Origin of the sequence: Streptomyces sp. NPDC057287, from assembly GCF_042667905.1 — a bacterium.
Lineage (GTDB): Bacteria > Actinomycetota > Actinomycetes > Streptomycetales > Streptomycetaceae > Streptomyces.
In genome coordinates this window covers 194,132-251,802 of sequence record NZ_JBHUYV010000014.1, presented here as the reverse complement: position 1 = coordinate 251,802, position 57,671 = coordinate 194,132, and the positions used below count along the sequence as shown (strand labels likewise).

Below are 57,671 nucleotides of genomic sequence, written 5' to 3'. Positions count from 1 at the left end.
TCCGGCGGCCTGCTTCCGGCGTTCCCCGAGGATGGGGAAGAGGTCGTAGGCGCGCTGGACGTCCTTGGCGATGCCTGCCTTGTCGCTGCGGAGGTAGGCGCCGAGGAGCAGGTTCTCGGCGATCGTCAGCCGGGGGAAGATGTGGCGTCCCTCGGGGGAGTGGGCGATGCCCAGGGAGACGATCTTGTGTGCCGGGACGCCTGTGAGCGGTTTGCCCTCGAAGAGGATGCGGCCGCCGGCGGGCTTGAGGAGTCCGGACAGGGTGCGCAGGGTCGTGGTCTTGCCTGCGCCGTTTGTGCCGATGAGGGTGACGACCTGGCCGGCCTCGACGGTGAAGGAGATGCCCTTGACGGCTTCGATCTTGCCGTAGGCGACGCGGAGGTCTTCGACCTCGAGCAGTGCGGTCATCGGGTGTCCTCCTCCTCGGTGCGGGTGGTGCCGGTTGCTTCGGTGGTGGTGTCGTCCGAGGCTGTCCCGTCCGTGGCGGGCTTGTCCGTGGTGGCGGGGGCGGTCGTCCTGCCCGTGGCGGCGGCCGATGCTTCGGCTGCTGCGACTTCGGCGGCTTCCTCGGCACCGGGGGCGCCTTCGAAGGGGGTGCCGAGGTAGGCGGCGACGACGCGCTCGTCGCCCTGGACGACGGGGGCGGTGCCCTCGACGAGTTTTTCGCCCTGGACGAGGACGGCGACGCGGTCGCAGAGGTTGAAGATGAACCGCATGTCGTGCTCGATGACGAGTACGGCGATGCCCTGGTCCCGGATGGCGAAGATGAGCTCTTCGGTGACGCGGGTTTCCTGGGGGTTCATGCCGGCGGTGGGCTCGTCCAGGAGGAGGAGACCGGGGTCGCTGGCGAGGGCGCGGGCGATTTCCAGCTTGCGCTGGTCTCCGTAGGGGAGGTTGCGCGCGAGGTGGTCGGCCTTGTCGGCGAGGCCGATGAACTCGAGGAGTTCCATGCAGCGTTCGCGGCTGGCGTTCTCCGCCTTCTTGTAGCCGGGGAGACGCAGGAGAGCCGACCAGAGGCCTTCCTTGGTCCTGGTGTGGCGTCCGACGAGGACGTTCTCCAGGACGGTCATGTTGGCGAAGAGGCGGATGTTCTGGAACGTGCGGGCGATGCCTGCCTGGGTGACGAGGTGGGGCTTGGGCGGCAGGACGGTGCCCTTGTAGCTGACCTTGCCCTCGGTGGGGACGTAGAGGCCGGTGAGGCAGTTGAAGAAGGTGGTCTTGCCGGCACCGTTGGGTCCGATGAGCCCGACGATCTCGCCGGCGTTGACCGTGAGGTCGACGTCGCGTACGGCGGTGAGGCCGCCGAAGCGCATGGTGACGCCGCTGGCGTCGAGGACCGTGGTGCCGGTGGTGGGTGTGTCCGTCGTGGTCATGGTGGTCACGCCCCCGCCTTCGTGGTGCCGGCGGCCGCGTCGGTGAGTGGTGTGTCCGGTGGCACGTCGAGCTGGCCGGTCTCGTGGAATTCGAGCTGCTTCCTGCGGTCGGCGACGAGGCCTTCGGGGCGGAAGCGCATCAGCAGGATGAGGGCGATTCCGAAGAGGAACAGCTGGTAGTCCTGCATGAACTGGAGCTTGGCCGGGATGAGGTAGAGCAGTGCCGCGCCGACGAGGGGGCCGCTGAGGGTCCCCATGCCGCCGAGGATGACGGCGGCGAGGAGGAACGCGGAGTTCGGCGGTACGGAGCCGGCGAACTGGTACTGCTCGGGGGTGACCGTGTAGGAGACGTGTGCCTGCACGGTTCCGGCGAGGCCGGCGAGGGTGGCGCCGAGGGCGAAGGCGAGCAGCTTGAGCCGGAAGGCGTTGATGCCCATGGCGGTGGCCGCGGTCTCGTCCTCGCGGATGGCGACCCAGGCGCGGCCGATGCGGGATTCGCCGGAGCGTCGGAAGACGAGGACGACGACGGCGGTGAAGACGAGCATCAGCAGGTAGTAGTTGGCGGACCTGCCGAGGGTGAAGCCGCCGATGGCGTGGCTGATTCCGAAGTCGAAGCCGAAGAGCTTGAGGTCCGGGATGCTGGGGATGCCCTGGGAGCCGTTGGTGAGGTCGGGGCCGCTGACGCCGTTGAGGGCGTTGACGGTGAGCCGGAAGATCTCTCCGAATCCGAGGGTGACGATGGCGAGGTAGTCGCCGCGGAGGCGGAGTGTCGGTGCTCCGATGACGACGCCGAAGACGAGTGAGGCGGCGGCTCCGGTGAGGACGGCGGCCCAGAAGGGGAACTGGACGCCGATGGGGGAGAGGGGGCTGCCGGAGACGAGTGCTGCGGCGTAGGCGCCGACGCCGAGGAAGGCGACGTAGCCGAGGTCGAGGAGGCCGGCGAGGCCGACGACGACGTTGAGGCCGAGTGCGACGGTCGCGAAGATGAGGATGTTGGCGCCGATGAGGGCGTATTCCTCGTTCTGCTGGGTGAAGGGGAAGCAGAACGCTGCGACGAGTGCGGCGCACAGGGTGACGTTGCGGTGCTTCGAGGTCAGCGCGGTGACGCGGGCGATGAGTCCGGCCCGGGTGAGTGCGGTGAAGCCGAAGGCGACGGTGAGGACGTAGCCGATGAAGAGCTCGGCGTACTCGGTGTCGATGCCGTAGGTGAAGACCTGGAGTGCGACACCGAAGGCTACGGCGATGATGAGGATCTCGGCCCAGGCGGGGAGCGCTCCGGCGCGGACGGGTGCCGGTGCGCGGAGGCTGCCGAGGAACCTTTTGAGTGCGTTGGGGCTGGTGTCGTCCAGGGGCTCGTCGTTGGGGAGGCCCAGGGCGGCGATGCTCGCGATGATCGCGCCGGTGAGGCTGACCCAGGCTCCGGGTTCGAGCTCGATGAGGCCGAGGAGGTTGCCGTTGTCGTCCTTGGTGACGACGACGGCGATGACGGTGTACAGGGTGGTGACGAGGGTGCCGAGGGCGAGCAGCCGGGTGGGGCTGTTGGTGCCGCCGGGGGTGAGCCAGCGCAGGCCCTTGATGCCGTACCCGGAGAGGGCGAAGAGCAGGGTGAGTGCTGCGCTGATGAGGGTGAGGACCTGGAGGCCGCCGGGGTAGCCGGTGACGGTGAGGTCGCCGGGGAAGGTGTCGGTGTAGGTCCAGGCGAGGAAGGTGCCGATGAGGGCGAGTGCGGCGCCGGTGGTGGTGGCGGCGCGGGCTGCCGTGGTGGGCAGGGGGAGGAGGGCGGCGTGCGCGGCGGGGGTCGTGGTGGTCATCGGTATCACGCCCTGTCCGCGACGCGTTCGCCCAGCAGGCCTTGCGGGCGTATGAGGAGGACGAGGATGAGGAGCACGAAGGCCCATACGTCCTTCCAGGCGCCGCCTCCGAAGAGTTCCATGCCGGGGACGTCGCTCATGTAGCCGGTGGCGAGGGCTTCGGCGACGCCGAGGACGACTCCGCCGAGCATGGCGCCGTAGATGTTGCCGATGCCGCCGAGCACGGCGGCGGTGAAGGCCTTGAGGCCCATGATGAAGCCCATGCGGAAGCCGATCTGGCCGTTCTTGAGCCCGTAGGCGACGGCGGCGACGGCGGCGAACGCGGCACCGATGGCGAAGGCCATGACGATGATGCGGTCGGTGTTGATGCCCATGAGCTTGGCGGTGTCGGGGTCCTGCGAGGTGGCTTGCATGCCGCGGCCGGCCCGTGTCTTGGAGACGAAGAGGCCGAGGGCGAGCATGCAGACGGGTGCGGCGATGAGGACGAAGAGGTCCCCGCGCTGGATGTGGGCGCCGAAGAGGTCGATCGCTTCGCCCTTGAACTGGGGGAAGGAGCGGTCCTTGGTGGCGTCGGGGTACCACATCCATACGGCTTGCTGGAGTGCGAGGGAGAGGCCGATGGCGGTGATGAGGGGGGCCAGGCGTGGCGCGGTCCGCAGTGGCCGGTAGGCGAAGCGTTCGGCGGCGACGCTGACGGCGACGGAGCAGATGACTCCGCCGGCGATCATGAGGGGTATCGCGGCGAGCAGGGAGAGTCCGGACGGAAGCCCGAGGTAGACCGTGAGGGCTCCGAAGCCTCCGATCATGAAGATCTCGCCGTGCGCGAAGTTGATGAGCTGGATGATTCCGTAGACCATCGTGTATCCGATCGCGATGAGACCGTACATCGCGCCGAGGATGAGTCCATTGGCCAGCTGTTGCGGCAGTTCGTTCACCGCAGGGCCTCCGTGGAGTGGTTCGGATATGGCACCGCGCGGGAGCGCTCGTAGCGCTCCCGCGCGGGTTGTTCGCGTGTGCTGCGCCGTGGGGTCCTTGGCGGACCTACTTGACGGCCTCGCTGAGCTTGGAGGTCCACTTGCCGCCGGTGACCTGGTAGGCGGTCATCAGGGTGTTGGTGGTGTCGCCGTACTCGTCGAAGGCGACGGGGCCGGTGACGCCTTCGAAGCTGACCTTGGCCATGGCTTCGAGGACCTTGGCGCGGGCGTCGTCGGGGAGCTTGCCGTCGTTCTCGGCGACGACTGCCTTGACGGCCTCGATGACGGACCAGGTGGCGTCGTAGGTGCCGCCGCCGTAGGCCTCGTAGGCGTCCTTGTAGCCGGCGGTCTTGTAGTCGGCGATGAACTTCTTGGCGGACTCGAGCTCTTCGACGGGCTTGCCGACGGAGGTGGCGATGTCGCCTTCGGCCTTCTTGTTGAGCTTGATGAAGTCGGCGCTGTACATGCCGTCGCCGCCCATGAGGGGGATCTTCACGCTGTCCTTGAGCTGCTGGCTCAGGGGTGCGCCGGCGGGGTATTCACCGCCGTAGTAGACGGCCTTGGCGCCGGAGCTCTTGACCTTGGTGACGACGGAGTTGAAGTCGCGGTCGTCGGGGTTGATGTGGTCGGTGCCGACGATCTTGCCGCCGAGCTCGGTGAAGGTCGCCTTGAAGGAGGCGGCGAGGCCTGCGCCGTAGGGCTTCTGGTCGTCGATGAGGTAGACGTCCTTGACCTTGGCGGTCTTGAAGAGGTAGTTCGCGGCGAAGGCGCCCTGGATGGCGTCGGTGGTGGCCGTGCGGAAGTAGGCCGCGTAGGGGCGCTTCTTGTCGCCGGTCTTCCAGTTGTTGCCCTGGGTCAGCTCGGTGCCGGTGTTGGCGGGGGAGACCTGGGTCAGCTTGGCGTCGGTGAAGGGCTTCTGCATCGACTGGGCGACGCCGGAGTTCAGCGGGCCGACGACGCCGAGGAGGTCCTTGTTGCCGATGAACTTCTGGGCGTTCTGCTGGCCGACGGAGGGCTGGGCCTGGTCGTCGAGTGCCTGGAGTTCGAATTTGATGCCGGGGACGGTCTTGTCCGCGTTGGCGGTCTTGACGGCGAGGTCCGCGGAGTTCTTGATGCCGAGGCCGAGGGCGGAGAGGTCGCCGGTCAGGGGTGCGTCGACACCGATGACGACGGTCTGGGTGTCGTCGCCGCCGCTGCTCTTGGAGTCGTCGTCGCGCGATCCGCAGGCGGTGAGAGTCAGTGCGCCTGTGGTGAGCACTGTGGTGAGGATGAGCAAAGAACGGTGTCGCACGAAAGGTCCTTTCCCTGGCGCGGCCTCCTCTGCTGAGGTGCCGTGACGATCGCCGGGCCGTACTGGTCGATACAGGGCCGTGCAGCAGACGCGCCCGGCGGCGCGGTGACTGGCCGTGACTCTATGGGCAGGTGAGGGGGTCCGGGATGGGTCCGGTGATGATGTGACTGTCTTGTTATGCCGTGGGGAAGACTTGTTGGCCGCAGTGTGGAGGTGTACGGCTTTTGCCCGGACGGTGAAGTGACCGCATGGTGAGAACCCGCAGCTCTGCTAAGGGGCTTGGGGTGATCTTGGTGCTGTCGCGCGAATCGGGGCGCAACGGGCGCGGGGGCCGGTCGGCCGGGCGCGGGGACCGAGGTGTGCGACGTTTTGCGTGTATTGCACACGTGTTACGCAGTGTTACATCCGTGCGAAGTGTTTGATTCGCGGCGGGGGTGGTGGCGCTGTTGAAGTGGCTCATGGAACGGGCGCGGGGGTCAAGGGTGTTGACTGTGCGTGTCGGTCAACTCCCGCGAAATGCTCCGGATATGGGTCTGCCCGGTCCGGAATGCGGTGCGCTTTCCGGCCGGGCAGTGGGGTGTTGGGTCGTGGCGGGTCAGCCTCCGGCAGGGCCGGCGGCGTCGCGGAGCAGGCAGGTGAGGCGGGCGGTGCAGACCCGCTTGTCGTGCTCGTCCGTGATGACGATCTCGTACGTGGCGGTGGAGCGGCCGCGGTGGACGGGGGTGGCGGTGCCGGTGACGAGGCCGCTGCGGGCGCCGCGGTGGTGGGTGCAGTTCAGGTCGACGCCGACGGCGATCTTGGTGGCTCCGCCGTGGAGCATGGAGCCGATGGAGCCGAGGGTCTCGGCGAGGACGGCCGAGGCGCCGCCGTGGAGCAGTCCGTAGGGCTGGGTGTTGCCCTCGACGGGCATGGTGCCGACGACGCGCTCGGCGGAGGCTTCGACGATCGTGACGCCCATGCGCTCGCCGAGGTGTCCGGCGGAGAAGAGTGCCGGGAGGTCGACGCCGAGTGCCGCGTACTCGTCGATGATCTCCTGGGGGAACGTGGGTGCGGTGTGCTCGCCCATGGGGTCCGGCTCCGATCGTGTGCGGTCGTTCGCTGCTGTGTGCACTGTTCTTATCAGACGGCTGAGCGTGCGCTTAGGGGTGTCGGGGCTGAGGCCGTCTCGAAGCGGACGACGACCGACTTGCTGGCCGGGGTGTTGCTGGTGTCCGCGGTGGCGTCGAGGGGGACCAGGACGTTGGTCTCCGGGTAGTACGCGGCGGCGCAGCCCCGTGCGGTGGGGTAGTGGACGACACGGAAGCCGGGGGCGCGGCGTTCGACGCCGTCCTTCCATTCGCTGACGAGGTCCGTGTAGGAGCCGTCGGCGAGTCCGAGTGCGTCGGCGTCCTCGGGGTTGACCATGACGATGCGGCGGCCGCCCTTGATGCCGCGGTAGCGGTCGTCGAGGCCGTAGATCGTGGTGTTGTACTGGTCGTGGGAGCGCAGGGTCTGGAGGAGCAGCCGGCCCTCGGGGAGTTCGGGGTACTCGACGGGTGCGGCGGTGAAGTTGGCCTTGCCGGTGGTGGTGGGGAAGCGGCGTTCGTCGCGGGGGGCGTGCGGGAGGGTGAAGCCGCCGGGACGCGCGACGCGGGTGTTGAAGTCCTCGAAGCCGGGGACCACGCGGGAGATGCGGTCGCGGATCGTGCCGTAGTCCTTCTCGAACTCCTCCCAGGGGGTGGTGGAGGCGGGTCCGAGGACGGCGCGGGCGAGGCGGGCGACGATGGCGGGTTCGGAGAGCAGGTGGGGGCTCGCGGGGGTGAGGTTGCCGCGGGAGGAGTGGACCATGCCCATGGAGTCCTCGACGGTGACGAACTGCTTGCCGCCGGCCTGGACGTCCTTGTCGGTGCGGCCGAGGGTGGGCAGGATCAGGGCGCGGGTGCCGGTGACGGCGTGCGAGCGGTTGAGCTTGGTGGAGACGTGCACGGTGAGGCGGGCCCGGCGCATGGCGGCCTCGGTGACGGCGGTGTCGGGGGAGGCGCCGACGAAGTTTCCGCCCATGGCGAAGAAGACCTTGGCGTCGCCGTCGCGCAGCGCCTGGATGGACCGTACGACGTCGTAGCCGTGGTGACGCGGCGAGGTGATGCCGAATTCCTGGTCCAGGGCGTCGAGGAAGGCGGGGGCGGGGCGTTCGAAGATGCCCATGGTGCGGTCGCCCTGGACGTTGGAGTGGCCGCGTACGGGACAGACGCCGGCGCCGGGCCTGCCGATGTTGCCGCGCAGGAGGAGGAGGTTGACGACTTCGCGGATGGTCGGCACGGAGTGCTTGTGCTGGGTGAGGCCCATGGCCCAGCAGACGATGGTCCGCTCCGAGGCGAGGATCATGGCGAGCGCCTGCTCGATGGTGTCGCGGTCGAGGCCGGTGGCGGTGAGGGTCTCGTCCCAGTCGGCGTCGCGGGCGGCCCGGGCGAATGCCTCGTAGCCGTGGGTGTGCTCGGCGACGAAGGCGTCGTCGACGGCCCCGTCGGCCTCGATGATCATTTTGTTGAGGAGGCGGAACAGCGCCTGGTCGCCGCCGATGCGTATCTGGAGGAAGAGGTCGGTGAGTGCGGCGCCCTTGAGCATCCCGCGCGCCGTCTGGGGGTTCTTGAACCGTTCCAGGCCCGCCTCGGGCAGCGGGTTCACCGAGATGATCTTCGCTCCGGCGGACTTGGCCTGTTCGAGGGCGGAGAGCATCCGGGGGTGGTTGGTGCCGGGGTTCTGCCCGGCGACGATGATCAGGTCGGCCCGGTGGAGGTCTTCGAGGCTGACGCTGCCCTTGCCGATGCCCAGGGTCTCGGTGAGTGCGGAGCCGGAGGACTCGTGGCACATGTTGGAGCAGTCGGGCAGGTTGTTGGTGCCGAACTCCCGGGCGAAGAGCTGGAGGAGGAAGGCGGCCTCGTTGCTGGTGCGGCCGGAGGTGTAGAAGAGCGCCTCGTCGGGCGAGGCGAGCGCGGTGAGCTCCTCGGCGACGATCTCGAAGGCGCGCTCCCAGGTCACGGCCTCGTACCGGTCGGCGCCCTCGGGCAGATACACGGGTTGCGTGATGCGTCCCTGCTGGCCCAGCCAGTAGCCGCTGCGGGCGGCCAGGTCGGCGACGGGGTGGGCGGCGAAGAAGTCGGGGGTGACGCGGCGCAGGGTCGCCTCCTCGGCGACGGCCTTGGCGCCGTTCTCACAGAATTCGGCGGTGTGCCGTTTGTCGCCCTCGGGCCAGGCGCAGCCGGGGCAGTCGAAGCCGTCCTTCTGGTTGACCTTGAGGAGGGTCTGCGCGGTGCGGCGGACGCCCATCTGCTGCTGCGCGACGCGCAGGGTGTGGGCGACGGCGGGCAGTCCGGCGGCGGCGTGCTGGACCTCGTCGATCTGCGGCGCGTCCTGGACCGGGTCACCGGTCGGGGGCTTGGTGGCCATGGTGCTCCCCTTCGAGCCTGCGGGCGCCGCGGTGCGGGCGGGCGCGCGTCGCGTCCGTGTGTGCCGTGGCGTCCTGTCGCGTCTTCTTACGCCTTCACTGTCCTTCGATCCTGTCATGCACGCGTGCGGGGGTGATCCGCGGGAAGCGGGGAGGCCGCGGGGCCGGTTCCGGGGGCGTGGTGGTGGGACCGGGCCGGTGCGGGGCGGCGGCCGGTCCGGATTGTCGGTGGTCCGTGGCAGGATCGGGGGCGTGGCTGAGACGGCATCGAAGAAGACGGCAGACAACCGACCGCGCCTGCTCCTGATGGACGGGCACTCCCTGGCGTACCGGGCGTTCTTCGCCCTGCCCGCGGAGAATTTCACGACGGCGACGGGGCAGCCGACGAATGCCGTGTACGGCTTCATGTCGATGCTGGCGAACACGCTGCGCGACGAGGCGCCCACGCATTTCGCGGTCGCGTTCGACGTGTCCCGCAAGACGTGGCGCGCGCAGGAGTTCCCGGAGTACAAGGCGAACCGCTCCAAGACCCCCGACGAGTTCAAGGGGCAGGTCGAGCTGATCGGCGAGCTGCTGGACGCGATGCACGCGGACCGGTTCGCGGTGGACGGTTTCGAGGCGGACGACGTCATCGCGACGCTGGCCACGCAGGCCGAGGCGGCGGGCTTCGAGGTGCTGATCGTCACCGGCGACCGGGATTCGTTCCAGCTGATCACGGACAACGTGACGGTGCTCTACCCGACGAAGGGCGTCTCGGAGCTGACGCGCTTCACCCCGGAGAAGGTCGAGGAGAAGTACGGCCTCACACCCGCCCAGTACCCGGACTTCGCGGCGCTGCGGGGTGACCCGTCGGACAACCTTCCGGGCATCCCCGGTGTGGGGGAGAAGACGGCCGCGAAGTGGATCAACCAGTTCGGTTCGTTCGCGGAGCTCGTCGAGCGGGCCGACGAGGTCAAGGGCAAGGCCGGCCAGAACTTCCGGGACCACCTGGACGCGGTGAAGATGAACCGTGTGCTGACCGAGATGGTCCGGGACGTCGAGCTGCCCAAGGGCCCGGCCGAGCTGGAGCGCGCCCCGTACGACCGTACGGCGGTCACCGGTGTGCTGGACGTCCTGGAGATCCGTAACCCGAGCCTGCGCGAGCGGCTGCTCGCCGTCGACCCGGGTGCGGAGGAGGCCGGTCCTCCGGAGCCCCTGGCCGGGATCGAGCTCGACGGTGCGGTGCTGGCGTCGGGCGAGGTCGCCCCGTGGCTGGAGACCCACGGAGGGCAGCCGCTGGGCGTCATGACCGTCGACACGTGGTCGCTGGGCACCGGCACGGTCACCGAGGTCGCGCTCGCCGCCGCCGACGGGGCCGCCGCCTGGCTGGACCCGGCCGATCTCGACGAGGCCGACGAGCAGGCCCTGACGGCCTGGCTCGCGGACCCCGCCCGGCCCAAGGTCCTCCACAACGCCAAGAACGCCCTGCGGGTCTTCCCCGAGCAGGGCTGGCGGCTGGAGGGCATCGCGATGGACACCGCGCTCGCCGCCTATCTCGTCAAGCCGGGCCGCCGTTCATTCGCCCTGGACGCGCTGGCCGTGGAGTACCTCGGCCGCGAGCTGGCGCCCGCCCCGGCGTCCGACGGGCAGCTGGCGTTCGGCGCGGACGACCTTGCGGAGGCCGACGCGCTGATGGCGCAGGCCCGCGCGGTGCTGGACCTCGGGGACGCCTTCACCGCGCGTCTGAAGGAGGTCGGTGCCACCGAGCTGCTGTTCGACATGGAGCTGCCGACGTCGATCATGCTGGCCCGGCTGGAGCGGCACGGCATCGCCGCCGACCGGGCGCATCTGGAGGGCATGGAGCAGCAGTTCGCCGGTGCGGTGCAGCAGGCGGTGAAGGAGGCGCACGCCGCGGTGGGCCGTGAGTTCAACCTCGGATCGCCCAAGCAGCTCCAGGAGGTCCTCTTCGGCGAGCTGGCCCTGCCGAAGACGAAGAAGACGAAGACGGGGTACACGACCGACGCGGACGCGCTGGCCTGGCTGGCCGCGCAGACCGAGCACGAGCTGCCGGTCATCATGCTGCGCCACCGGGAGCAGGCGAAGCTGCGGGTCACGGTCGAGGGCCTGATCAAGACGGTCGGTGCGGACGGCCGTATCCACACCACGTTCAACCAGACGGTCGCGGCGACGGGCCGGCTCTCCTCGACCGACCCCAACCTGCAGAACATCCCCGTCCGTACGGACGAGGGGCGGGCGATCCGCCGGGGCTTCGTCGTCGGCGAGGGCTTCGAGACGCTGATGACGGCCGACTACAGCCAGATCGAGCTGCGGGTGATGGCCCACCTCTCCGAGGACGCCGGTCTCATCGAGGCGTTCACCTCCGGGGAGGACCTGCACACGACGGTCGCCTCGCAGGTGTTCGGCGTCGAGAAGACGGCCGTCGACGCGGAGATGCGCCGGAAGATCAAGGCGATGTCGTACGGACTGGCCTACGGGCTCTCCGCCTTCGGCCTCTCCCAGCAGCTGAACATCGACGCCGGCGAGGCGCGCGGGCTGATGGACACCTACTTCCTCCGGTTCGGCGGGGTGCGCGACTACCTCCAGCGGGCCGTGGAGGAGGCCAGGTCCACCGGGTACACCGAGACGATCCTCGGCCGCCGCCGCTACCTCCCGGACCTCAACAGCGACAACCGCCAGCGGCGCGAGGCCGCCGAGCGGATGGCGCTCAACGCGCCGATCCAGGGAACGGCCGCCGACATCGTGAAGGTCGCGATGCTCAAGGTGGACCGTGCGCTGACGGAGGCGGAGCTGACGTCACGGATGCTGCTCCAGGTCCACGACGAAATCGTCCTGGAGATCGCGAAGGGCGAGCGGAAGCAGGTCGAGGAGATCCTGCGCAGGGAGATGTCCACGGCGGTCGAGCTCCGTGCGCCGCTGGACGTCTCGGTCGGCGTCGGCACGGACTGGGAGACGGCCGCGCACTAGAAGCGTGCGGAGTGGTGATGGGCGTATCCACGGGGCGCGCCCACCACCGCTCCGTGACGGAATCCGGTCCCATGCCGATCCGAGGGGTGGCTGAGCAGGCACGGGGTTCAGGCGAGCAGGCAGAGCCCACGGCCTCGCCGGCCGGGGCAACCCCGTGGACCTCGCGGTGAGATGCCCCCTCGTCGTCAGCCGGCTTCGTGGCCGGCCGGGCGGGTCCGTGCGGTGTCCGCGCGGGGCCCGTCGGGCGGCCGGGGGCCGGACGGACTCCGCAGGAGCCGCATCCACGCCCCGTACAGCACCAGGCCGGCCGCCAGGCCCGCCCCGGCGCCGAAGCACGCGGTCGGGATGATGTCGAGGGGGGTGTCGATGTGCCCGAAATAGGCGTACCAACGGGCACACCGGTGGACGACGCCCAGCACGACGCACAGGGCGAGGACCGCGCCCGCCCACCGGCGTTCGGCGCGGCCGAGCACCGGCACGCACGCCGGCGCCGGGACCGGCCCGGTCTGCCGCAGGCCTGAGTACGTGAACCAGGCCAGGACCGCCAGCGCCACGGCCGAACTGCCGTACTGGACGAGCTGGAAGACCGGGTGGCCACCGATGCTCCGGCCGAGGACCGGGATCAGTTCCGTGCCCCACCGGCCGTGGTGGGTGAAGGCGTCCCACACGACATGGGTGCCCGAGCCGATGACGGCGGACAGGACGAACCACGCCGCCTCGGAGAGGGCCGGGCCTCCGGGCTCCCGCCGTCGCCCCCGCACGAAGGTGTGTACGCGGCCCTGCGCCGCCCCGGGCAGCAGTGCGACGAGTGGTTCGCGCAGCATCAGCCAGAGTGCCACCACGGCGCCGGTGATGAGGACATCCACGGTGAACACCCCCCACACGGCGTGCGTCACCTCGCCGAACTCCATCGCCCCGGGGACGACCGTGTCGGCGTAGTAGGTGATGTCGGGCGCGAACGACCCGGCGACGAGCGCGGAGGCGACAAGAGGTCCACGGCCCACGCCGGACCTGCGGATCCCGGGGAGCACGGCTGCGGCATGGCTGAGCGTGAACGGCATGACGGCAAGTATGCGTGAGCCCGTGTCACCGCCCCGGCGGACCTTGGTGACTTGACGACGGTGAAGCTGAGAAATCCGTAAGAACCGGTCAGGGGCCGGTGTTCGGGCGCGAGGAGTTGCCGTAGGGTCGCCTGAGTCCTCGCGCTGGGGAGCGCGAGCGCCGTCGACGGGGAGGGACCGACACGTATGGCAGCGCAATTCGGCCGCAGGCTGCGCAGGGGGGCCACCACCACAGCGGTGGCGGCGGTCGCCGTAGCGGCCCTCTCCGCGTCACAGGCTCCCGCCGCGCCGCAGACCGGCGGAGGAGGCGACCCGGCGGCTGCCGGTGCGAGTCCGTCCGGCGACAGTGCGGCCACGGGCAACTCGCCCTACCACACGGACCTTCCGCCGCTCACCACGCCCGGCAAGCCCGGTGCGTCCGTGAACCTGCCCGTGACCGGCAGCGCGGAAGCGGGCATACCTGCGTCCGTCCTGGCCGCGTACAAGAAGGCCCAGCAGGAGCTCGCCGGCACCGACGCCGCATGCCGTCTGCCGTGGCAGCTCCTCGCCGCGATCGGCAAGGTGGAGTCCGGCCAGGCCCGTGGCGGCAAGGTCGACGCGAACGGCACCACCCTCTCCCCGATCCTCGGCCCGGCCCTCAACGGCCAGGGCTTCGCACTGATCAAGGACACCGACGGCGGGGCGTACGACAGCGACGCGACCCACGACCGTGCGGTCGGCCCGATGCAGTTCATCCCGTCCACCTGGGCCACCTGGGGCCAGGACGGCAACGGCGACGGACGCAAGGACCCCAACAACATCTACGACGCGGCCCTGGCGGCAGGGCGCTATCTCTGCGCCGGCACCCGCGACCTGTCGATCGCCACGGACCTCGACGCGGCGGTGCTGAGCTACAACCACTCGACTGAGTACCTGCGCACGGTGCGCTCCTGGTTCGACTACTACAAGCGCGGCACCCACGAGGTCCCGGACGGCACGGGCGTCCTCCCGGCGGACACGGGCGGCAGCTCGTCCCCCACTCCCACGCCGAGCCCCGGCCCGACGGGGCCCGGCACGAGCCCGTCGCCCACTCCGGATCCGACACCGCCGCCCACGACGCCGCCCACCACGCCGCCCACCGAGCCCCCGACGACGCCGCCCACCACACCTCCCACCACGCCTCCGACCACCCCGCCCAAGCCGCCCGCGACGCTCGGCAGTCTCGAGAACGCCGGCACCGGGACCCTCACCGCCACGGCCGGCGAGGCGTTCGCCGAGCGAGTCAAGGTCCGGGCGAGGAGCACGGCCGGTGCCCCGCTCGCCAAGACCTCGGTCACCTTCGCCGTCGTCGGTGACACGGACACCCGCTTCGCAGGGGGGAAGAGCACCGCGACGGTGACCACCGGCGCCGACGGCACCGTCACCGCCCCCGCCCTGACCGCCGGTGAGAAGACGGGTTCCTTCAAGGTGACGGCGGCGGCCGGCACCACCAAGCCGCGCACCCTCACCTACACCGCGAGCGTCACCGCCCGGGTCGCGGACACCGTCACCCGCCTCGACGACAAGGTGCTGACCGCGGCCCCCGGCACCGAGTTCGCCGACCAGGTCCGGGTCAGGACGACGTACAGGGGAGCGGGGGTGGCGGACACCGCCGTCACCGCCACGATGACCACCGGCGCGGAGACGCCGGCCGAGAACGACAAGGGCCCGTACTTCAAGGACGCCGACGGCAAGGGGGTCCGCACCCTGGACCTGACGACCGGCGCCGACGGACTGCTCGGGCTCCCGAAGATCTACGCCGGCGACACGGCGGGCACCTACACACTGCGGCTCACCACCGCGAGCGGCGCCACGCTGACCGTCGAGCTGAAGGTCGCGGCACCCGCGGCCTGAGCCGTACGGGAACAGCGGTGAGGGGGTGTCCGGCCAGGGCCGGACACCCCCTCCTCCGTGTCCTAGTCCCGGCGCAGCCGCGCCGAGGTGAAGCGGGTGGCCTCCATCGTCGTCGGGTCCTCGGGCCACGGGTGCTTCGGGTAACGGCCCCGCAGTTCGGCGCGCACGCCCTTGTAGCCCTCGCGCCAGAACGACGCCAGGTCCGCGGTCACCGCCGCCGGGTGCCCCGCGGGGGACAGCAGGTGGACCAGGACGGGCACCCCCGCCACCCGGGGCGTCTCGCGCAGCCCGAAGAGCTCCTGGAGCTTCACCGCGAGCACCGGCTGCTCACCGCCGTACTCCACGCGGATCCGGGAGCCGCTCGGCACCTCGATCCGCTCCGGGGCGAGCTCGTCGAGGCGGCCGGCGTCGCCCGTCGCCCACGGCAGCAGCCGCCGCACCGCCTGGCCCGCGTCGATCCGCGCCAGATCCGAGCGGCGGGCGGCCCGTGACAGCTCGGGCTCCAGCCACTCGTCGGCGCGTGCCAGCAGTGCGGCGTCCGAGACGTCGGGCCACGGAGCCCCCAGGACCCGGTGCAGGAACGCGAGGCGCAGCCGCAGCTGCCGGCTGTCCCGGGTCCACCGCAGCAGTTCCGGGCCCTCGCGGCGCAGCCCCTCCAGCAGCGCCCCGCGCACCAGCTCGGGGGCGGGGCCGCGCAGCGCGCGCACCGACAGCTCGACGGCGCCCAGTCGGTCCACGGAACGTGCCACCACGTCACCGCCGGACCAGCGGACCTCCTCACCGGAGAACCGCAGGTGTCCGGCGGCCAGCAGTGCGGTGCCCTCGTCGATGACGGCCGCGAGCCGCACCCGGGCGGACGCCGCGTGGGCGGGCCGGTCGGCGACCGCGACCGCCAGCCAGGGTGCGCTGCGCAGGCGGGAGCCGTCCCGGAGCTCGGCGCCGGTCCCGGACGCCATGAGGAACGCCCCCTCGCCCCTGGCCCGTGCCACCCGCTCCGGGAACGCGAGCGCCGCCACCAGCCCAGCGGCCGCGTCGTCGGTCCCCCCGGGGCCGGCGCCCGTGCCCCTGGCCGAGCCGAGGGACTGCGAGAGCCGGCGTACCTCCTGCCGCCAGCGCGCCGCGTAGCCGTCCCCGCCGCGGCGCGCCGTGCGCAGCGCGTGCGCCAGGTCGTCCCCGTACTCGCGCGGTGGCTCCTCGCTCAGCAGCGCCACCACTTCCGCGGCGCGGCGGCCGCCCACCTCGTCCGCGCCGTCCAGGAGGGCACGGGCCAGCCGGGGGTGCAGGCCGAGCCGGGACATCCGCACGCCCCGGCCCGTCGCGCGTCCCACGCCGTCGACCGCGCCGACCGCGCCGAGCACCTCCCGCGCCGCACCCATGGCGCCGGCCGGCGGAGGATCCAGGAGCGCGAGGCCGGAGGCGTCCGGATCACCCCAGCACGCCGTCTGCAGGGCGAACGCCGCGAGATCGGCCACCCTGATCTCGGGGGAGGGGAACGCGGTCAGCCGTCCGTCCTCGGCCTCCTCCCAGCAGCGGTACACCGCGCCCGGAGCCTCCCGCCCGGCGCGGCCCGCCCGCTGGCGCCCCGCCGCCCGGGACGCCCGTACCGTCGTCAGGGCGCTCAGCCCCCGTGCGTGGTCGGTGCGCGGCTCCCTCGCCAGCCCCGAGTCCACGACGACCCGCACCCCGGGGACGGTCAGGGACGACTCCGCCACGGACGTCGCCAGCACCACCCGGCGGCCCCGGGAGGAGCCGGCCAGCACCGCGTCCTGGACCGCGGCCGGGGCGCGCCCGTGGACCTGGAGCACCTCGGCGTCCACACCCGTGAGCTGTCCGGCCACCCGGCCGATCTCGCCGACGCCGGGCAGGAAGCACAGCACGTCGCCGTCCCGCTCGGAGAGGGCCCGGCGCACCACCGCCGCCACATGGGTCAGCAGGGCCGGGTCCACCCGCAACCCGTGCGGGGGCCGCACGGTGCCGGACGGCGGCGCCCACACCACCTCGACCGGATGCGACACGCCGTGCGCCTCGACCACGGGGGCGTCGCCGAGCAGCCGCGCCCAGCCCTCGGCGTCCGTCGTTGCCGACGCCGCCACGAGCCGCAGGTCGGGCCTGATCGTCCCGCGCACGTCGAGGAGGAAGGCCGCGGCCGTGTCCGCGTCCAGGTGGCGTTCGTGGCACTCGTCGATGATCACCACGTCGACCCCGGTCAGCTCCTGGTCGCGCTGCAACCGCTGGAGCAGCACCCCGGTGGTCACGACCTCCACCACCGTGTCCGGCCCCACCGTCCGCTCACCGCGCACCGTGAACCCGACCCGGCCGCCGGCCTGCTCGCCGAGGAGCCAGGCCATGCGCCGTGCCGCCGCCCGCGCCGCGATCCGGCGGGGCTCGGCGACGAGCACCCGGCGCACCGGCCCGCCGCCGGTCAGGCCGGCCAGCACCAGGGGTACGAGGGTCGTCTTGCCGGTCCCGGGGGGCGCGCAGAGCACGGCGGCCCCCCGTTCGTCGAGCGCCCGCTCCAGGGCGGGCACGGCGGTGCGGACGGGCAGCTGGTCCAGGGCGTCGGTACGGATCACGCCCCCAGTCTCGTACGCCGCCCCCTCACGACGAGCGGTGGTCCCGCTCGCACACGAAGATCGCGGTGCCGGGGATCAGGTTGCCGCGCAGCGGGGACCAGCCGCCCCACTCCTGGTCGTTCCAGGCCGGCCACTCCGGCTCCACGAGGTCGATCAGCCGGAAGCCGCCCGCCACGACGTCCCGCACCCGGTCGCCCAGTGTCCTGTGGTGCTCCACGTACACCGCGTCGCCGTTCTCGTCCTGCTCCACGTACGGCACGCGGTCGAAGTAGGAGGCGGAGACGGAGAGCCCCTCCGGCCCCGGCTCGTCGGGGAACGCCCAGCGGATCGGGTGCGTCACGGAGAACACCCAGCGGCCCCCGGGCCGCAGCACCCTGCGCACCTCCCGGAACACCTGCACGGGGTCGGCGACGAAGGGCACCGCGCCGTAGGCGGAGCAGGCCAGGTCGAAGGAGCCGTCCCGGAAGGGGAGCCGTCCCGCGTCGGCCTGCACGAGGGGGACGCCGCCGCCGATGCGCAGGGCGTGCTGGAGCTGGCGGTGCGAGAGGTCCAGGGCCACCGGGCGGGCGCCCCGGGCGGCCAGCCAGCGCGAGCACTGGGCCGCGCCCGCCCCGATCTCCAGGACGTCGAGGCCCTTGAGGCTCCCGGCCGGGCCCAGCAGGGCGGCCTCGGCCTCGTCGAGACCCTCCGGGCCCCAGACGAAGCGGTCGTCCCCGAGGAAGGCCCCGTGGTCGCTCTGGTACTCGTCGGCGTTCCGGTCCCACCAGCCGCGGCTCGCCCGGCTGCTCTCCGACTCCCCGGCCTCGCGCCGGGTCGCCTCGGGTTCGGACTCGTAGATCTCTTGGCTCATCGTGCCCGTCGTTGTAGTTTGCCTTCACCCGCCTCGCGCGGGTGCCTCCACGGGCCGTACGGGTGAGCACGCCCGTGTGCGCGCGACACACCGGTGTGTCCGATGTGGCTCCGGTGAACGCGAGTTGTGCCGGGAATGGGGGGTTGTGCCCCGGGTGTGCGCCTTCGCGCATTGACCCTGTCCGGCTGCCCCCGTATGCTACAAGTTGCGCTGCGAGCCTGCGCGCTTCAGACCTAGCAGGCCGCGCTCGCGTCTGTTGCATGTCCCCTCGGTTGTCGAGGCACCTTCCGGTTGCCGGATCGGTGCTTTCCAGGCTGTCCGGCTTCTGCAGAGGCGATAAGGGCTTTCGGCGTAGCAGTACCTACGACTCACTGTCCGTACCGGAGCCCTTTCCCACATGACGAGCAGCACCGAGACCACCGCCACCACTCCGCAGGTTGCGGTCAACGACATCGGCGACGCGGACGCGTTCCTCGCGGCGATCGACGAGACGATCAAGTACTTCAACGACGGCGACATCGTTGACGGAGTCATCGTCAAGGTTGACCGCGACGAGGTCCTCCTCGACATCGGTTACAAGACCGAAGGTGTCATCCCGAGCCGCGAGCTCTCGATCAAGCACGACGTCGACCCGAACGAGGTCGTCAAGGTCGGCGACGAGATCGAGGCCCTGGTTCTCCAGAAGGAGGACAAGGAAGGCCGCCTGATCCTCTCGAAGAAGCGCGCTCAGTACGAGCGTGCCTGGGGCACCATCGAGAAGATCAAGGAAGAAGACGGCATCGTCACCGGTACCGTCATCGAGGTCGTCAAGGGTGGTCTCATCCTCGACATCGGCCTCCGTGGCTTCCTCCCGGCGTCGCTCGTCGAGATGCGTCGCGTCCGCGACCTCCAGCCCTACGTGGGCAAGGAGCTCGAGGCCAAGATCATCGAGCTGGACAAGAACCGCAACAACGTGGTCCTGTCCCGCCGTGCCTGGCTCGAGCAGACCCAGTCCGAGGTCCGCCAGACGTTCCTCACGACCCTGCAGAAGGGTCAGGTCCGCTCCGGCGTCGTCTCCTCGATCGTCAACTTCGGTGCCTTCGTGGACCTGGGTGGCGTCGACGGTCTCGTGCACGTCTCCGAGCTCTCCTGGAAGCACATCGACCACCCCTCCGAGGTTGTCGAGGTCGGCCAGGAAGTCACCGTCGAGGTCCTCGACGTCGACATGGACCGCGAGCGCGTCTCGCTGTCGCTCAAGGCGACGCAGGAAGACCCGTGGCAGCAGTTCGCCCGTACGCACCAGATCGGGCAGGTCGTTCCCGGTAAGGTCACCAAGCTCGTTCCCTTCGGTGCGTTCGTGCGCGTCGACGAGGGCATCGAGGGTCTGGTCCACATCTCCGAGCTGGCCGAGCGCCACGTGGAGATCCCGGAGCAGGTCGTCCAGGTCAACGACGAGATCTTCGTCAAGGTCATCGACATCGACCTCGAGCGCCGTCGCATCAGCCTCTCGCTGAAGCAGGCCAACGAGGCCTTCGGTGGCGACCCGGCCTCGGTCGAGTTCGACCCGACCCTGTACGGCATGGCCGCGTCCTACGACGACCAGGGCAACTACATCTACCCCGAGGGCTTCGACCCCGAGACCAACGACTGGCTCGAGGGCTTCGAGTCGCAGCGTGAGGTCTGGGAGACGCAGTACGCCGAGGCGCAGCAGCGCTTCGAGCAGCACCAGGCCCAGGTCATCAAGTCCCGCGAGGCCGACGAGGCTGCCGCTGCCGAGGGCGCTGCCGCCCCGGCCGGCGCTGCCCCGGCTGCCTCCGGCGGCAGCGGTGGCGGCGGCTCGTACTCCTCGGAGTCCGCGGACAACTCCGGCGCCCTGGCGTCGGACGAGGCCCTGGCCGCCCTGCGCGAGAAGCTGGCCGGCGGCCAGAGCTGACGCTCTGACCCCAGTCGCTCATCGGCTGCAGTAGCTGTGGAGCTGTAGGTGAGGCCCGTCCCCTTCGGGGGGCGGGCCTCACTCATGTCCGGGTCGCCACGTCCGGGGCGCGGGGGCACCGTGTCCGGGCGGGGGCTTCTACCGGGCTCCGCCTCTGTCCGGGCGGGAGGCTCGGCCCCCGTCCGTGTCCGGCGGGAGGCCTCAGGGCGTTACGGCGATGTTCGTCAGCCCCTTGCCACCGGTCACCGTGTTGCTGCCGTACACGGTGGTGCGGCAGGCGGCGCTCTGGTTGGTGACGTTCACGGCGAGCTGTGCGCCGCCGGCGGCGCCGCTCAGGTCCGAGGTGTTGCCGCGGAAGACGGTGCCGCAGCCCCAGCCGCTCTGCTGGGTGTGGGTCTCGTAGCCGTTGGCGGTGGTGTGCGTGCCCCTGTTGCCCTCGACCAGCACGTCGTTGCCCTTCACGTCGACCCACGAGTCGTCGTAGTTGGCGCCGGTCAGGCCGCTGCCGTCGAAGGTGTTCCCGACGATCCTCGCGCCGGTGGTGCCCTCCTTGATGTCGACGTTCTCGCCGCCGACCCCCGGGCCTATGACGTTGCCCTGTATCAGCACCCCGTCGCTCCGGTCGGTCAGGTCGCCCGCCGATCCGACGTACACGCCCTCGCCCATGCCCCGGCCGTCGTGGCCGGTGTCGTGGATCCGGGAGTTCTTCAGGACGCCGTCGCGGCTGGACGTGCGGAAGTGGACACCCTCCATGTCGAGGTCGTGCACGGTCACCGAGTCGATGACGACACCGGCCGCCGCGTCGGTCACGATGCCCTTCTGGCCACCCGTGACCGTGACGCCGTACACCGTCCAGTACGACGCTCCGTTCAGGTGCAGCCCGTATCCACCGCCCGCGGTCAGGATCGCCGCGGAGGACCCGGTGAGGGTGATCCGCGCGGCGGAGGTGGCCGGCACGGTCGCCTTGAAGTTGCCGGTGTACGTGCCGTCGGCGAGCCGGATCGTGTCGCCGGGGACCGCGGCGGCCAGTGCCGCCTTGAGCTGGGCCGCGGTGCTCACCTCGACGACCGCCGCCTGCGCGGCGCCGGCCGTGGCGAGGGACAGGGCGCCCGAAGCGAGCGCGGCGGTCAGCAGGGCGGGGATCAGCGTGCGGGTGCGCATGGAGGTGCCTTCCCGTCGGAGTTCAGACGTTCTCGTACGTGAATGTGGGGCGAGGCTCTGAATCTGCCCGAGACGCTAAGTGTGCTGCGTGGGCATGTCAAGGTCTGGACCAATTCCCCCGCCGCCGGTGCCGGGGGAAAGAAACGTGCGGGATACACGAGTAACTGACGGCCCGTAACAAGCGCTTGCCAGGATCCGCCGCAACGCCAGGATCACCAGGGGAGCCAGGGAATGACACACACGTCGAACACCTCACGCGTCTCACAGGTCTCTCCCGTAGCGGCGGGCGCCAGCCGCCGAAGCTTTCTGCGCGACGTGGGCATCACCGGCGGTGCCGGCGCCATGTTCGCCACCATGGGGGCGCTCGGCCTCGCTCCCACCGCACGGGCCGCGTCCCGTGAACCCGCCTACCGGGCGCCGAGCCCCGGCGACTTCTCGCTGAAGGGCAGGGCGGCGGCGAAGGTCGTCGTCGTCGGCGGGGGCATCGCAGGCCTCGCCGCCGCGTACGAGCTGAGCAAGGCGGGGTACGACTGCACGGTCCTGGAGGCGCGGAGCCGCACCGGTGGGCGGAACTTCACCGTGCGGGGCGGAGACTCGACCACCGACACCCACGGCAACCGGCAGACCGCCCGCTTCAGCGACGGCCAGTACATGAACGCCGGACCCGGACGAATCCCGCAGTGGATGGTCACCCTCGACTACTGCCGTGAACTCGGAGTCCCCGTCGAGGTGTTCACGAACGAGAACGCCAACGCCTACCTCTTCAACGAGAAGGCGGGCATGAAGGCGCCGGTGCGCTACCGCACCGCCAAGGCCGACATGTACGGCTACGTCGCCGAACTCCTCGCCAAGGCCGAGAGCAAGGGCGCCCTCGACCGGCAGATCACCGCCGACGACCAGGAGCGGCTCGTCGAGTTCCTCAAGGAGTTCGGCGACCTCGGCGACACGCTCGACTACACCGGCAGCCCCCGGCGCGGCTACCGGGTCGACCCGGCCGCCGCCGGAACCCCGGGCGAGGAACTCGGCTCCGTACCGACCGCCTCCGAGGTCTTCGCCAGCGGCGTCGGCCGCTACTTCTCCTTCGAGTTCGAGTACGACCAGGCCATGCTCATGTTCCAGCCCGTGGGCGGCATGGACCGGATACCCGCGGCGCTCACCAGGGCGATCGGCGAGCGCAGGATCCGCACCGGAGCGGCCGTCACCGACATCACGAACACGGCGCACGGCGTCACCGTCACCTACACGCAGGCGGGCCGCACCCGCCGCATCGAGGCGGACTACTGCGTCGCCGCCCTTCCGCCCAACATCCTGGCCAGGACGACGCACAACCTCGGCCCCGCCGTCCAGAGCGCCCTGGAGGCGTGCAAGCCGTCCTCGGCGGGCAAAATCGGACTGGAGTACCGGAGCCGCTGGTGGGAGAGGGACCACCGGATCTTCGGCGGCATCACGGAGACGGACATGGACCTTTCCCACATCTGGTACCCGTCCTACGGCCACCTCGGTGAGCGCGGCACCATCATCGGCTACTACAACACCGGCTCGAACGCCGACGCCTACGCCGCCCTCGCACCCCGGGAGAGGGAGGCGCGGGCCGTCGCGCAGGGCGTCAAGATCCACGGCGACAAGTACCGCACGGAACTCGCCACGTCCTTCTCCCACCACTGGCGCCAGACCCCGTACCTGGAGGCATCGTGGCACTCCCTGTCGGGCGGGCCCGACGCCCCCGCCTTCGCGCCGCTCAACAGCCCTGCCGGGCATGTGTACTTCGCCGGTGACTACCTCAGCCACACCGACGCCTGGCAGCACGGAGCGTTCACCTCCGCGCGGAAGGCGGTGACGGCACTGCACAGCCGTGTCCTCGCCTGACCGCGAGGACACGCGGTCGGGGCGGGAATGCCGTGGCCGGGCGGGGTGTTCTTGTCCAGGAACACGAGGAGGAGCGGTAACCGTGCCTGATCCGCAGAGTTTGTACGAATGGGAGCCGAAGGGCCTGGCCGTCGTCGACATGGCGCTGGCCCAGGAGTCGGCCGGTCTGGTCATGCTCTACCACTTCGACGGATACATCGACGCGGGCGAGACGGGCGAGCAGATCGTCGACGGCCTGCTCGAGACACTGCCGCACCAGGTCGTGGCCCGCTTCGACCACGACCGGCTCGTCGACTACCGGGCGCGCCGCCCGCTGCTCACGTTCAAGCGCGACCGGTGGGCGGCATTCGAGGCGCCCACCCTGGACGTCAGGGTCGTGCAGGACGCCACCGGCGCACCCTTCCTGCTCCTGTCCGGACCCGAGCCGGACGTGGAGTGGGAGAGGTTCGCCGCCGCCGTGGAGCAGATCGTGGAGCGGCTGGGCGTCCGCCTCGCGGTCAACTTCCACGGCATCCCCATGGGCGTGCCGCACACCCGTCCCGTAGGGATCACCCCGCACGGCAACCGCACCGACCTGATGCCCGGACACCGCAGCCTCTTCGACGAGGCGCAGGTCCCCGGTTCGGCCGAGGCGCTCGTCGAGTACCGGCTGATGGAGGCCGGGCACGACGTCCTCGGTGTCGCCACCCACGTGCCGCACTACGTCGCCCGGTCCGCCTACCCGGACGCCGCGCTCACCGCCCTGGAGGCGATCACCGCGGCGACCGGGCTGGTCCTGCCGAGCCTCGCGCACACGCTGCGTACGGAGGCGCACCGCACCCAGACCGAGATCGCCCGGCAGGTCGGCCAGGGCGACGAGGAGCTGGTCTCGCTCGTCGAGGGGCTGGAGCACCAGTACGACGCGGTCGCGGGGTCCGAGACACGGGGCAACCTCGTCGCGGAGGCGGTCGATCTGCCCTCGGCGGACGAGATCGGTCTCGAGTTCGAGCGCTTCCTCGCGGAGCGTGAGGGCGATTCCTGAGAGCGCCTCCGGTCGTCCCCCGGCCGGAGGCTAGGCTCGTCCCATGCTGAAAGTGGGCCTGACCGGCGGGATCGGCGCCGGCAAGAGCGAAGTCTCGACGCTGCTCGCACGCTACGGAGCCGTACTGATCGACGCGGACCGGATCGCGCGCGAGGTCGTGGAGCCGGGTACCCCCGGGCTCACCGCCGTCGTCGAGGCCTTCGGTCCCGGAATCCTCAACACCGACGGCTCCCTGGACCGGTCGGCGCTCGGCTCGATCGTCTTCGCCGACCCCGCGCGACTGGCGACGCTCAACGCCATCGTCCACCCGCTCGTGGGAGCCAGGTCCGCCGAGCTGGAGCGGGCCGCCGGAGCCGGTGCGGTCGTCGTCCACGACGTCCCGCTGCTCACGGAGAACGGCCTCGCCCCCCTCTACGACCTGGTCGTGGTCGTGGACGCCGCGCCCAGGACCCAGCTCGACCGCCTCGTACGGCTGCGCGGCATGACGGAGTCCGACGCCCGCGCCCGGATGGCGGCGCAGGCCACCCGCGAGGAGCGGCTGGCCGTCGCCGATCTCGTCGTGGACAACGACGGCCCGCTGGAGGATCTGGAACCGCAGGTCCGCACGGTCTGGTCGGACCTCACCGCCCGGGTCGCCACCGGCTGACCCGGTGTCCGGCCGGAATACGGGCACCCGGCCGGACGTTGAAGTGCGGCAGTCGAGGGGAAGGATGAGGTCGTGCCCGAGAGAAACCCGGAAACCCATGTCATCGACTTCCGCGCGGCTGAGCAACTGCTCGCCGCACGGGACCCGCGGGGTGCGGTCAAGCTGCTCGACTCGGTGATAGCCGCTCATCCGGAGAACACGGCGGCCAGGCTGCTGCGGGCCCGGGCCTTCTTCGCCGCCGCTCAACTCCGCCCGGCCGAGCTCGAGTTCGAGCTGGTCCTGGAGCGGGAGCCGGACAACGCCTTCGCGCACTTCGCGCTGGCCCGCACGTTCCAGCGTTCGGGCCGGCCCGAGCAGGCCACCCGGCACTTCCGGCTGGCCGCCGCGCTCGACCCGAATCCGGAGTACCTGCGGGCCGCCCGCTTCGACGACCGCCCCTGACGGCGCCGGGGCACCCGCCCGCCAGGACTCAGGGGACGTAGGGCCTCCGCCCGCTCCGTCCACCCCGGCCGCCCCGGCCGGGTTCGTACGGGGGGACGTCCCTGCCGGGCTGGTAGTGCGGGCCCTGCCGCATGTGGTGGACGACGAAACAGAGGTCCGTGACCGCCACCACCAGCAGCACGGCGCAGGCCGTCGCCCAGCCCACCCGGCCGGTCGCCACGAAGGCCACCACGCCGAAGACGGCCCAGATCATGCCCCATACACTCAGCCACAGTCGCATCCGCAGGGGGCTGCGAGCGGTGGACGGTTCGTTTCCGGTTCGCATCACCATCGCCTCTCCTCCAGCATGACCCCGCGGTACGGCGTACGGAAACCGGCGGGCGGACGACGGGGAGCGGCAGTGGCGGCGACGGGGCGGGGACACACGATGCGGGGAACGACACCATGGGCCTCCGGCGCCGCCCGCCGGTCCAGGGTGCGGGGCACGCTGCTGGGCGGCGCGGTCGGGGACGCGCTGGGCAACCCGGTCGAGTTCCTCTCCCTGGACGGCATCCGCCGCGCCCACGGGGAGCGGGGTGTGCGCGGCCCCGTCGCGGATCCCGACGGGGCCGTCGGACGGGTCACGGACGACACCCAGATGACGCTCTTCACGGTCGAGGGGCTGATCAGGGCCCGTGGCCGGGCCGTCCCCGAGGGCGTCGAGGGAGCGGAGACCGAGATCGTCCGCCGCGCCTACCTGCGCTGGCTCGACACCCAGAACCATCCCTCCCCGCCCCCGCGCGTCGGCGACGACCCCGTACGGACCGGCTGGCTCAGGCAGCAGCCCTGGCTGTACGCGCGCCGCGCGCCCGGCAACGCGTGCCTGACCGGTCTGGCATCCGGCCACGTCCCGGCGTCCGGTGCGGGGCTCACCCTGCCGGGCCCCGTCAATCCGCACTCCAAGGGGTGCGGCACGGTGATGAGGTCGGCTCCCTTCGGGCTGCTGGGCGTGGACGCGGAGACGGCCTTCTCGCTGGCCGCCCGGTGCGCGCTGATCACGCACGGCCACCCCACCGGGGCGTACGCGGCGGGCGCGCTCGCCGCGATCGTCACGCACCTGCTGGAGGGCGACTCGCCGGCGGGGGCCGTGCTGCGCGCCATGGACCTCCTGGGCCGGCGGCGCGGCCACGAGGAGACGACGGCAGCGCTGCGTGCGGCGGTCGACCTCGCGGTGCGGGGACGGCCGTCCGCCGAGCGGGTCGAGTCCCTGGGGGAGGGCTGGGTCGCGGAGGAGGCGCTGGCCATCGGCGTGTACTGCGTGCTCGTGCTCCCGGAGGCCGGCGACGTCGCCGAAGCGCTGCTCCTGTCGGTCAACCACTCCGGGGACAGCGACTCCACGGGCTCGGTCTGCGGCAATCTGCTCGGCGCGCACCATGGCGACGTTCCGCTGCCGGCCTCCTGGCTGGCGCGCACCGAGGGGCGGTCGGTGATCGCCGAGCTCGCCGACGACCTGTGCATGGAGCTGGAGCAGCCGGTGGACTGGCCCGAGGGCCGCTACCCGCGGCACTGACGGCGCCGGCCCCACCCGCGGCCCGGGAACGCCGCCCCGCGCCTGCACGTTCCGGCGGGTATGAGCGGACAACTGGTACGTGAGGGACACACAGGGACGGGGCGTGGGTCGATCACGCCGGACGGCTGCGCGGTCGAGCTCTACAGCCGCCTCTCCGTCGGCGACGAGCCTGCGGTGATCGGCTCGGTCCTGCCGCCGGGAGCGAGTGTGCTCGAACTGGGCTGCGGGGCGGGCCGGGTGACGCACCCGCTGGTCGCCCGGGGCTTCGAGGTGACCGCCGTCGACGAGTCGGAGCAGATGCTGGAGCGCGTCCGCGGCGCCCGCACGGTCCGGAGCCCGATCGAGACGCTGGACCTCGGGGAGGAACGGTTCGACGCGGTCGTGCTCGGCTCGTTCCTGGTGCACACGAGCGATCACCGGGTCAGGGAGGGCCTGCTCGGGGCCTGCCGCACGTACGTGAAGGACGACGGTGCCGTGCTCATCCAGCGGGAGGGCGCCGATTACCACACGGATCTGCCCCGGGAGAGGGAGGACCGGGCCGCCGGGTGCACCATCCGGATGCTCTCGGCGGAGCCGGTGGGCGACGGGGTGGACGAGGTGCGCGCGGAGTACGTGTTCGAGGACGCCCGGTGGACCCAGACCTTCCGGTCACGGGCGTTGTCCGTGGAGCGGTTCGAGGCGTATCTGGGCGAGGCGGGGCTCGTCGTCGACCGCTACCTCACCCCGGACGGCATGTGGGTGCTGGCCCGCCCCGGGCGGGCCTGAAACAAGGCGGGCCGGGGGCTCCCGGGGCGATGAGTTCCGGGGGGCGGCGCGGTCTACCTCTCCGAACGCGCCGGACAGCGCGGGCGGCAGGGGCCGCCCTCCGTATCGGCGCACGTCATCCATGACGCCCTCGGAGGAGACCGCCATGTCCGAAACCACCGCAACCGCCTCACCCGCCGTGCGCACACCGCGCCGCCGCGCGGCCTCCGTCGCGCTGACCGGGGCGCGGGTGGTCCTCGCGCTGTTCCTCGGCTTCAGCGCGGTGGCCAAGCTCGTCGCCCATGCCTCGGCCGTCGAGTCGTTCGACCGGATGGGCTGGGGCAGCGGTGCCATGTACGTGATCGGCGGCCTGGAGCTGGCCGGTGCGCTGGCCCTGCTGGTTCCGCTGCTCGCCGGAGTGGCCGCCGTCGCTCTGGCCGGGCTGCTCGCCGGCGCGTCGGTGGTCCAGCTGACGTTGCTCGACCCTCCGAACGCGGTCATGCCCGCCCTGCTCGTGGTCCTGGCCCTCCTGATCGCCCGGGACAGGCGGGCGCGGACCGCGGAGCTGTTCGCTCTGCTGCGCGGCCTTGCGCCCCGCCGCTCCGGTCAGTGGACGAACCGGTAGCTGCGCCAGGGGAGGGCGCGCGCGGCGTTGGCGTCGGTGAACGTGGTGGCCACGTAGGCGGTCCCCCGGCCGGAGCAGTCGCGGGTGGTGTACATGATCATGTCGATCAGGGTCCGGTTCTCGACCTTGCGCGCGCCGCCGCGTGCCATCTCGTGGCACCCCTTCACCGACGGGCTGTGCACGGTGACGACCTCGTCGCGGTCGGTGGTGTAGGAGACCGGTCCGACCGCCGTGCGCCCGAGACCGGAACAGCCCGTGGCGGCCAGCGTGAGGAGAGCCGCACCGGCGGCGATGCCGGCACGTCGGCGGAGAACGGTGGGGGGCGCGGTCACGGACATGGGCGGGGTCCTCGTCTGCTCGTCCGGCTCATCGGTACGTCACAGGGACGTGCTGGCGCTGGCCACCCTGCCCGGTCCCCCGGGTGCCGGCATCCCGTGCGCGGCCGGCCGGGGCCCCGGGCACCCGGATGGAGGTTCGAGAATGGGCGTACCGGGCATATCGTGTTAATAGGGCGTGATGGGTGGGTGCGGGGACGCATCCCGGAGGCAGGGGGCCGTGATGGTCCAGGTTCTGTTGATCGCATTGGTGGCAGTGCTCTCGGTCGGTCTGGTGTACGCCATGGCCGCGGCCCGGGTGGTCAAGCAGTACGAGCGGGGCGTGGTGCTCCGGCTCGGCCGGCTCCATGACGAGGTGCGCTCCCCGGGCCTCACCATGATCGTTCCCGGAGTCGACCGGCTCCGTAAGGTGAACATGCAGATCGTGACGATGCCCGTGCCCGCCCAGGACGGGATCACCCGGGACAACGTCACGGTGCGGGTGGACGCCGTCATCTACTTCAAGGTGGTGGACGCGGCGAGCGCGGTGATCCAGGTGGAGGACTACCGCTTCGCGGTCTCCCAGATGGCGCAGACCTCCCTCCGGTCGATCATCGGCAAGAGCGACCTGGACGATCTGCTCTCCGACCGCGAGAAGCTGAACCAGGGCCTGGAGCTGATGATCGACAGCCCCGCGGTGGGCTGGGGTGTGCAGATCGACCGTGTGGAGATCAAGGACGTCTCGCTGCCGGAGACGATGAAGCGGTCCATGGCCCGGCAGGCGGAGGCCGACCGTGAGCGGCGCGCCCGGGTCATCAACGCCGACGCGGAGCTGCAGGCGTCCAAGAAACTGGCCCAGGCCGCACAGCAGATGTCCACGCAGCCGGCGGCCCTGCAACTGCGGCTGCTGCAGACGGTGGTCGCGGTCGCGGCCGAGAAGAACTCCACGCTGGTCCTGCCCTTCCCGGTGGAGCTGCTCCGCTTCCTGGAACGCGCGCAGCAGGGGCAGCAGCCGCAGCCCGTGGGCGCCGGGGAGCAGCGGCCGGCCGCGCCCGGGGAGCCGGTTCCGGCCGCGGAACCGACCGCCGGAGAAACCCCCGCCGGGGCACCGCCGGCCGGGGACGCGTCCGTGACGGAGCAGGCCTTCACGGACCGGCCGCTCCCGGACGTCCCTCCCACGGGTGCGAAGCCGGAGCCCGACGGTGTGCCGGAGTTCGACCCGGAGCTGCTCCCGGAGTTCGATCCCGGGCCGCGGTCCGGCAGCGAGCCGTTCACCCGTCACTGAGGACCGGGGTCCGCCCGCTCCAGCCGCGCGGACACGGCCGGGGCGGGCGCTGTCACACCCCCCGCCTAAACTCGCGGTGACAGCGTCCGGCGGGGCCGAGCAGGAAGGGGTGGGTGGACATGGGGCAGCAGGCGTGGGGCGTCGCCGTCGACCCGTTGCTGCGGTGCGCCGCGGTCTTCCTGCCCGGAGAGCTGCCCCGGGACGGCCGGATCGCCTTCTGGGACCCCGACGGGACCGTGGGTCCCACCGGGGCCGGGCCGCTGTCCGGCGCCGGCCCCGCGTACCCGGTCACCGGGATCACCGTCGTGGTCCCGCACGGACCGGAGGGCGTCCGGACCCGTACCGTGCCCGCCGTGGCGCTTCCCCTCGTGGAGGCGCTGCCCCTCCTCGCCCACGCCCGGCACCGTGCCGTGGCCCACCCCGCCACCCGTGCGTGGGGAGCGGCGGCCCTGCACGCCCTCACCCTCGTGGCGCGGGGCAGGCTGCTGCCCGGGTTGACGGCAGGGGACCACGACGCCTGGCGGGCCGGGCCGCGCGACGCGGAGGACATCGCCCACCTCAGGGCGGTCGCCGCCTCCATGCCGTGCGAAGGCCACGCGGTCCCGCTGGACGGCACACCCCTGCGGGTCCCCGAACCCCGCGCACTGATCGGCGCGTTCCTCGACGCCGTGGCCGACGCCCTGCCCCGGACTCCCGCCGCCGCCCACGCCCTGGGGGCGCCCTTCGCCGCCCGCGAGGCGCAGCACCTGCCGGAGGCCCGGGCCTGGGCCGTCGAGGTGGCCGCCGGACTCGACGCGGGGGTGCGCGTCTCGCTCCGGCTCGACCTCTCCGCGTACGACCTCTTCGACGCGTCCGGCGAGGACGGCGAGGAGGACGCGCCCGGAGCCGCGGCCGCGCGGCATGCCGCCGCCGCCATCACCCAGGTGCACAGCCTGGCCGATCCGACCTACGTCACCGACGCGGCCACGCTGTGGGCCGGCGGTGCGGGCGAGCCCTTCGGGCCGAGGGCCCGGATCGACGCCGTGCTCGCCCTGCGGCGGGCCGCCCGCATCTGGCCGCCGCTGGAGCGGCTGCTGGACCAGCCCGTCCCCGACGTGCTCGCCGTCACCGAGGACGAGCTCAACGAGCTGATCGGTGCTGCCGGAGCCCGCCTCGCAGCGGCGGGCGTGGCGCTCCACTGGCCCCGGGAGCTCGCCCGCTCGCTCACCGCGGCAGCCGTCGTCCGGCCCGCGCCGGGCTCGGCCACCGACGGGACCTCCTTCTTCGACGCCGAACAGCTCTTCGCGTTCGACTGGCAGCTCTCCCTGGGCGACGACCGGCTCACCGAGGCCGAGATGGACACCCTGGCGGAGGCCCACAGGCCCGTGGTGCGGCTGCGCGACCAGTGGGTCGTCGTGGACCCCGCGCTCGTCCGCAAGGCGCGCAAACGGGAGCTCGGCCTCCTGGACCCGGTGGACGCCCTCGCCGTCGCCCTCACCGGCAGCGCCGAGGTCGACGGGGAGCAGGTCGAGGCCGTGCCGGCCGGAGCCCTCGCCGCGCTCCGCGAGCGGATCCTCGACGAGGACGCCACCCTCCCGGCACCTCCCGGTCTCGACGCCACCCTCCGCGACTACCAACTGCGCGGTCTGGCCTGGCTGGACCGGATGACGTCGCTCGGCCTCGGTGGCTGCCTCGCCGACGACATGGGGCTCGGCAAGACGATCACCGTCATCGCGCTCCATCTGCACCGCGCCCATGCCTCCCCCACCCTGGTCGTCTGTCCCGCCTCCCTCCTGGGCAACTGGCACCGCGAGATCAACCGCTTCGCACCGGGTGTCCCCGTGCGCCGCTTCCACGGCACCGACCGCACCCTGGGCGGTGCCGGCGGCGGGTTCGTCCTCACCACCTACGGCACGATGCGCTCCGGCGCGGAGCAGCTCGCCGGCCACACCTGGGGACTGGTCGTCGCCGACGAGGCACAGCACGTGAAGAACCCGCACTCCTCGACGGCCAGGGCGCTGCGCACCATCCCCGCCCCGGCCCGCGTGGCGCTGACCGGCACCCCCGTCGAGAACAACCTCTCCGAGCTGTGGGCGCTGCTCGACTGGACCACGCCCGGGCTGCTCGGCCCGCTGAAGGCCTTCCGCGCCCGGCACGCCAGGATCGTCGAGAACACCGGCACCGCCGCCGGTCTGGGCAACGAGGAGGCGGTCGAGCGGCTCTCCCGGCTGGTCCGCCCCTTCCTGCTGCGCCGCAAGAAGTCCGACCCGGGCATCGCGCCCGAGCTGCCGCCCAAGACCGAGACCGACCACCCCGTCTTCCTCACCCGGGAACAGGCCACGCTCTACGAGGCGGCCGTCCGCGAGACGATGGCGTTCATCGAGCAGTCGGAGGGCATCGCACGGCGCGGGCTGATCATGAAGCTGCTGGGCTCCCTCAAACAGATCTGCAACCACCCGGCGCAGTATCTGAAGGAGGAGCCGACCCGGCTCACGGGGCGCTCCGGCAAGCTCGCCCTGCTCGACGAGCTGCTCGACACCATCCTGTCCGAGGACGGCTCGGTCCTGATCTTCACCCAGTACGTGTCGATGGCCCGGCTCCTCTCCGCCCACCTCGCCTCCCGGGCCATCCCTTCCCAGCTGCTGCACGGCGGCACCCCGGTTCCCGAGCGGGAGCGGATGGTGGACGGCTTCCAGTCCGGCGAGGTCCCCGTCTTCCTGCTCTCCCTCAAGGCGGCCGGCACGGGGCTGAACCTCACACGGGCCGCCCACGTCATCCATTACGACCGGTGGTGGAACCCGGCGGTGGAGGAGCAGGCCACCGACCGCGCGTACCGCATCGGCCAGACCCAGCCCGTGCAGGTCCACCGGCTGATCGCCGAGGGCACCGTCGAGGACCGGATCAGCGAACTGCTGGAGTCCAAGCGGGTCCTCGCCGACGCGGTGCTCGGTTCCGGCGAGGCCGCCCTGACCGAGCTCAGCGACCGTGACCTGGCCGATCTGGTCTCCCTCCGGAGGGCATCATGAGCCCCGGCGCCGGTCCCGCGGCCCGCCCGGGCCCCGACGACCTGCGGCGCACCTTCGAAGCCGTGCCCGCCCGCAGCACCGACGCCGCCGGGCCCTTCGCGGACAGCTGGTGGGGCAGGGCCTGGGTGGACGCCCTGGAAGACCTGTCGATGGACGAGGGGCGCCTCGCCCGCGGCCGTACGTACGCGGACGGCGGCCACGTCGCCGCGGTCACCGTCACCCCCGGCCGGGTCATCGCCTACGTCCACGGCAGCCGCCCCCGCCCCTACCGCGCGGAGCTGCGCCTGCGGACGTTCCCGGCAGCCGACTGGGACACCCTCCTGGATGCCGTCGCCGCACGTCCGGGACACCTGTCCGCGCTGCTCGACAAGGAGATGCCGCACTCCCTGGTCGACACGGCGGGAGAGGCCGGTATCCGGCTGCTGCCCACCGCCGGCGATCTCGACCCGGACTGCTCCTGCCCGGACCGTGGCTGGCCCTGCAAGCACGTGGCGGCACTCTGCTACCAGACGGCACGGCTCCTGGACAGCGACCCGTTCGTGCTTCTGCTGATGCGCGGGAGAGGCGAGCGTGAGCTCCTCGACGAGCTGGGCCGCCGCAACGCCGAGCACTCCGCGCGCGAGCGCCCCGAGGCCCCGGCCATGCCCTCGGTCGCGGCCGAGGAGGCGCTGGCCCGCCGTTTCCTGCCGCCGCTGCCCGCGCCCCTGCCCGTGCCGGCGTATCCCGGCGAGCCGCCGTCCTACCCGGAGCTGCCCGGCGCGCGCGACCCGCTCGGCCTCGACCACCTCGCCACGGACGCCGCCGCCCGCGCCCACGCGCTGCTCACCACCGGGGAGGACCCGCTCGCGGGACTCAGCACCTGGCAGGACGCCGTACGGATCGCCGCGTCCCGTCCCACCGCCGGGCTCACCGCCACGACCCGGGCGCTCTACCGCGAGCTGGCCTTCGCCACCGGCCACAGCACGACCGACCTGGCCCGCGCCGTCGCGGCCTGGCGGCAGGGCGGTGCCGAGGGGCTGGAGGTGCTGGAGACCCCGTGGGACCCACCGGCCGGCCCGTTCGACCGGGCCCGTCCCGCCCTCGCCGCGGCCGACTTCCCGCGCTTCCAGCCCTGGCGCAACCATCTGACCAACACCGGTGGCACCCTCCAGCTCCGTTTCGGGCACGACAGCCGCTGGTACGGCTACGAGTCCGACCCGGGCGAGGAGGACTGGTGGCCCCGCGCCACGCCGGACCCCGACCCGGTCGCCGCCCTCACCGCCCTGCGGGGCTGAGCCGCGCGGGTCGGCCCGTCAGCTCCGCACCGGCACCGGAAGCACGGCGCAGCGCCCGCCCGAGGCATCCAGGCCTCAGAAGTCGGCGAGGGTGCGCCCGTCCAGCCGGGCCACCGAGTCCTGCGCGTAGGCCCTCTCGTAAGCGGCGCGGATCCGCTCGATCCGCGGGTCGCGCAGGCGCGCCTCCGACGCGGGGCACAGCAGGATCAGTTCGTACGAACGCTCCCGCTCGATCACTCCGTGGGAGTCGCGCCACTGCCCGCGGCCCTCCTGGACCGTGAGGCCGTCCGGGAAGGCCGGTGTGACCCGGCGGTCGACGAACGAACCGTGCGGCGGGACACCAGGAACCGGGCCGGACCATCCGCAAGGGTGAGCCGCTAGACGGGCGTTGCCGGGATGAGCGGCATGGAGACCCCGCGGGCCGCGAAGAAGCGCTCGAACACCGGCACCGGAAGGTCGGCCGTGCGCGTCGCGGCCGACGTCCCCGAGGGGTTGTGGAAGTGCACGCCGGACCCGTCCGCCGTACGGGCGGTCAGCAGCACCAGATGGCCCCCGCGCCCCGGAGCGGGCCGGTCCGGGTGCCGGATCCCGTAGTGCACGGAGGCCATCACCGTACGGCCCTCGTCCAGCAGGTCCAGGATCCCGGCGGGGGAGAGGTGCCGGTGGACGACCGCGTCGAGACCGTGGACCTCGGACGCGTAGCGGGCGAAGGGGGCGTAGACGAGCCCCTTGATCACCCCGTCGGCGTTCTCGGTGTACGCGTCGTACTTCAGCGCCCCGTCCCGCAGGGCGAACAGGGGCGGCGCCCCGGTGCCGAGCGCCATCCGCAGGCAGGTCACACCGCACAGATGACCTGCCCAGCGCGCGTACTCGGCGGGCGACGCAGCGCCCGAATCGGCCCAGCGGGGGTCCTCGGCCGGATCGAGCCCTCCCTCCACGATCGCCCCCACCAGATCCGGTGAGGCGAACTGCGTGTGTACGGGGACGGGGCAGGTGGGGCAGGTCACTGGCGGTATCCGTTCAGGAAGCGGCCGATGCGGCTGATCGCCGCGTCCAGGTCGTCGACGTGCGGCAGGGTCAGGATGCGGAAGTGGTCCGGGCGCGGCCAGTTGAAGCCGGTGCCCTGCACCACCTGGATCTTCTCCCGCAGCAGCAGGTCCAGGACGAACCGCTCGTCGTCGACGATGCCGTGGACCTTCGGGTCGATGCGCGGGAAGGCGTACAGGGCGCCCTTCGGCTTCACGCACGACACCCCCGGGATCTCGTTGAGCCGTTCCCAGGCCCGGTTGCGCTGCTCGTGGAGCCTGCCGCCCGGAGCGGTGAGCTCCTTGATCGACTGCCGTCCGCCGAGGGCGGCCTGGATCGCGTACTGCGCGGGGGCGTTGGGGCACAGCCGCATGGAGGCGAGCATGGTGAGCCCCTCCAGATAGCTGCGGGCGTGCTGCTGCGGTCCCGACACCACCATCCAGCCCGAGCGGAATCCCGCGACCCGGTACGTCTTGGACAGCCCGCTGAAGGTGAGACAGAGCAGATCGGGCGCCAGGACCGCCACGCTGTGGTGCTCGGCGTCGTCGTACAGGATCTGGTCGTAGATCTCGTCGGCGAACACCATCAGCCCGTGCCTGCGCGCCAGGTCGAGCATGCCGTCGAGGACCTCGCGGGAGTAGACGGCGCCCGTGGGGTTGTTCGGGTTGATGATCACCATGGCGCGGGTGCGGTCGGTGATCTTCGAGGCCATGTCGGCGAGGTCGGGGTTCCAGTCGGCCCCTTCGTCGCAGGTGTAGTGCACGGCCCTGCCGCCCGCGAGCGTGGTGACGGCGGTCCACAGCGGATAGTCGGGACTCGGGATCAGGATCTCGTCGCCGTCCTCCAGGAGCGCCTGCACGGCCATGGAGATCAACTCGGAGACACCGTTGCCGAGGAAGACGTCGTCCACGTCGACGTCGGTCAACCCGATCGCCTGGTAGCGCTGCGCGACGGCGCGGCGCGCGGACAGGATGCCGCGCGAGTCGGTGTAGCCGTGTGCCTGCGGGAGCATCCGGATCATGTCCTGGACGATCTCCTCCGGCGCCTCGAAGCCGAAGAGCGCCGGATTGCCCGTGTTGAGGCGGAGCACGCTGTGACCCGCCTCCTCCAGGGCGTTGGCCTGCTCGATGACCGGACCCCGGATCTCGTAACAGACCTCGTTGAGCTTGCTGGACTGCCGGAACTCCATGCGGTGCCTCCCCGACCCGAATTGCGATACTTGGTTTTACCAAGCTCGGGCTTGGAAAGTCCAACAACATGTCTAGACTGCGTCGCATGCCACGTCAGCAGCAGCCCGCACGCCCCGCCCGCCGCCGGAGCTACGACCAGTTCTGCGCCACCGCCCGTGCCCTCGACTCGGTCGGCGACCGGTGGACCCTGCTGATCGTCCGTGAACTGCTGGCCGGGCCGCGTCGCTACACCGACCTGCACGCCGATCTGCCCGGAGTCAGCACGGACGTGCTGGCCTCCCGGCTGAAGGACATGGAGCAGGGCGGCCTGGCCGTGCGCCGGCGGCTGCCGCCCCCGGCGGCCGCCGCGGTCTACGAACTCACCGAGCGCGGCCTCGGCCTGCTCCCGGTCCTCACGGCGCTCGCCGCGTGGGGTGCGCCCTCCCTCGGTGAACGCCGCCCCACCGACGCGGTCAGGGCCCACTGGTTCGCACTGCCGCTGCTGCGGGCCCTGGACGGCCTCACCCATGGCGGAGTCCTCGAAGTCAGGCTCCCGGAGGGGGATTTCCACATCCGTACCGGCGCCGGGGCGGAGGAGGGCAAGGTGTACGGCTACGGTCCGGCCGACCGCCCCGACGCGTGCCTGGTGCTCGGCGCGGAGGCCGCCCTGGAGCTCGCGCGCGGTGCGTGCACCCTCGCGGCGGCGGTCGAGGACGGCCGGGCCGAAGTGCTCGGTGAGGGTCCGCTCGCCGTCGAGCTCCGCGACGGCCGGTCCGCTCGCACCTGAAGTTCCCGGTGCGTGCACATCTGACGCTTTTCAGCCAACTCGGCGGTAGCGTGAACCCGTTGGACGGGCGGATGCTGAGGAGGCGTTCATGGGATTCGACGGCGCGGCCGGTGTGAGGAACGGGGAGAGCGCGAGACGGCCCAGAGCGCTGCGCAAGGTCCCCCTCGTGGGGGTCTGCGTGGCGGCGCTGGGTCTCGTGCCGGCGGTGGCGGTCGCCACGCCGGGCAGCGGGGTGACCGCCACCGTCGTGGCCAAGGGCACCTCCGAGGGCAAGCTCAAGGTGAAGACGCCCAGGGGGCGGACGGACGTCACCTTCCGGGAGATCACCGTGGCACCCGGCGGCTCCACCGGCTGGCACACCCACAGCGGGCAGCTCATTGTCGTGGTCAAGTCCGGGATGCTCACCCGGACCCTCGACGACTGTTCGGTCGAGGCGACACCCGCCGGGACATCGTTCATCGAGCCGTCCGGGACCCGGCACCGGCACATCGGGCGCAACCTCGGGACCGAGCCCGTCGTGCTGTGGGTGACCTACCTGCTCCCCGAGGGCAGCGAACTCTCCTACGACGCCGACGCGGCGGACTGCCCGGCGACGACGTAGCCGGAGCAGCCGGTCAGTTGGCGGGCGTCTCGCCGTAGGCGCCGAAGCCCGCCACGACCAGGCCGTCCCGGAAGGTCAGCACCTCGCTCACCCTGCCGCCGATCTGGTTGAGGTAGTCGATCACGAGCGCGTCGACGCTCGCCCGCACGTCCATCACCTCGAACCTCAGGTCCGGGATCCGCTCCAGCCCCGCCGCCCAGTACGCGCGCAGGGCCTCCTTGCCGTGCACGGTCCCGGCCGGGTCGCCGGTCAGCCGGGCGATCATGGGCGAGCTGAAGCTCACGTCGTCGTGGTAGTGCGCGAGGATGCGGTCCAGGTCGTGGGAGTTCCAGTCGTCCTGCCACCGAGCGGCGAAGCGACGGGCGAAGTCGAGTTCCATGCGGACCATCCTGCGCCAGGGTCATGATGGATGCGTGCAATTTGAACCGATCACCTGGGACCGGCTGGCCCGCACCCTCGCCGCCCACGCCGACGGACTCGAACCGGCCGACGGCGGGCCCTGGCTGAGGATCGGCGTCGACGGTGCTCCGGCAGCCCGCCCCGCAGAGACCGCGGGACACCTCGCCGAGGCCCTGCGCGCCCGCGGACGCCCGGTGCTCACCGTCTCCACCAGCGGATTCCTGCGCCCGGCCAGCCTGCGCTACGAGTACGGCAAGAAGGACCCGGACTCCTACGCCGACAGCTGGTTCGACACGGGGGCGCTCTGGCGCGAGGTCTTCCGGCCCCTGGAGCCCGGCGGCAGCGGCCGGGTCCTGCCCGACCTCTGGAACCCCGAGACGGACCGGGCGACCCGCAGTCCGTACGAGGCGCTGCCCGAGGGCGGAGCGCTGATCCTGCACGGCCCGCTGCTCCTCGGCCACTGGTTCCCCTTCGACCTCGGGATCCACCTGAGCCTCTCCCCGGGCGCGCTGCGACGGCGTACGGAGGAGGGCGAGCGATGGACGCTGCCCGCGTTCGCGCGGTACGAGGACGAGACCGCGCCCGCCGAACGCGCGGACGCGGTCGTCCGGGCCGACGACCCGCACCACCCCGCCTGGACGGGGATCGGCGTCTGAGGGCTCCCCGTCCGGATCAGGCCGGGTGCCACGTGGGACGGCCCCCGACCGTCGCGACCGCTTCGGCCCCGGCCCGGCAGCCCTGCGAGGCCGCCGTGACATCGTCCGCCCCGGCGATGAGGGCCGCGAGGAAGCCTCCGGTGAAGGCGTCCCCCGCACCCGTCGAGTCGACCGGGACATGCACCGCCCCGGCGGGCACCCGGGCGGTCACCGCCCCGCCGGCAGCCAGCAGGACACCCCGGTCCCCGACGGTGACAGCGACCCGGCCGACATGACGGCTCAGCTTGGCAGCGGCATCGGCGGGGTCCGGCAGCCCCGTCAGCACGCGGGCCTCGTCCGCGTTGGGCAGCAGAAGATCGACCCCCTCGACCAGGTCCAGGAACGCCGCGGCGCCCAGGTCCGCGAGGAAGCCGGCGGAAGCCGGGTCCACACTCGCCGGGACGCCCCGGCGCCGTGCCTCCCGCAGGGCGAGCGAGGCGGTCGCCCGGCTCGTCGGCGCGAAGAGGAGGTAGCCGGACACATGAAGCCGGGCGGCGCCGTCGAGCAGTGCGGAGGACCAGTCACCGGGGGAGAGGCGCTGGACCGCCCCGCTGTCGGTGAGGAACGTGCGCTCGGCCGAGGAGTCGACCAGCGCCACCACCGTGCCGGTCGGAGCGGCCTCGTCCACGGACAGGAACGGGCGCACCCCCGCCCGCCGCAGCGCGTCCCGGTGCCAGGCCGCGGAGTCCGCCCCCGCCCGGGCGAGCAGCCGCACGTCACGGCAGCCCCGACGCACCGCCCAGCACGCGGTGTTGGCCCCGGAACCGCCCGGCAGCGTGGTGATCCTCGCGGGCGTGTCCGTGCCGTGGAGCGGCGCCGGCCCGTGCCGTACGACCACGTCGGTGACGACCTCCCCGACGACGAGCAGCCCACCCCCGCCCGGCCCGCCGCCGCCCTCGCCCACCGGGTTGCCCGGCCGGCCGGCCCCCTCGCTCACCGCGTGGCCGCCACGGCGATCCGCGCGGCCAGTCGCACGTTCCCGCGTACGGCCGCGAGATTGGCCTCCAGCGACGCACCGGCGGTCTCCCGCATCAGGAACTCCAGCAGGAACGGAGTGACGGCCTGGCCCGTGATCCCCCGCCTCCGGCAGGCCGACAGGGCGTCGGCGAGCACCCGGTCGTGCACCGCGGGGTCCAACTGCTCATCCCCCGGTACGGGGTTGGCGACGATCAGCGCCGCGGGTGGCCCGCCCAGCTCCTCCCGGGCCCGCATCACGGCAGCGACCTCCTGCGGTGTGCGGACCGTCCAGTCGACGGGCTCTCCGGAACTGCTCAGGTAGAAGCCCGGGAACCACTGTGTGCCGTAACCGAGCACACCGACACCGAGGGTCTCCAGGCGCTGCAGCGTGGCGGGAACGTCCAGGATCGACTTCACGCCCGCGCACACCACCGTGATCCCGGTCCGTGCGAGCAGCCGGAGGTCCGCGGACTCGTCCTGCGTCTCCGTCCAGGCGCGGTGCACGCCGCCGAGCCCGCCGGTGGCGAAGACCCGTAGACCGGCGAGCGCCGCGAGGAAGGCCGTGGCGGACACGGTGGTGGCCCCGGTGGCACCCAGGGCCAGCGCGGGCGCGAGGTCGCGGTGGCCCAGCTTGCGGACGCCCGGATCCCCGGCGACCCGCTCCAACTGGGCGCCGTCCAGTCCCACATGTGCCCGCCCGTCCAGCACGGCGACGGTGGCGGGGACCGCCCCGGCCTTCCGGACGAGCTCCTCCAGCTCCCGGCCGACCTGGAGATTGCGGGGGCGTGGCAGTCCGTGCGCGATGATCGTCGATTCCAGGGCCACGACGGGGCGGTTCGCCGCGAGGGCCTCCCGTACCTCGTCGGCGAGCAGCGGGGCGTGGGAGACGGATCTGCGGGACGCGGGTGCCGGTGGAGGTTCCTGCGACGGAGGTGCCGATGGATTCAGAGGCATGCCCCATCACTGTCGCGGGTGCGGGGGCCGCAAACCCGCACGGCCCGTGCCGTCGCACGCCGCGTGGCCGGTGCCCCGTCAGGCGTCCTCGGTCCTGTCGGCCGGGCCGCCGACCGCCCTGCGCAGGGCGAGGACGGCCGACGGGAGGAGGAGACAGGCGGCGATCGCGTTGAGCCACCCGTACCCCAGGCCGGAGACGATCACCCCGGCGACCGCGCCCCCGATGCCGGCCGCCGTGTTCATCGTGAGGTCGGAGAGCCCCTGCGCGGCGGCCCGGGCGGCCTGCGGCACCGATTCGGTGAGCAGCGCCGAACCGCCGACCAGCCCGGCCGACCAGCCGAGACCCAGTACGAACAGGCCCGCGGCCGTCCTGGCGTGCCCGCCGCCCGACGTGCCGGCGAGCACGGCGGCACAGCACAGAAGCCCGGCGGACAGCCCGATGACCGGGAGCCGGCCGGCCTTGTCGGCGAGCCGGCCCATGACGGGGGAAAAGGCGTACATGCCCGCGATGTGCACGCTGATGACCAGGCCGATCAGCTGGATGTCCGCGCCGTGGTGCCCGAGGTGGACGGGCGTCATCACCATGATGGAGACCATCACCGTGTGGGACACCGCGATGGTCACCAGCGCCAGCCGGGCCATCGGGGAGGCGCGGACGGCCGCGATGCCCGCCCGCAGCGAGCGGTTCGCGGCCGAGCCGCTGTCCTGGGGCGCCAGCGCCCGGGCGGTGAGCAGCGGGTCGGGGCGCAGCAGCGCGGCGACCAGGAGGCCGGTGAGCAGGAAGATGCCGGCCGCCCAGGCGAACGGGCCGGCGGTCTCGGGCACGGCCGTACCCCGGAAGGCCCGGCCCGCGGGGGCGGCGATGTTCGGGCCGAGTACGGAACCGATGGTGGTGGCCCAGATGACGGTGGAGATCGCCCGGCCCCGCCGGTCCGGCTCCGCGAGGTCGGCCGCCGCGAACCGAGCCTGGAGGTTGGCCGACGAGCCGGCACCGAACCCGGCCATCCCGAGCAGAAGCAGAGGGAAGCTGTCCACCACCGTGGCGGTCACCACCAGGCAGGCGCCGAGCGCCCCGATCAGGTAGGCCAGGACCAGCCCGGGCCGCCTGCCCCGGGAGGCCATCAGGGCGGCCAGCGGAAGCGACAGCAGTGCCGTGCCTGCCACGGAGGCCGTCGGTGCCAGACCGGACAGGGCTTCGGAGCCGCTCACCTCCGCTGCCAGGACCGGGGCGAGCGCGATACCGATGGCCACGCCGAGGCCGCCGAGGATCTGGCTGCCGATGAGGACGGAAGAGGTCCTGCGCTGAAGAGCCGGCAGGTCCGAGGCGGTGATCCGGGAGGCGGGGGCAGTCGTCACCGCCGCAGTGTGCCAGCTCGCACGCGCGTGCGGAACGGGGCGGGGTGGTGCCCGTCCGTCCCTGCCCGGCGCCGGGGGCGCCGGTGCGCGGGGCAGACGAGGAGCTCGGAACAGCGCCCCCGGGACTCGCCGGGAGCGCGCCCCGGATCCCCGGGAGCGCCCCCCCGGAGGCGCCGAAAGCGCCCCCGAAGCGGTCCCCGGGACCCCGGGGAGCGGTCACGAAGACCTCAGAACAGGGGCTGCGGGAGTATCCCCTCGAGCGCCAGCAGCTGACGCTTCGCCTCCAGCCCGCCGCCGAACCCGCCGAGCCCGCCGTCGCTCTCCACCACCCGGTGGCACGGGACCACCACCGGCAGCGGGTTGGAGCCCATGGCCGCCCCCACGGCCTGGGCGGCCCCGGGCTGACCGACCCGCCTCGCCAGGTCCCCGTAGCCCACGACCGTCCCGTAGGGCACTCCGGAGGCCAGCTCGCGCAGGACCTCGCGGTGGAAGCCGGAGCTCAGCGACCAGTCCAGACCGAGGGAGAACTCCCGCAGCTCTCCGGCGAAATACGCCGTGAGCTGGCGCATCGGCGCGGCCAGCAGCGCGGAGTCCGGCGCCTCCACGGGCTCCGCGCCCAGCCGTGCCCGAAGCTGTCCGAGAGTCCTGTCCCGGACCGCCGGGCGCGCGTGGAAGGCCACGGTCACCAGCCCCGCACGGGTTGCGGCGAGCAGCAGCGGACCGATGTCGCTCGGCACGACGGACCACTCCACGACCTGCTCGTTGCTCTCCATGCGACCACGGTACGGCCGGCCACCGACAACGCCGTCCCGCCGGGCTATCGGCCGGTGGCGTCCCGGACGACGTCGGGGGTGTTGGTGATGATGCCGTCCACACCGAAGCCGGCGACCTCCGCCGCCTTCGCCGCGTCGTTCACCGTCCAGGTGTTCACCCGGAGCGGCTTGCCGTGGGCGCCCTTCAGCTTCTGCACCGCGGCGACGTAGTCGGCGCCGATGGTCGTGTACGACGGATTGATCTGGTCGGTGAACGCCGCGTACGACGGCAGATCGGCCACCGGCGGGGTGCCCAGGAAGCCGGTCACCACGTCCGGACGCTGAACATGAACACTTTTCACACTCTCTGCACCGAAGCTCTGGACGATCAGCCTGTGCTTGACGTGACCTCGGTCGAGCCACCCTTCCTCACGCAGGACACGCAGGGTCGCCTTCTCGATCCCCGGATAGATCTCGGGGCTCTTGATCTCCAGGAGCAGCTTCTGCTTGTTGCGCTCCAGGCGGTGCAGGTACTGCGTGAGTGTCGGCACCCGGGCGCCCGCGAAGCCGGCGCCGAACCAGCTGCCCGCGTCCAGCTTCGCGATCTCCGCCGCGGTGAAGTCCTTGACCGCCCAGGGCGCACGGCCGGGGAAGACCTGCTCGGCGTCGGTTGTCCGGTTCAGCGTGGTGTCGTGCACGACGACCAGCACACCGTCCTTGGTGAGCTGCACGTCGTTCTCCACCCAGTCGATGCCCAGGTCGTCGGCCGCGTCCACGGCGGCCAGAGTGTTCTCCGGGGCGTAGGCCGACGCGCCCCGGTGGGCGTACACGACCGGGCTGCCCTGGGCACCCGTGGCCTGCGCCTGGGTGGCGGGCAGCAGGACGCAGGCGCCGAGCAGGGCGGCGACTGCGCCGGAAGCAGTTGCTGTGCGTGCGGACACGTGTACTCCTCGCGTGGGGATGCGGACATGCAGAGGTTCGCATCCGATCCCCAACGATCGGGAGGACGATGGTGGCCATGTTGTGAACGGAATGTCGGCAGTGAATCCGCGGAGGTCCCGAAAGCGGATAAAGTGCCGTTCTTATGTTTGCTTGCCGGGCCTTGCCCTTTAGGGTCTCCCCGAACCCGGGCACACCGCGAAGGGCGTACCAGCATGCAGGGCACAGTTGACGGATTCTCCTACGGCCTCGTGACCCCCGTCACGGCGTTTCTCATGGCGTGCCTCGGCGCCGCGCTCGGTCTTCGGTGCACCACGAGGTCCCTGCGCACGCGAGGGGCGTCCAGAGCCGGCTGGCTGGCCCTCGGCGCGACCTCCATCGGATCCGGCATCTGGACGATGCACTTCATCGCGATGCTGGGCTTCACCGTCCGGGAGGCACCGGTCAGCTACGACAGGCCCCTCACCTTCGCCAGCCTCGCCGTGGCGGTCGTGATGGTCGGCATCGGGATCTTCCTCGTCGGCTACCGGGGTGCCACCCGCATGGCGCTGGTGACCGGAGGGACGATCACCGGCCTGGGGGTCGCGTCCATGCACTACCTCGGCATGGCGGGAATGAACTTCGAGGGACTGTTCGAGTACGACACGCTCACCGTCTCGCTGTCCGTCGTCATCGCCGTGGTGGCCGCGACCGCCGCACTGTGGGCGGCCGTCTCCGTCCACGGCTTCCTCCCGAGCCTCTGCGCCAGCGTGGTCATGGGCGTGGCCGTGAGCGGGATGCACTACACCGGCATGGCCGCGCTGCAGGTGCACCTCCACCCGGACGCCGCACCGGCACCCCCCGGGGACGACCCCACCTCGCTGCTCCTGCCGATGATGATCGGGCCCGGCTGCTTCCTGCTGCTCGCGGCGGTGGTCGTGATGATCGACCCCCTGGTGGTGACCGGCACTCCGGCCGGGCCGGGCCGGCCGCCCGGCCATCCCCGGGGCGTGGGGCAGATGACCTCGATCCCCGCCCAGCGCCGCCACACGCAGCCCTACGAGACCGCCTCGCGCAGGGCGTACCGGCAGTCGCGGAACCGCTGATCCTCCGCCGTTGTCAGTGGGGGGTCGTACCGTGGTTGCATGCGGCCAGTCTCGAAGATCGAACGTTCGGTGGCGCCTTTCGAGGTCGTCAGTCCCTACCAGCCCAGCGGTGACCAGCCCGCTGCCATCGCCGAGCTGGACCGGCGTGTCCGAGCAGGTGAGAAGGACGTCGTCCTGCTCGGCGCCACCGGCACGGGCAAGTCGGCGACGACCGCCTGGATGATCGAGAAGCTGCAGCGGCCGACCCTCGTGATGGCGCCGAACAAGACGCTCGCCGCCCAGCTGGCCAACGAGTTCCGCGAGCTCCTCCCGAACAACGCCGTGGAGTACTTCGTCTCGTACTACGACTACTACCAGCCCGAGGCGTACGTCCCGCAGTCGGACACCTACATCGAGAAGGACTCCTCGATCAACGAGGAGGTCGAGCGGCTCCGGCACTCCGCCACGAATTCGCTGCTCACCCGGCGCGACGTCGTCGTGGTCGCCTCCGTCTCCTGCATCTACGGCCTGGGCACCCCACAGGAGTACGTGGACCGGATGGTCCAGCTCAAGGTCGGTGACGAGGTCGACCGCGACCAGCTGCTGCGTCGCTTCGTCGAGATCCAGTACACCCGCAACGACCTCGCGTTCACCCGTGGGACCTTCAGGGTGCGCGGCGACACCATCGAGATCTTCCCGGTCTACGAGGAGCTCGCCGTCCGGATCGAGATGTTCGGCGACGAGATCGAGGCGCTCTCGACCCTCCACCCGCTCACCGGCGAGGTCATCAGCGAGGACTCCGCGCTCCACGTCTTCCCCGCCAGCCACTACGTGGCCGGACCCGAGCGTATGGAGAAGGCGGTCACCGGCATCGAGCAGGAGCTGGGGCAGCGCCTCGCCGAGCTGGAGAAGCAGGGCAAGATGCTGGAGGCCCAGCGGCTGCGCATGCGCACCACGTACGACATCGAGATGCTCCGCCAGATCGGCACCTGCTCCGGCGTCGAGAACTACTCGATGCACTTCGACGACCGCCTCCCGGGCACCGCCCCGAACACCCTCCTCGACTACTTCCCCGAGGACTTCCTCCTCGTCCTGGACGAGTCGCACGTCACCGTCCCCCAGATCGGCGCGATGTACGAGGGCGACGCCTCCCGCAAGCGGACCCTCGTGGACCACGGCTTCAGGCTTCCCTCGGCCCTGGACAACCGACCGCTGAAGTGGGAGGAGTTCCTGGGCCGGATCAACCAGACCGTCTACCTCTCCGCCACACCCGGCAAGTACGAGCTGTCCCGCGGGGACGGATTCGTCGAGCAGATCATCCGGCCCACCGGGCTCGTCGACCCCGAGGTCGTCGTCAAGCCCACGGAGGGCCAGATCGACGATCTGGTCCACGAGATCCGCAAGCGGACCGAGAAGGACGAGCGCGTCCTGGTCACCACCCTCACCAAGAAGATGTCCGAGGACCTCACGGACTACTTCCTCGAGCTGGGCATCCAGGTCCGCTACCTCCACAGCGACGTCGACACGCTGCGCCGTATCGAGCTGCTGCGCGAGCTGCGCTCCGGCGAGTACGACGTCCTGGTCGGCATCAACCTCCTGCGTGAGGGTCTCGACCTGCCCGAGGTGTCGCTCGTAGCCATCCTCGACGCGGACAAGCAGGGCTTCCTGCGCTCCGGCACGTCGCTGATCCAGACCATCGGGCGTGCCGCCCGTAACGTCTCGGGTCAGGTCCACATGTACGCCGACAAGATCACCCCGGCCATGGCGCAGGCGATCGACGAGACCAACCGGCGCCGCGAGAAGCAGATCGCCTACAACACCGAGCGCGGTGTCGATCCGCAGCCGCTCCGCAAGAAGATCAACGACATCGTCGCGTCCATCGCGCGCGAGGAGGTCGACACCGAGCAGCTGCTCGGCAGCGGCTACCGGCAGGCGAAGGACACCAAGGCGCCCGTCCCCTCCCTCGGGGGCAAGGCCGCGGCCGGGGGCAAGGCGAAGAAGGGCGCCGCGGTGGTCACCGACCGGCCCGCCGCCGAGCTCGCGGGGATCATCGAGGAGATGACCGACCGGATGCGGGCGGCCGCCGCGGACCTGCAGTTCGAGGTGGCCGCGCGCCTGCGGGACGAGGTGGGGGAGCTGAAGAAGGAGCTGCGCCAGATGAGGGAGGCGGGGCTGGCCTGACGGGTGGGTCCCGCAGTGTTGCAGGACCGACACAGAAACGGCCTACCACTGCTTCTCGCCCGGGCCGAATGGCTAGGGTGCGGGGACACCGCACGGGATGGTTGCGGGGCAAGCGGAGAGGGGACAGCGCGTGACGGTCAACATGACCAAGGGCCAGGCCATCAGCCTGCAGAAGAGCGACGGGGGGACCCTGACCGCGGTACGGATGGGGCTCGGCTGGCAGGCGGCCCCGCGCCGTGGGCTGTTCGGCTCGCGTACCCGGGAGATCGACCTGGACGCCTCGGCGGTGCTCTTCGCCGACAAGCAGCCCGTGGACGTCGTGTTCTTCCGCCACCTCGTCAGTGACGACGGCTCGGTCAAGCACACCGGCGACAACCTGGTCGGTGGCGCCGGCTCGGGCGGCGACGACGAGGCGATCCTGGTCGACCTGCAGCGGGTCCCGGTCCACATCGACCAGATCGTCTTCACGGTGAACTCGTTCACCGGCCAGACGTTCCAGGAGGTGCAGAACGCCTTCTGCCGCATCGTCGACGAGACCAACGGCCAGGAGCTGGCCCGCTACACGCTGGACGGCGGCGGCCAGTACACGGCGCAGATCATGGCGAAGGTGCACCGCGCGGGCAGCGGCTGGCAGATGACCGCGCTCGGCAACCCGGCCAACGGCCGGACCTTCCAGGACCTGATGCCCGCGATCCTGCCGCACCTGTAGGCAGAGCACGGGCGGGGAGACACCCGGTCCGCAGAACCGTACGAGCAGCTCCCGGAGGCACCCGCCGCCGGGAGCTGCGTCCATGGGCAGGGCCCATACCGAACGTCGAGGGGACAGGGCGATGACGGCCGAGCTGGTCCGGGGGCAGAACCACACGTTGCCCCAGACCCGTCTGGAGATCAGGGTGTCGGCGGGCTCACCCGTCGTGGCCGGGGCCACGCTCGGGGACGAGCGGGGCACCGTCCGTGGTGCCGAGTGGATCGCCCATCCGGGATCGCACCGCCTTCCCGGCCTGGAGGTCTCCAGGCAGGCGGCGGCCGACCACCGGCTGGCGGTGGACCTGGACGCCCTGCCCGACGCGGTGCACCGCGTCACCGTGCTCCTCGCCCTGCCCACGGGGGCCGGGCGGCCCGCCAGATTCGGCGCGGTGGCCGCACCCTTCGTCGCCGTCACCGGACTCGACGGCGCCGAGATCGCCACCTTCACGCTCACCGGACTCGACACCGAGTCCGCCGTGTCGGCCCTGGAGCTCTACCGCCGCCAGGGGGTCTGGAAGGTCCGCGCCGTCGGCCAGGGCTATGCCGCCGGGCTCGCCGAGATGCTCGCCGACCAGGGTGTGGCAGAGGCGGCGGAGCTGGCCGCCTCGATACAGGAGGCCGTCGCCTCCGGGCTCGCACGCTCCGTGACGCCTCCGCCCCGCACCCCGGACAGCGAGCGGGCGCGCCACCCCGCGGTCCCGGCAGTCCCGGCGGCGACCGGGGAGGACGTCCGGCCGCCCGCCGGCCCGCAGGTTCCGGAGCCGGCCACCGAACCGCTGCGCGACCGGACGCCTCCACCCCCGGACGTCGCTCCGGGCGGGCCCATCGACTACGCGCACCCGCGCCGGCAGACCTCGGCGCCGCCCCCGCCGCCTCCGGCGGCCCCGCCCGCCGCGCCCGGACAGCCGGCGCAGCCCGTTGCCGGTGACGCCACCGGCTGGTCCATGGACGAGCGCCTCTACAACCAGATCTGGGGCATGTTCGAGGATCTCGCCCGCGCCGTCGCCGCGTACCGCAGTGCCGTCGACTTCGCCGAGTCCCGGATGGACCAGGAGCTCGACCGGACCCTCTCGGACCCGCGCAGCCGTATCGGCGGCACGGGCGACCGTGCCCGGGAGGCGGCCAGGGCGAAGCGCGACGAGCTCACCGGCCGTGCGCGGGAGGCGCTCGAGCGGGATCTCGCGCAGCTCGCTGCCGAGTCGGCGGTCGTGGAGCCGGCCCTGCCCGCCGCCTACGCGGGCTGGGACAACCCCGTCTGGCACGGCTACCGCGTCCCCATGGAGATCCCGATGGCCCTGCGCGTCGGCGACCTCCGGCTGCCCGAGAGCGCCGACCTGCGTATCCCGCTGCTGGTGCGGCTGCCCCTGGAGCGAGGGATCTGGGTGGACAGCGGGCGCACGGCCTCCGAGGCCGCCGCGGCGACGTCCGGGGACCAGCTGCGGGAGCTGGCCATGGAGACCGCGGTCGCTCTGGCGGCGCGACTGCTCGCCGTCTATCCGGCGGACGAGTTCTCCGTGCACGTCATCGATCCGGCCGGTGCCGCCGCCGGCACACTCGCCCCCCTCGTGCGCTCCGGGGTGCTCGCCGGGCCGCCCGCCGCGGGGGCGGAAGGAGTGTCCGCGGTCCTCGCCCATCTCACCCGGCGGGTCGACCTGGTGCAGATGGCGGTCAGGGCCGGTGCGGCGGACGCGCTGCCCCCGGATCTCGACACGGGCGAGCAGCTGCTGATCGTCAACGACTTCCCGCACGGCTTCGACGACAGGGCCGTCACCCAGTTGCGCTACCTGGCCGACGAAGGTCCCTCGGTGGGCGTGCACCTCCTGATGGTGGCCGACCGCGAGGACGCCCGGACCTACGGCCCCGTGCTCGACCCGCTGTGGCGTTCCCTGCTGCGGATCACACCCGTGGCGGACGACCACCTCGCCGACCCGTGGGTGGGACACGCGTGGACGTACGAGCCGCTGAGGGCCCCCGGGGGCAGCAACGTCCTGGAGCAGGTCCTCGCTCTGGTGGCGGCGGCACGGCGTGCTGGTTACCGATGACCCGGATGACGGCATTTCAGATACGGCCCGCATAGGTCCTGACCAGGCAGTTTGAGCGCCTCTTGGCTCGGGCTTTACCGTTTCTTGGTGCTTCATGTACTGTTCTTGGTGCGGAGGGGAGTACTCCCGATCGCGGCGTTCCCGTCAGTACGGACTGTGACCGGTCCCGGGGCGTCGGCCCGGCGCGCATCCCGCGCTCCCGGGTGGAAGAGACCTCCGGCAGCGACGACGCTGATCTATAGCCCGTAGCGAACTGCCGGAGGCGCAGTGGACGTTTCATGGACCCTCTGGGCGTTGACCATTCTTGGTCTGATCGCCCTCATCTCCGTCGACTTCTTCATCGGGCGCAAGCCCCATGACGTGTCGACCAAGGAAGCCGGAATCTGGACCATCGTCTGGATCGCCCTGGCCGTCCTCTTCGGACTCGGCCTGCTGGTCTTCGGCGAGAGCCAGGCCTCGGGCGAATTCTTCGCCGGCTTCATCACCGAGAAGTCGCTCAGTGTCGACAACCTCTTCGTCTTCGTCCTGATCATGGCGAAGTTCTCGGTGCCCTCACACCTTCAGCAACGCGTGCTGCTCATCGGTGTGCTGATCGCCCTGGTGCTGCGTGCGATCTTCATCGCCGCCGGTGCCGCGGTCATCGCCAACTTCTCGTGGATCTTCTACATCTTCGGCGCCTTCCTGATCTACACCGCCTGGAAGCTGATCCAGGAGGCGCGGGCCGACGAGGAGGAGGACGACTTCGAGGAGAACCGGCTCCTGAAGTCGATCGAGCACCGTTTCGGTGTCGCCGACAAGTACCACGGGACCAAGCTCTTCATCCGGAACAACGGCAAGCGCGTCATGACCCCCCTGATGGTGGTCATGCTCGCCATCGGCACCACCGATGTGCTGTTCGCACTGGACTCCATCCCGGCGATCTTCGGCCTGACCCAGGACCCGTACATCGTCTTCACCGCGAACGCCTTCGCCCTGATGGGCCTGCGTCAGCTGTACTTCCTCATCGGCGGTCTGCTGAAGAAGCTGGTCCACCTCAGTTACGGGCTCTCGGTGATCCTCGGGTTCATCGGCGTCAAGCTGGTGCTGCACGCCCTGCACGAGTCCGGGGTGCACGTCCCGGAGATCTCCATCCCGTTCTCCCTCACCTTCATCTGCGCCGTCCTGGTGATCACGACGATCACCAGCCTCATCGCCAACAAGAAGCAGGAAGCGGCGGAGAAGAGCGCGGAGCAGGACGACAGCGAGAACGTCGGCGCGGAGAAGTAGAGCAGGACCGACACAGCGACGGCCGGGGCCCCGCGAGGGGCACCCGGCCGTCGGCCGTCCACGGGTTCACCAGCCGCGCTCGCGCCACTCCGGCAGACCGGGGCGCTCGGCGCCGAGTGTGGTGTCGTGACCGTGCCCCGGGTAGACCCACGTCTCGTCCGGCAGCCGGTCGAAGAGCTTGGTCTCCACGTCGTGGAGCAGGCTCGCGAAGGCCTTCGGGTCCTTGTGCGTATTGCCTACGCCGCCGGGGAAGAGGCAGTCCCCGGTGAACACGTGCGGTGCTCCGTGCGGGTCGTCGTAGACCAGGGCGATGGAGCCCGGGGTATGGCCGGTCAGATGCCTGGCGGTCAGGACGACCCGGCCCACGCGGATCGTGCCGCCGTCCTCGACGGGCTCGTCGGTCGGGACCGGGATGCCCTCGGCGTCGTACCTCCCGGCGTACGTCCGAGCCCCGGTGGCGGCCACGACCTCGCCGAGCGCCTGCCAGTGGTCACCGTGCCGGTGCGTCGTGACGACGGACCTGATGCCGTCCGCGCCGATCAGCCGCAGCAGGGTCCCGGCCTCGGCGGCCGCGTCGATCAGGAGCTGCTCCCCGGTGGCCCGGCACCGCAGCAGGTACGCGTTGTTGTTCATCGGTCCGACGGCGACCTTGGAGATCATCAGGTCCGTCAGCTCGTGCACATCCGCAGGTCCGCCGACCTTGACCGTTCCGCTGTACGTCATGTGACGCAGCCTATAGCGGGGGCAGGGCGGGAAGGCTCCCGCCTTCGACGGTGAGCGCCGAACCGTCGCGGCGTCCGCAGAGCCAGCCGAGAATCCCGGATGCCGTGCCCCGGACCGTGACCGGAGCGCCTTCGGCGCCGCCGCCCGTGGTCCACAGACGGCCGTCCTCCGTGACCGCGGTCACGGGGACGACAGCGGGGTGCCCGGCGAAGCGCTCGGCCAGGAAGTCGTTCTCCCGGGTCACGAACTCCTCGGGCAGGTCCTCCAGCTCGTAGCCCACCCCCAGGTCGACGTGGTGCAGCTCGACCTCGATCCGGCGGCGGAAGGGGATCCGGGAGGCCGAGTCCGTCACACCGTTGCGCAGCGTGACCGTACGTGACCGGTCGGCCGGGGCCTCGGCGGCGGACAGGAAGGCGGATCCGCTCGCGCGCAGGTCGGCGAGCTGTTCGGCAAGCGGCCGGGGTGCGTCACGGTCGATGTCGGCGTCCCGGGTTTCGCTGTTCGCGTACATCGGGTGTCCTCGGAGAACATTTACGAGGGCGTCGGCGTTACGTGACAGGTGGGCGAGAACATGGCCGCGGCTCCAGCCCGGCAGACGCGACGGCCCGGCAACGGCGTCGTCGTCCATCTTGCCCATGGCGCTGAGCAGCCGATCGGTCGCTTCACGTACAGCTTCCAGGTCGTGCGCATGATCAGTCATGGGCCGAGCGTAGACCCCGCCACTCATTCGGGTGATGGAGTCTTCGGTCGACCGTAAATCGAATGCGCGTGCTATACGCTCGGAGTCGAAAGCTTCGTACATCACTGTGGCGCCCCCCATACCCTGGGACAGGGGCTCAGTTCTCCCACTTCTCTCCAGAAAGGTGCGGACCGGCGTGGCCGACCGTCTCATCGTCCGTGGCGCGCGCGAGCACAACCTGAAGAACGTCTCGCTCGATCTCCCCCGTGACTCCCTCATCGTCTTCACCGGGCTCTCCGGGTCGGGCAAGTCCTCGCTCGCGTTCGACACGATCTTCGCCGAGGGGCAGCGGCGCTACGTGGAGTCACTCTCCTCGTACGCCCGGCAGTTCCTCGGCCAGATGGACAAGCCGGACGTGGACTTCATCGAAGGACTCTCGCCCGCCGTCTCCATCGACCAGAAGTCGACCTCGCGCAACCCGCGCTCGACGGTCGGCACCATCACCGAGGTCTACGACTACCTCCGGCTGCTCTTCGCCAGGATCGGCAAGCCGCACTGCCCCGAGTGCGCCAGGCCCATCGCGCGCCAGTCGCCGCAGGCCATCGTCGACAAGGTGCTCGGCCTGCCCGAGGGCAGCCGCTTCCAGGTCCTCTCCCCGCTGGTCCGCGAGCGCAAGGGGGAGTTCGTCGACCTCTTCGCCGATCTCCAGACCAAGGGCTACAGCAGGGCCCGGGTCGACGGCGAGACGGTCCAGCTGTCCGAGCCCCCCACGCTGAAGAAGCAGGAGAAGCACACCATCGAGGTGGTCATCGACCGCCTCACGGTGAAGGAGGGCGCCAAGCGCCGGCTGACCGACTCCGTCGAGACGGCGCTGGGTCTCTCCGGCGGGATGGTCGTGCTCGACTTCGTCGACCTGGAGGCGGACGACCCCGAGCGTGAGCGGATGTACTCCGAGCACCTCTACTGCCCCTACGACGACCTCTCCTTCGAGGAGCTGGAGCCCCGCTCCTTCTCCTTCAACTCCCCGTTCGGCGCCTGCCCCGACTGCACCGGCATCGGTACGCGGATGGAGGTCGACCCGGAGCTGATCGTCCCGGACGAGGACAAGTCCCTGGACGAGGGTGCGATCCACCCCTGGTCGCACGGCCACACCAAGGAGTACTTCGGGCGTCAGATCGCCGCACTGGCCGACGCCCTCGGATTCCGTACGGACATCCCGTGGGCCGGGCTCCCGCAGCGCGCCAAGAAGGCGCTGCTCCACGGCCACAAGATCCAGACCGAGGTGCGCTACCGCAACAGGTACGGGCGCGAGCGCGCCTACACCACCCCCCGGTTCGAAGGCGCCGTCCAGTTCGTCAAGCGGCGGCACTCCGAGGCCGAGAGCGACTCCAGCCGTGAGCGCTTCGAGGGCTACATGCGCGAGGTGGCCTGCCCGACCTGTGAGGGCACCCGGCTCAAGCCCCTGGTCCTCGCGGTGACGGTGATGGAGAAGTCCATCGCCGAGGTCGCCGCGATGTCGATCAGCGAGTGCGCCGAGTTCCTCGGCCGCCTCAAGCTGAACGCGCGTGACAAGAAGATCGCCGAGCGGGTCCTCAAGGAGGTCAACGAGCGGCTGAAGTTCCTCGTGGACGTCGGCCTCGACTACCTCTCGCTGAACCGCGCCGCGGGCACCCTGTCGGGCGGCGAGGCCCAGCGCATCCGGCTCGCCACCCAGATCGGTTCCGGGCTCGTCGGCGTGCTGTACGTGCTGGACGAGCCGTCCATCGGCCTGCACCAGCGCGACAACCACCGGCTGATCGAGACCCTGGTCCGGCTCAGGGACATGGGCAACACGCTCATCGTCGTCGAGCACGACGAGGACACCATCAAGGTCGCCGACTGGGTCGTCGACATCGGCCCGGGCGCGGGTGAGCACGGCGGCAAGGTCGTCCACTCCGGCTCGCTCAAGGAGCTGCTGGCCAACAAGGAGTCCATCACCGGGCAGTACCTCTCGGGCAAGAGGGCTATCGAGATGCCCGACGTCCGGCGCCCGGTCGACCCGAAGCGCCGGCTCACGGTGCACGGCGCCCGGGAGAACAACCTCCAGGACATCGACGTCTCCTTCCCGCTCGGTGTGCTCACGGCCGTCACCGGCGTCTCCGGCTCGGGGAAGTCGACCCTGGTCAACGACATCCTCTACACCCACCTGGCGCGCGAGCTCAACGGCGCCAAGTCGGTCCCCGGACGGCACACCCGCGTCGACGGCGACGACCTCGTCGACAAGGTCGTCCACGTCGACCAGTCGCCGATCGGCAGGACGCCCCGGTCCAACCCGGCCACGTACACCGGAGTCTTCGACCACGTCCGCAGGCTCTTCGCCGAGACGATGGAGGCGAAGGTGCGCGGCTATCTGCCGGGCCGCTTCTCCTTCAACGTCAAGGGCGGGCGCTGCGAGAACTGCTCCGGCGACGGCACGATCAAGATCGAGATGAACTTCCTGCCCGACGTGTACGTCCCGTGCGAGGTCTGCCACGGCGCGCGCTACAACCGGGAGACGCTGGAGGTCCACTACAAGGGCAAGTCCATCGCCGAGGTGCTGGACATGCCGATCGAGGAGGGGCTCGAATTCTTCGAGGCCGTCCCGACGATCGCCCGCCACCTCCGTACGCTCAACGAGGTCGGCCTCGGATACGTCAGGCTCGGCCAGTCCGCGCCGACGCTCTCCGGCGGTGAGGCACAGCGGGTGAAGCTGGCGAGCGAGCTGCAGAAGCGCTCCACCGGCCGCACGGTCTACGTCCTGGACGAGCCGACGACCGGCCTGCACTTCGAGGACATCAGCAAGCTCATCTCGGTGCTGTCCGGCCTGGTCGACAAGGGCAACACGGTGATCGTCATCGAGCACAACCTCGATGTCATCAAGACCGCCGACTGGGTCGTCGACATGGGCCCCGAGGGCGGCAACGGCGGCGGTCTCGTCGTCGCCGAGGGCACCCCGGAGCACATCGCCTCGGTGCCGGCCAGCCACACCGGGAAGTTCCTCCAGGAAGTCCTGGGAGCGGACCGGATCGGTGAGGCGGCGGTGCCCGCGGCCCGCAAGGCCCGCAAGGCGCCCGCGAAGAAGGCCGTCGCCGCCAAGGCGACCACGGCCCGGAGGACGGCCACGGCCAGGACGGCCGGAAAGGCCGCTGCCGATCAGCCCGCGCCGAAGAAGGCGGCCCGCACGCGGAAGGCCTGACAGCGGACGGACGGGGCGGCCCCGGCGGACGGGGGACCGCCCCGTCGCAACAGGGCCGCTCGGTCCGCCGTGCCCTTCCGCCTCGCCCGCAGACCCTGCCCGCCCGCCGGGTGCTCCCCGCCCGGCGGGCACTCCCCGGGGCCGGTCGAGAGGCCGGGCCTCTCCGTCGGTATCGTCGGGTCTGTCGCCAATGCGTTCAGGTGCGGCCCGTGCCCCACGTCCGTGGCACCCGGTGCCCCGGACGGTCACGGCGGCTCTTCTGTCCCTCCAGACCAGTGGAGACCGCATGTCCCGCCTGCCCGCCGCCCGCCGCACCGTCCTGAAGGGCGCCGCTCTCGCCGGTGCCGCCGGGCTGGGAGCGGCAGCCTGCTCGACCGAGTCCAAGCTCGGTCACGCACAGACGCCGACGCCCACCGCGCCCGTGGAGCTCGGCGCCGCGGACGAGGTCCCTGTCGGCGGGGCGAAGCTCTACCGGGAGCAGCGGGTCGTCGTGAGCTGCCCGGCCGCCGGTCAGTACAAGGCGTTCAGCGCCCAGTGCACCCACGCCGGCTGCCTCCTCGACAAGGTCGAGGAGAACGAGGGCAACTGTCCCTGCCACGGCAGCCGCTTCGACGTGACCACAGGGAAGGCGGTGCAGGGCCCGGCCACCGTGCCGCTGCCCTCCGTCCCGGTGAAGCTCGAGAACGGGAAGCTCGTGGCGGGCCCCGGGGCCTGAGCCCCGCCGGGGGAGGCCCGTCGCAGGTCTCGGGGGCCCCGGAAATCCCGCTCTGTCACCGCCCGCAAGTAGGGTGTGAGACATGGCAGACCCCTCCAGCTACCGCCCCAAGCCGGGACAGATCCCCGACTCCCCGGGGGTCTACAAGTTCCGCGACGAGCACCGCCGTGTGATCTACGTCGGGAAGGCCAAGAACCTCCGCCAGCGCCTGGCCAATTACTTCCAGGACCTCGCCGGCCTGCATCCGCGCACCCGCACGATGGTCACCACGGCGGCCTCCGTGGAGTGGACCGTGGTCTCCACCGAGGTCGAGGCGCTTCAGCTGGAGTACTCCTGGATCAAGGAGTTCGACCCCCGGTTCAACGTCAAGTACCGCGACGACAAGAGCTACCCCTACCTCGCGGTCACGCTCAACGAGGAGTTCCCGCGCGTCCAGGTCATGCGCGGCGCCAAGAAGAAGGGCGTGCGCTACTTCGGCCCCTACGGGCACGCCTGGGCCATCCGCGAGACCGTCGACCTGATGCTCCGGGTCTTCCCCGTGCGCACCTGCTCCGCGGGCGTCTTCAAGAACGCCGAGCGGACCGGCCGGCCCTGCCTCCTCGGCTACATCGGCAAGTGCTCCGCCCCGTGCGTCGGACGGGTCACCCCGGAGGAACACCGCGATCTCGCCGACGACTTCTGCGACTTCATGGCGGGCCGAACCGGGACGTACATCCGCCGCCTGGAGAAGGACATGATGCAGGCGGCCGAGGAGATGGAGTACGAGCGGGCGGCGCGGCTTCGTGACGACGCGGAGGCGCTCAAGCGGGCCATGGAGAAGAGCGCCGTGGTCCTCGCCGACGCCACCGACGCCGACCTGATCGCCGTGGCCGAGGACGAACTCGAAGCGGCGGTCCAGATCTTCCACGTCCGCGGCGGACGGGTGCGGGGCCAGCGCGGCTGGGTCACCGACAAGGTCGAGGCCGTCGACACGGCGGGCCTGGTGGAACACGCGCTCCAGCAGTTGTACGGGGAGGAGTCGGGCGACTCCGTTCCCAAGGAGGTGCTGGTCCCGGCACTCCCCGAGGACCCCGAGGCCGTGTCCCAGTGGCTCGCGGACCGCAGGGGGTCCCAGGTCAGCCTCCGGATCCCGCAGCGTGGCGACAAGAAGGACCTGATGGTCACGGTCCAGCGCAACGCCCAGCAGGCGCTGGGGCTGCACAAGACCAAGCGGGCCTCCGACCTCACGACGCGTTCCCGCGCCCTGGAGGAGATCGCCGAGGCACTCGGTCTCGACTCGGCGCCGTTGCGCGTCGAGTGCTTCGACATCTCGCACCTCCAGGGTGACGACGTGGTCGCGTCCATGGTGGTCTTCGAGGACGGTCTCGCC

At 71.5% G+C, this 57,671-nt stretch carries 47 protein-coding genes and 1 pseudogene (2 of these 48 running past the window's edge); 24 read left to right on the top strand and 24 right to left on the bottom strand.

Features of this window, described 5'->3' with window-relative positions; genetic code table 11:
• The 7 genes from ACFUNE_RS26365 to ACFUNE_RS26335 form a co-directional block, all read right to left on the bottom strand.
• Positions 1-408, bottom strand: the 5' portion of a protein-coding gene (locus ACFUNE_RS26365; protein ID WP_383572907.1) for an ABC transporter ATP-binding protein. 309 nt of this gene lie to the left of the window's left edge; 408 of the gene's 717 nt are visible here — the first part of the coding sequence; it begins with the start codon at positions 406-408; its stop codon lies beyond the left edge, outside the window.
• A complete protein-coding gene (locus tag ACFUNE_RS26360) occupies positions 405-1,373 on the bottom strand; it encodes an ABC transporter ATP-binding protein (RefSeq protein ID WP_383572973.1) in 969 nt (322 codons plus the stop codon). Before ACFUNE_RS26360 ends, ACFUNE_RS26365 begins: the two co-directional genes overlap by 4 nt.
• Before the next feature lie 5 nt (positions 1,374-1,378).
• Complete coding sequence (locus ACFUNE_RS26355) at positions 1,379-3,184, bottom strand: branched-chain amino acid ABC transporter permease (protein ID WP_383572904.1); 1,806 nt, start codon at positions 3,182-3,184, stop codon at positions 1,379-1,381.
• Positions 3,185-3,189: 5 nt separating this feature from the next.
• Positions 3,190-4,119 carry a branched-chain amino acid ABC transporter permease gene (locus tag ACFUNE_RS26350; protein WP_383572901.1) on the bottom strand — a complete coding sequence of 310 codons (930 nt, stop codon included), beginning with the start codon at positions 4,117-4,119 and terminating at the stop codon, positions 3,190-3,192.
• Positions 4,120-4,225: 106 nt separating this feature from the next.
• Positions 4,226-5,434: a branched-chain amino acid ABC transporter substrate-binding protein gene (locus tag ACFUNE_RS26345; RefSeq protein ID WP_383572970.1), complete on the bottom strand. Its 1,209-nt coding sequence runs from the start codon at positions 5,432-5,434 to the stop codon at positions 4,226-4,228.
• A 610-nt stretch (positions 5,435-6,044) separates the two neighbouring features.
• Entirely contained in the window at positions 6,045-6,515 is a 471-nt protein-coding gene (locus ACFUNE_RS26340; RefSeq protein WP_365885555.1) for a hotdog fold thioesterase, read from the bottom strand.
• A gap of 53 nt (positions 6,516-6,568) precedes the next feature.
• Positions 6,569-8,875: an FdhF/YdeP family oxidoreductase gene (locus tag ACFUNE_RS26335; protein WP_383572897.1), complete on the bottom strand. Its 2,307-nt coding sequence runs from the start codon at positions 8,873-8,875 to the stop codon at positions 6,569-6,571.
• Between the two features lie 250 nt (positions 8,876-9,125).
• Between ACFUNE_RS26335 and polA the strand changes: the two genes are divergently transcribed.
• Positions 9,126-11,837 carry a DNA polymerase I gene (polA, locus tag ACFUNE_RS26330; protein ID WP_383572894.1) on the top strand — a complete coding sequence of 904 codons (2,712 nt, stop codon included), beginning with the start codon at positions 9,126-9,128 and terminating at the stop codon, positions 11,835-11,837.
• Between the two features lie 185 nt (positions 11,838-12,022).
• Here the strand turns inward: polA and ACFUNE_RS26325 are convergent, their stop codons facing one another.
• Entirely contained in the window at positions 12,023-12,898 is an 876-nt protein-coding gene (locus ACFUNE_RS26325; RefSeq protein ID WP_383572891.1) for a DUF4184 family protein, read from the bottom strand.
• 186 nt (positions 12,899-13,084) lie between these two features.
• Between ACFUNE_RS26325 and ACFUNE_RS26320 the strand changes: the two genes are divergently transcribed.
• Positions 13,085-14,770: a lytic transglycosylase domain-containing protein gene (locus ACFUNE_RS26320; protein WP_383572888.1), complete on the top strand. Its 1,686-nt coding sequence runs from the start codon at positions 13,085-13,087 to the stop codon at positions 14,768-14,770.
• Positions 14,771-14,832: 62 nt separating this feature from the next.
• Here the strand turns inward: ACFUNE_RS26320 and hrpB are convergent, their stop codons facing one another.
• Both hrpB and ACFUNE_RS26310 read right to left on the bottom strand, forming a co-directional pair.
• Positions 14,833-17,343, bottom strand: coding sequence for an ATP-dependent helicase HrpB (hrpB, locus tag ACFUNE_RS26315; protein ID WP_383572885.1), 2,511 nt, complete (start codon positions 17,341-17,343; stop codon positions 14,833-14,835).
• A gap of 25 nt (positions 17,344-17,368) precedes the next feature.
• A complete protein-coding gene (locus ACFUNE_RS26310) occupies positions 17,369-18,193 on the bottom strand; it encodes a class I SAM-dependent methyltransferase (protein ID WP_383572882.1) in 825 nt (274 codons plus the stop codon).
• Positions 18,194-18,590: 397 nt separating this feature from the next.
• Between ACFUNE_RS26310 and rpsA the strand changes: the two genes are divergently transcribed.
• Positions 18,591-20,105 (top strand): 30S ribosomal protein S1, encoded by a 1,515-nt coding sequence (gene rpsA, locus ACFUNE_RS26305; protein ID WP_277334515.1) that lies wholly within the window; start codon positions 18,591-18,593, stop codon positions 20,103-20,105.
• A 201-nt stretch (positions 20,106-20,306) separates the two neighbouring features.
• On the opposite strand, the gene ACFUNE_RS26300 is transcribed toward rpsA, so the two are convergent.
• Positions 20,307-21,266, bottom strand: coding sequence for a right-handed parallel beta-helix repeat-containing protein (locus ACFUNE_RS26300; protein ID WP_383572879.1), 960 nt, complete (start codon positions 21,264-21,266; stop codon positions 20,307-20,309).
• 342 nt (positions 21,267-21,608) lie between these two features.
• Between ACFUNE_RS26300 and ACFUNE_RS26295 the strand changes: the two genes are divergently transcribed.
• The 4 genes from ACFUNE_RS26295 (at position 21,609) to ACFUNE_RS26280 (ending at position 25,240) form a co-directional block, all read left to right on the top strand.
• Positions 21,609-23,132: a flavin monoamine oxidase family protein gene (locus ACFUNE_RS26295; RefSeq protein ID WP_383572967.1), complete on the top strand. Its 1,524-nt coding sequence runs from the start codon at positions 21,609-21,611 to the stop codon at positions 23,130-23,132.
• A gap of 82 nt (positions 23,133-23,214) precedes the next feature.
• Complete coding sequence (locus ACFUNE_RS26290; protein ID WP_383572876.1) at positions 23,215-24,153, top strand: PAC2 family protein; 939 nt, start codon at positions 23,215-23,217, stop codon at positions 24,151-24,153.
• 43 nt (positions 24,154-24,196) lie between these two features.
• Complete coding sequence (gene coaE, locus ACFUNE_RS26285) at positions 24,197-24,799, top strand: dephospho-CoA kinase (protein ID WP_383572873.1); 603 nt, start codon at positions 24,197-24,199, stop codon at positions 24,797-24,799.
• 72 nt (positions 24,800-24,871) lie between these two features.
• Positions 24,872-25,240 (top strand): tetratricopeptide repeat protein, encoded by a 369-nt coding sequence (locus tag ACFUNE_RS26280; protein ID WP_383572870.1) that lies wholly within the window; start codon positions 24,872-24,874, stop codon positions 25,238-25,240.
• Positions 25,241-25,268: 28 nt separating this feature from the next.
• On the opposite strand, the gene ACFUNE_RS26275 is transcribed toward ACFUNE_RS26280, so the two are convergent.
• On the bottom strand, positions 25,269-25,565 hold the full coding sequence (locus ACFUNE_RS26275) for a DUF6343 family protein (RefSeq protein ID WP_383572964.1): 297 nt from the start codon (positions 25,563-25,565) through the stop codon (positions 25,269-25,271).
• 102 nt (positions 25,566-25,667) lie between these two features.
• Here ACFUNE_RS26275 and ACFUNE_RS26270 point away from each other — a divergent pair, with 102 nt between their 5' ends.
• The 3 genes from ACFUNE_RS26270 to ACFUNE_RS26260 all read left to right on the top strand — a co-directional run bounded on the left by ACFUNE_RS26270 (position 25,668) and on the right by ACFUNE_RS26260 (position 28,158).
• Complete coding sequence (locus ACFUNE_RS26270) at positions 25,668-26,789, top strand: ADP-ribosylglycohydrolase family protein (RefSeq protein WP_383572867.1); 1,122 nt, start codon at positions 25,668-25,670, stop codon at positions 26,787-26,789.
• Positions 26,790-26,849: 60 nt separating this feature from the next.
• Complete coding sequence (locus ACFUNE_RS26265; RefSeq protein ID WP_383572864.1) at positions 26,850-27,554, top strand: class I SAM-dependent methyltransferase; 705 nt, start codon at positions 26,850-26,852, stop codon at positions 27,552-27,554.
• A 145-nt stretch (positions 27,555-27,699) separates the two neighbouring features.
• A complete protein-coding gene (locus ACFUNE_RS26260; RefSeq protein ID WP_383572861.1) occupies positions 27,700-28,158 on the top strand; it encodes a DoxX family protein in 459 nt (152 codons plus the stop codon).
• Here ACFUNE_RS26260 and ACFUNE_RS26255 read toward each other — a convergent pair.
• On the bottom strand, positions 28,140-28,496 hold the full coding sequence (locus tag ACFUNE_RS26255) for a hypothetical protein (protein WP_383572858.1): 357 nt from the start codon (positions 28,494-28,496) through the stop codon (positions 28,140-28,142). The genes ACFUNE_RS26260 and ACFUNE_RS26255 overlap by 19 nt on opposite strands.
• 220 nt (positions 28,497-28,716) lie before the next feature.
• Here ACFUNE_RS26255 and ACFUNE_RS26250 point away from each other — a divergent pair, with 220 nt between their 5' ends.
• From ACFUNE_RS26250 to ACFUNE_RS26240, 3 genes are all read left to right on the top strand, one after another.
• A complete protein-coding gene (locus tag ACFUNE_RS26250; protein ID WP_383572856.1) occupies positions 28,717-29,757 on the top strand; it encodes an SPFH domain-containing protein in 1,041 nt (346 codons plus the stop codon).
• 119 nt (positions 29,758-29,876) lie between these two features.
• Complete coding sequence (locus ACFUNE_RS26245) at positions 29,877-32,762, top strand: DEAD/DEAH box helicase (RefSeq protein WP_383572853.1); 2,886 nt, start codon at positions 29,877-29,879, stop codon at positions 32,760-32,762.
• Positions 32,759-34,036, top strand: a complete 1,278-nt coding sequence (locus tag ACFUNE_RS26240) for an SWIM zinc finger family protein (RefSeq protein ID WP_383572850.1) — start codon at positions 32,759-32,761, stop codon at positions 34,034-34,036. Before ACFUNE_RS26245 ends, ACFUNE_RS26240 begins: the two co-directional genes overlap by 4 nt.
• Before the next feature lie 75 nt (positions 34,037-34,111).
• Here ACFUNE_RS26240 and ACFUNE_RS26235 read toward each other — a convergent pair.
• From ACFUNE_RS26235 to ACFUNE_RS26225, 3 genes and pseudogenes are all read right to left on the bottom strand, one after another.
• Positions 34,112-34,357 (bottom strand): annotated as a pseudogene (locus ACFUNE_RS26235) (DUF3574 domain-containing protein); the annotation flags it as partial.
• Positions 34,358-34,413: 56 nt separating this feature from the next.
• Entirely contained in the window at positions 34,414-35,043 is a 630-nt protein-coding gene (locus ACFUNE_RS26230) for a peptidase (protein WP_383572847.1), read from the bottom strand.
• Complete coding sequence (locus tag ACFUNE_RS26225) at positions 35,040-36,251, bottom strand: pyridoxal phosphate-dependent aminotransferase (protein WP_383572844.1); 1,212 nt, start codon at positions 36,249-36,251, stop codon at positions 35,040-35,042. Before ACFUNE_RS26225 ends, ACFUNE_RS26230 begins: the two co-directional genes overlap by 4 nt.
• Before the next feature lie 68 nt (positions 36,252-36,319).
• Between ACFUNE_RS26225 and ACFUNE_RS26220 the strand changes: the two genes are divergently transcribed.
• On the top strand, positions 36,320-37,018 hold the full coding sequence (locus tag ACFUNE_RS26220; protein WP_383572841.1) for a winged helix-turn-helix transcriptional regulator: 699 nt from the start codon (positions 36,320-36,322) through the stop codon (positions 37,016-37,018).
• 88 nt (positions 37,019-37,106) lie between these two features.
• Positions 37,107-37,619: a cupin domain-containing protein gene (locus tag ACFUNE_RS26215; protein ID WP_383572838.1), complete on the top strand. Its 513-nt coding sequence runs from the start codon at positions 37,107-37,109 to the stop codon at positions 37,617-37,619.
• A 13-nt stretch (positions 37,620-37,632) separates the two neighbouring features.
• On the opposite strand, the gene ACFUNE_RS26210 is transcribed toward ACFUNE_RS26215, so the two are convergent.
• On the bottom strand, positions 37,633-37,998 hold the full coding sequence (locus ACFUNE_RS26210; protein WP_383572835.1) for a nuclear transport factor 2 family protein: 366 nt from the start codon (positions 37,996-37,998) through the stop codon (positions 37,633-37,635).
• A 34-nt stretch (positions 37,999-38,032) separates the two neighbouring features.
• Here ACFUNE_RS26210 and ACFUNE_RS26205 point away from each other — a divergent pair, with 34 nt between their 5' ends.
• Positions 38,033-38,674 (top strand): uridine kinase, encoded by a 642-nt coding sequence (locus tag ACFUNE_RS26205; protein ID WP_383572832.1) that lies wholly within the window; start codon positions 38,033-38,035, stop codon positions 38,672-38,674.
• Positions 38,675-38,690: 16 nt separating this feature from the next.
• Here ACFUNE_RS26205 and ACFUNE_RS26200 read toward each other — a convergent pair whose 3' ends face one another.
• The 5 genes from ACFUNE_RS26200 to ACFUNE_RS26180 form a co-directional block, all read right to left on the bottom strand.
• A complete protein-coding gene (locus ACFUNE_RS26200; protein ID WP_383572961.1) occupies positions 38,691-39,617 on the bottom strand; it encodes a carbohydrate kinase family protein in 927 nt (308 codons plus the stop codon).
• 29 nt (positions 39,618-39,646) lie between these two features.
• Entirely contained in the window at positions 39,647-40,624 is a 978-nt protein-coding gene (locus tag ACFUNE_RS26195; RefSeq protein ID WP_383572829.1) for a pseudouridine-5'-phosphate glycosidase, read from the bottom strand.
• 78 nt (positions 40,625-40,702) lie between these two features.
• Positions 40,703-41,980: an MFS transporter gene (locus ACFUNE_RS26190; protein ID WP_383572826.1), complete on the bottom strand. Its 1,278-nt coding sequence runs from the start codon at positions 41,978-41,980 to the stop codon at positions 40,703-40,705.
• A gap of 227 nt (positions 41,981-42,207) precedes the next feature.
• Complete coding sequence (locus ACFUNE_RS26185) at positions 42,208-42,753, bottom strand: methylated-DNA--[protein]-cysteine S-methyltransferase (RefSeq protein ID WP_383572823.1); 546 nt, start codon at positions 42,751-42,753, stop codon at positions 42,208-42,210.
• 44 nt (positions 42,754-42,797) lie between these two features.
• A complete protein-coding gene (locus ACFUNE_RS26180; RefSeq protein ID WP_383572820.1) occupies positions 42,798-43,673 on the bottom strand; it encodes a glycerophosphodiester phosphodiesterase in 876 nt (291 codons plus the stop codon).
• Positions 43,674-43,886: 213 nt separating this feature from the next.
• On the opposite strand from ACFUNE_RS26180, the gene ACFUNE_RS26175 reads away from it, so the two are divergent.
• The 5 genes from ACFUNE_RS26175 to ACFUNE_RS26155 all read left to right on the top strand — a co-directional run bounded on the left by ACFUNE_RS26175 (position 43,887) and on the right by ACFUNE_RS26155 (position 50,971).
• Complete coding sequence (locus ACFUNE_RS26175; RefSeq protein WP_383572817.1) at positions 43,887-44,756, top strand: MHYT domain-containing protein; 870 nt, start codon at positions 43,887-43,889, stop codon at positions 44,754-44,756.
• A gap of 39 nt (positions 44,757-44,795) precedes the next feature.
• Complete coding sequence (gene uvrB / locus ACFUNE_RS26170) at positions 44,796-46,916, top strand: excinuclease ABC subunit UvrB (RefSeq protein ID WP_383572814.1); 2,121 nt, start codon at positions 44,796-44,798, stop codon at positions 46,914-46,916.
• 130 nt (positions 46,917-47,046) lie between these two features.
• The gene (locus tag ACFUNE_RS26165) at positions 47,047-47,625 is read left to right on the top strand and encodes a TerD family protein (protein ID WP_104789925.1); all 579 of its coding nucleotides are present in this window, start codon (positions 47,047-47,049) and stop codon (positions 47,623-47,625) included.
• Positions 47,626-47,746: 121 nt separating this feature from the next.
• Positions 47,747-49,705, top strand: coding sequence for a TerD family protein (locus ACFUNE_RS26160; RefSeq protein WP_383572810.1), 1,959 nt, complete (start codon positions 47,747-47,749; stop codon positions 49,703-49,705).
• Between the two features lie 267 nt (positions 49,706-49,972).
• Positions 49,973-50,971, top strand: coding sequence for a TerC family protein (locus tag ACFUNE_RS26155; RefSeq protein WP_383572807.1), 999 nt, complete (start codon positions 49,973-49,975; stop codon positions 50,969-50,971).
• Between the two features lie 66 nt (positions 50,972-51,037).
• On the opposite strand, the gene ACFUNE_RS26150 is transcribed toward ACFUNE_RS26155, so the two are convergent.
• Entirely contained in the window at positions 51,038-51,694 is a 657-nt protein-coding gene (locus ACFUNE_RS26150; protein WP_383572804.1) for an MBL fold metallo-hydrolase, read from the bottom strand.
• A 10-nt stretch (positions 51,695-51,704) separates the two neighbouring features.
• Entirely contained in the window at positions 51,705-52,394 is a 690-nt protein-coding gene (locus ACFUNE_RS26145; protein ID WP_383572802.1) for a maleylpyruvate isomerase family mycothiol-dependent enzyme, read from the bottom strand.
• A 175-nt stretch (positions 52,395-52,569) separates the two neighbouring features.
• Between ACFUNE_RS26145 and uvrA the strand changes: the two genes are divergently transcribed.
• The 3 genes from uvrA to uvrC form a co-directional block, all read left to right on the top strand.
• Positions 52,570-55,587 carry an excinuclease ABC subunit UvrA gene (gene uvrA / locus ACFUNE_RS26140; RefSeq protein WP_383572799.1) on the top strand — a complete coding sequence of 1,006 codons (3,018 nt, stop codon included), beginning with the start codon at positions 52,570-52,572 and terminating at the stop codon, positions 55,585-55,587.
• A gap of 286 nt (positions 55,588-55,873) precedes the next feature.
• Positions 55,874-56,302 (top strand): Rieske (2Fe-2S) protein, encoded by a 429-nt coding sequence (locus tag ACFUNE_RS26135; RefSeq protein ID WP_383572796.1) that lies wholly within the window; start codon positions 55,874-55,876, stop codon positions 56,300-56,302.
• An 82-nt stretch (positions 56,303-56,384) separates the two neighbouring features.
• Positions 56,385-57,671, top strand: the 5' portion of a protein-coding gene (gene uvrC, locus ACFUNE_RS26130) for an excinuclease ABC subunit UvrC (protein WP_383572793.1). The gene runs 804 nt beyond the window's last position; only the first 1,287 of its 2,091 coding nucleotides appear in the window; it begins with the start codon at positions 56,385-56,387; its stop codon lies beyond the right edge, outside the window.

Excerpts from the sequence above, each read along its gene's own strand:
- ACFUNE_RS26360 (WP_383572973.1), bottom strand. The coding sequence starts at position 1,373 with ATGACCACGACGGACACACCCACCACCGGCACCACGGTCCTCGACGCC.
- ACFUNE_RS26355 (WP_383572904.1), bottom strand. The coding sequence starts at position 3,184 with ATGACCACCACGACCCCCGCCGCGCACGCCGCCCTCCTCCCCCTGCCC.
- ACFUNE_RS26340 (WP_365885555.1), bottom strand. The coding sequence starts at position 6,515 with ATGGGCGAGCACACCGCACCCACGTTCCCCCAGGAGATCATCGACGAG.
- ACFUNE_RS26335 (WP_383572897.1), bottom strand. The coding sequence starts at position 8,875 with ATGGCCACCAAGCCCCCGACCGGTGACCCGGTCCAGGACGCGCCGCAG.
- ACFUNE_RS26325 (WP_383572891.1), bottom strand. The coding sequence starts at position 12,898 with ATGCCGTTCACGCTCAGCCATGCCGCAGCCGTGCTCCCCGGGATCCGC.
- ACFUNE_RS26320 (WP_383572888.1), top strand. The coding sequence starts at position 13,085 with ATGGCAGCGCAATTCGGCCGCAGGCTGCGCAGGGGGGCCACCACCACA.
- ACFUNE_RS26310 (WP_383572882.1), bottom strand. The coding sequence starts at position 18,193 with ATGAGCCAAGAGATCTACGAGTCCGAACCCGAGGCGACCCGGCGCGAG.
- rpsA (WP_277334515.1), top strand. The coding sequence starts at position 18,591 with ATGACGAGCAGCACCGAGACCACCGCCACCACTCCGCAGGTTGCGGTC.
- ACFUNE_RS26300 (WP_383572879.1), bottom strand. The coding sequence starts at position 21,266 with ATGCGCACCCGCACGCTGATCCCCGCCCTGCTGACCGCCGCGCTCGCT.
- ACFUNE_RS26295 (WP_383572967.1), top strand. The coding sequence starts at position 21,609 with ATGTTCGCCACCATGGGGGCGCTCGGCCTCGCTCCCACCGCACGGGCC.
- coaE (WP_383572873.1), top strand. The coding sequence starts at position 24,197 with ATGCTGAAAGTGGGCCTGACCGGCGGGATCGGCGCCGGCAAGAGCGAA.
- ACFUNE_RS26275 (WP_383572964.1), bottom strand. The coding sequence starts at position 25,565 with ATGCGAACCGGAAACGAACCGTCCACCGCTCGCAGCCCCCTGCGGATG.
- ACFUNE_RS26270 (WP_383572867.1), top strand. The coding sequence starts at position 25,668 with ATGCGGGGAACGACACCATGGGCCTCCGGCGCCGCCCGCCGGTCCAGG.
- ACFUNE_RS26265 (WP_383572864.1), top strand. The coding sequence starts at position 26,850 with ATGAGCGGACAACTGGTACGTGAGGGACACACAGGGACGGGGCGTGGG.
- ACFUNE_RS26260 (WP_383572861.1), top strand. The coding sequence starts at position 27,700 with ATGTCCGAAACCACCGCAACCGCCTCACCCGCCGTGCGCACACCGCGC.
- ACFUNE_RS26255 (WP_383572858.1), bottom strand. The coding sequence starts at position 28,496 with ATGTCCGTGACCGCGCCCCCCACCGTTCTCCGCCGACGTGCCGGCATC.
- ACFUNE_RS26250 (WP_383572856.1), top strand. The coding sequence starts at position 28,717 with ATGGTCCAGGTTCTGTTGATCGCATTGGTGGCAGTGCTCTCGGTCGGT.
- ACFUNE_RS26245 (WP_383572853.1), top strand. The coding sequence starts at position 29,877 with ATGGGGCAGCAGGCGTGGGGCGTCGCCGTCGACCCGTTGCTGCGGTGC.
- ACFUNE_RS26240 (WP_383572850.1), top strand. The coding sequence starts at position 32,759 with ATGAGCCCCGGCGCCGGTCCCGCGGCCCGCCCGGGCCCCGACGACCTG.
- ACFUNE_RS26225 (WP_383572844.1), bottom strand. The coding sequence starts at position 36,251 with ATGGAGTTCCGGCAGTCCAGCAAGCTCAACGAGGTCTGTTACGAGATC.
- ACFUNE_RS26220 (WP_383572841.1), top strand. The coding sequence starts at position 36,320 with ATGTCTAGACTGCGTCGCATGCCACGTCAGCAGCAGCCCGCACGCCCC.
- ACFUNE_RS26215 (WP_383572838.1), top strand. The coding sequence starts at position 37,107 with ATGGGATTCGACGGCGCGGCCGGTGTGAGGAACGGGGAGAGCGCGAGA.
- ACFUNE_RS26210 (WP_383572835.1), bottom strand. The coding sequence starts at position 37,998 with ATGGAACTCGACTTCGCCCGTCGCTTCGCCGCTCGGTGGCAGGACGAC.
- ACFUNE_RS26195 (WP_383572829.1), bottom strand. The coding sequence starts at position 40,624 with ATGCCTCTGAATCCATCGGCACCTCCGTCGCAGGAACCTCCACCGGCA.
- ACFUNE_RS26185 (WP_383572823.1), bottom strand. The coding sequence starts at position 42,753 with ATGGAGAGCAACGAGCAGGTCGTGGAGTGGTCCGTCGTGCCGAGCGAC.
- ACFUNE_RS26175 (WP_383572817.1), top strand. The coding sequence starts at position 43,887 with ATGCAGGGCACAGTTGACGGATTCTCCTACGGCCTCGTGACCCCCGTC.
- uvrB (WP_383572814.1), top strand. The coding sequence starts at position 44,796 with ATGCGGCCAGTCTCGAAGATCGAACGTTCGGTGGCGCCTTTCGAGGTC.
- ACFUNE_RS26160 (WP_383572810.1), top strand. The coding sequence starts at position 47,747 with ATGACGGCCGAGCTGGTCCGGGGGCAGAACCACACGTTGCCCCAGACC.
- ACFUNE_RS26150 (WP_383572804.1), bottom strand. The coding sequence starts at position 51,694 with ATGACGTACAGCGGAACGGTCAAGGTCGGCGGACCTGCGGATGTGCAC.
- ACFUNE_RS26145 (WP_383572802.1), bottom strand. The coding sequence starts at position 52,394 with ATGACTGATCATGCGCACGACCTGGAAGCTGTACGTGAAGCGACCGAT.
- ACFUNE_RS26135 (WP_383572796.1), top strand. The coding sequence starts at position 55,874 with ATGTCCCGCCTGCCCGCCGCCCGCCGCACCGTCCTGAAGGGCGCCGCT.